Consider the following 53,217-nt stretch of genomic DNA (forward strand, 5'->3'; position numbering starts at 1 on the left):
CCGTGGCGGAAGGGGAGCGCTTGGTGGCGCACGCTGCGGAGCAGGTGGTTCGGCTGTGGCGTCATGCTTCCCGGCGAGCAAACCGGATGGAACGCGAAGGCGGGAGGGTTCCACCCGAAACACCCTAACGCGTCCGGGTGGATACAGAGACCATTCCGACAGCGGAGGAGGGACATGACGGCATGGAAGCGCATACCGCGGTGTTAGGCCCGTGGGTACTGGTCTTCCTCTTGATCTCCATCATCTGGATCATCGTGTCGACAAGCAAGTGGAAGATTCATCCTTTTCTTTCCTTGCTCGTGGCCGCCTATGGGATGGCGCTGGGCACGCAATGGGTGGCCATGGGGTATGGGATTCCTACTCCGTTCAAAGACAGCATCGGCAAAGTGATTGCCGACGGATTTGGTGGGATCCTCGGCTACATCGGCCTAGTGATCATTGCGGGGACCATCATCGGCGTCATCTTGGAAAAGTCGGGGGCGGCGCTGAAGATGGCCGAAGTCGTGCTGAAGGTTGTCGGGCCAAAACGCCCCATGCTGGCCATGTCCATCATTGGATATATCGTGTCCATCCCCGTTTTTTGCGACAGCGGCTACGTGATTCTCTCGTCCCTTAAGCGCGCGCTGGCCCGTAAAGCGGCGGTTCCGCTGGCCGGCATGGCGGTGGCCCTGTCCACGGGGTTGTACGCGACGCACACGCTCGTTCCGCCCACGCCGGGGCCCATAGCCGCTGCCGCCAATCTGGGATTGGAAGGTGCCCTGTTTCAGGTGATCGTCGTGGGGCTTGTGGTGGCGATTCCCGCGGCGGCAGCCGGGTACCTGTGGGCCAAGAGGGTGGCGGTAAAACTGCCCACGGCCTTTGATCGGGATTCGGGTGATGGAATCGATGCGGCCGAACTGGCGCCTGCTGCGCTGCCGTCCGCTTGGAAAGCCTTTTTGCCCATCGTGGGTCCGATTGTGCTGATCGCGTTGGGGTCCATCGCCCAGTTTCCCAGCCAACCTTTTGGCGAGGGCATCCTCAAGGATGTGCTGGTCTTCTTGGGCACACCGGTGAACGCGCTCTTCGTCGGGCTTGCCTGCGCGCTGCTGCTTCCCCGGTGGGACGGTGAGACTTTGACAGATTGGGTGGGAAAAGGACTGGTGGACGCGGCATCGATTCTGATGATTACGGGGGCGGGCGGCGCCTTCGGAGCGGTGCTCAAGGCGACTACTGTCGGTGATTACATTGGCGCGGTGCTGCGCGATGCGCATCTGGGCCTGTTTCTTCCCTTTCTCATGGCCGCTGCGCTGAAAACGGCCCAGGGGTCGTCGACGGTGGCGCTGGTGACGACATCGGCCATTGTAGCGCCGATGCTGGAATCCCTCGGCTTGGCTTCGGGGTGGGGACCCGTGTTGACGGTAATGGCCATCGGTGCCGGTGCCATGACCGTCTCCCACGTCAACGACAGCTATTTCTGGGTGGTGTCGCAATTCAGCGGCATGAGCGTGACGACCGCCTATCGTGCCCAGACCGCGGCGACCTTGGTTCAGGGCCTTGTGGCCATGGCGACCGTCTGGATGCTTTCCCTTGTGCTGTTGTAAACAAGAAGCGTCCTCGTCAAAGGGGGCGCTTCTGTGCTGTTGTGCCGGTGGGAGGGAAACGCGGTGCGCATCACCCATGAATGGGCGCAGAAAATTGTCAACCGCGTGATGGCGACCGTCGCATGCAACATCAACATCATGGACGCGGAAGGGCGCATTGTGGGAACCGGCGATCCGAAGCGCCTCAACACGATCCATGAGGCAGCGCGCGAGGTGCTGCGACGGCGGCGAACCGTCGAAATTTCCGAAGGCGAGGAACGGCGTTGGCCAGGCGTCAAGCCGGGCGTGAATATGCCCATTGAACTTGAGGGAAACGTGATCGGCGTGGTCGGAATCACGGGGCAACCGGACCGGGTCCGTCCCCTGGCGGCGTTGGTCAAAATGGCGGTGGAGCTGATGATCCAGGAGCGCGTTTGGCATGAACGCCATCGCGTCGAGGCCGAGATGCGCGAACGCCTGCTCCGGCGGTGGCTGATGCAGCCCGGTTTGACGACGCAGAAGGAGTGGGTGTCCCTCTATCAAACCTATGGCATCGACATTCGGCTTCCGCGGGCAGTCTATGTGTTGGACGCGGTGGATGAACCCGTTTCGGTGGAGGGTCGGTTGTCCTCCGTCCGGAACCTCCTGGAGCGGGAGGACCAGGTGACCATCGGGCACTCCGGCGAAGTGGTCGTGCTGCGCGTGATGCGCGGGGAGCGCAATGGGGAAGCTTTGCGTTCGTTTGCCGATCGTCTGTACCGCGCGTGTTGCGGGGATGGACGGGACGTGTACGTCGTGGTGACAGAGGCGCCGGCGGGCGAAGTGGCTCCGGCCTACCGCGAGGCGAGCCGCATTGCCGGGCTGCTCAAACGCGTCGGCGAACCCGGAGGGGTTTACAGGGCGGAAGAGGTGCAGCTGCTTCGCCTTGTCGATGACCTTCCCCTCGACAAAAAGCGGGAGCTGATCGCGCGTACCGTTGGGCCATTGGTGAGCCGTCCCGAGCGCGACGAGTGGATTCACACGTTGCGCGTTTTTTTCCGTTGCCACCTGAATGTTTCCGAAGCGGCCCGCCAATTGCATGTGCATCGGAACACCTTGTTGTACCGCTTGGCCCGCATTCGGGAGGTGACCGGACGGTGCCCTCAGCAGTTCCCGTCGGCGGTGGAGCTGTATGCGGGACTTCTGGCGCACTTGTTGGACGCTCCGCCGTCCTCGCCATCGGGATCGTGAACGGTCACCCCCGCTTGAGCGCCGCCATCACGAGAAGCGCCAGCCCTACATAGCCAAAGGCCGGGTACAGGTACGTCACCAGGGTGTCGAACCCGAACTGGCTGATGAGGAAGCTCACGGCCAGTAGGGCGAGGATCAGCGGTTTTTCCGGCCACCGGAGCAGCTGCTGAAACTGGCGGGCAAGGCCGTAGATGTTGGCGATGAGCGTGGTGAAGATCTCACCGTAGACGACGAGGAGGAACAGGAGTTGTGCGGCTTGGCCCAGCTCGCGCACAATGCGGGCCATGGGAATCTCAAACTGAAAGATGCCCGCGCCCTCTGCGGCCATGACCAGGTGGTTGACCAGGAGCATGATGCCCAAACCGATGCCGCCCCACCATCCGCCCCAGGTCAGCACGCGCGCCGTGTTCATTTCGCTGCCCAGGGGGACGAGCACGGACAAGGCCATGGCGAGATTAAAGGCGACATAGGTGAACGGGGCGATCGACCAGCGCCAGTCGTCGTGCGGCGGGGAAGGGGAGAGGGCCGGCTGCGGATCGCGCAGCAGGTCGAGGGCCAACAGCACCGTAAACAACAGCATGAGCGGCACGACGAGGGAGTTGACGGCCAGGATGCCGCTGATGCCGCGGGCGATCACGAAATAGGTGAGGGCCAAGGTGACGAGGATGCCCGCCTGGTAGGGCAGGCCCAGCTGTTCGCGGAAGATGGCGCCCGTTCCGGAAAGCATCACCGAGGTCACGCCGAGCAGGATGAGGGGCATGAACACGTTGACCAGCCGTCCCAGGGCGGGGCCGAACAGGTACGCGTTGAACTCCTGATAGGAATACGCGCCGATGCGGTGGGCCAGGCGCATGATGCGCGCACCGAGCCACACGAACAGCCCGGTGGACAGGATGATGCCGAGCGTGCCGGAGGAACCGTACCGGGTGAAGAAATGCAGGATCTCCTGTCCCGACGCAAAGCCCGCCCCGACAACGGTACCGATGTACGTAAAGGCGATCTGCCCGATGACCAGCCATGTTCGGTTCACGCACGACCCCTCCGCTTGTGTCGATCAAGCTTTTCCCTTCACCTTTATGCGGAGGGCTGTCTGCCTATGATGTGCATTCTCCGGGCGAATGGCGGGTGCGCCGATTGCGGAGAATCTGATACGATGGAAGCGAGAAACGATAACGGGGTGAATGTGATGGTGGGGCAAATTGACAAGCAAGCCCGCCTATGGGCCACGGTTTGCCACTTGGCGGCACTGGTGGGGTATATCATCCCGATGGGGCACGTGCTGGGCCCCCTCGTGGTGTGGCTCCTCAAGCGGAACGATTCCCCATTCGTCGACGACCAGGGGAAGGAGGCGCTGAACTTCCAGCTGTCCTTAACGATCTACGGGATGATTGCGGCGCTGCTGGTGTTCGTCTTAATCGGCCTTCCCCTGCTGCTGGCGCTGATGGTCATTCAAGTGGTGTTTGTCATCGTTGCCGCGGTCAAGGCCAATGAGGGCCAGGCCTACCGGTACCCGATGACCATCCGCTTTTTCAAATGAGGCGGAACGGTATTGTTTGAATTGTTTGCACTCTGCAAAATCCGAAGGGATGGGGTGCCCGTTATGGTGTCGAAAAACGTCGAAATAATTGGGGTACCGCCATATTGAATGGCCATTCAACCGCCGGTAAAATGAAAAGGGAAGCGGAGCATCGGGTTGGGACGGCAAATGCGCGGGCGAATGTGCGCGCGCGTTCCGGGGGACTGTGTGGTGCTCCCGCTCCCGAAGCGGTTTTCTTCTCTCGTCTCAAGCGGCGCGACGGCCGCTTTTTTCTTGAAACGGTCGTCCGTTCTTCCGCCGGAAGAACGGGAAGTATGGACAAACGGCGCGGCGCCTCGGTCGATGGAAACGAGGCGCCGCTTCTTTATTCGCCATCGAGCGATTCGGCCACCTGTACGGCGCGGCGGAAGAAGTGCTCGATTTCCTCTCGCGTTTTCGGGTCGCGGCTGACAAAGCGGATCACCTCGCGCCCGTTCCGGAACGCGATGAAGCTGGGGATGCCGAACACGTCGTAGCGCGCAAACAGCTCGGGCAGCGTTTCGCGGTCCACGCGGATGACGGTCAGCTTGTCGGAAAAGGCGTTGGCCACCTCCGGCATGAACGGCTTGATGCGTTGGCAGTCGGGGCACCAATCAGCGTAGAATTCGGCGATGACCAGGTCGGGTCCGGCAATCGCTTGGTCAAACGCCTCCACCGTTTCGATGTCGCGCATGAACCCGGCACCTCCTGTATGTATAAATGATTTGGACGGTCGTGGCGGAAACGCCCGTTGCTTTCAGGATGACACGTTGCGGCGCGCCTTGCAAGGGGAACGGAGAAGCCGAGGCTCCGATCCGAGGGAGCTGTTAGCGCGTTCCCACGTTCAGCCGCTTCTCCAGGTACTCCGACAGGCGGGTGAGGGCGAGTACCACAACCAGGTAGAAGAGCGCGACGACCGTCCAGATCTCAAAGGCCGAATAGGTGGTGGCGATGATTAGCTGCCCTTTGCGGGCCAGTTCCTCAAAGCCGATCACCGACACGAGGGACGTGTCCTTCAGCGTGATGATGAACTGGTTGAGGAGCGACGGGATGACGATGCGGAAGGCTTGCGGCAGGATGACATAGCGCATGGCTTGGCGGTGCGTCATGCCCAGCGAGCGCGCCGCCTCCATCTGGCCGCGTGGTACGGCCTGGATGCCGGAACGGAATACCTCGGCGATGTAGGCGCCGGCGTTCAGGCTCAGCGCGGAAATGGCCGCCGTCCACGCGTCGATGCGGGTGCCAAGGAGGGACGGTATCGCGAAGTAGATGTAGAAGACCTGCACGAGGAGGGGCGTCCCGCGCATCACGTTGATGTACGCGTTGGCGATGGCGTTGAGCGCCCGTTTTTTGGACAGCTTCATCAGCGCTGTGATGAGCCCGAGCACCAGCGCGATCAGCAAGGAGATGACCGTAAGCTGAAGGGTCATCCCCAGCCCGACGAGAAGCACGTCGAGGGATTGGACGATGATGTCAAAATTGATCATCGCACACATCCTTTCCGTGATCGGATTTGGTGACCGCGCAAGAAGAGGGGAGCGGATGCTCCCCCGTACGGGACGGCTTATTCGCCGAAGTATTTCTTGTACAGCTCGTCGTACTTGCCGCTTTCCTTCACTTTCTTCAGGCCGTCGTTGATTTTCTTCAGCAGCTCTTCCTTGCCCTTGGCCACGGCGATGCCGTAGTCGTCGCCCGTCATCGGCTCGCCGACCACCTTCAGCTTGCCGGGGTTTTGCACGATGTAGTGCTTGATCACCGGGAGGTCTTCGATCGCGGCGTCGGCGCCGCCGTTGATCACTTCAAGGTAGACGTCGTTGCCGTTGTCAAAGGTTTTCACCGTGGCCCCCTCGATCTGGCGGGCAAACTTTTCGCTTGTCGTCCCCAGCTTTACGGCGATGGTCTTGCCCTTCAGGTCATCCTTGCTCTTGATGGTGGTGTTGTCGGGGCGGACGGCGATGACCAGGCCGGCGCGGAAGTACGGTTCGGAGAAGTTGACCACTTTTTTCCGTTGCTCCGTGATGCTGATTCCGGCGACGGCCGCGTCAAGGGTGCCCGTTTGCAAGCCGGGGATGATGGCCTTGAACTCCATCGGCTTCAGCTCGATGTCGAGCCCTTCTGCCTCGGCGATCGCCTTGATCAACTCGATATCGAAGCCGGTGTATTCGTTGGTTTTCGGGTCGACGTACTCAAAGGGCGGGAACGAGGTGTCTGTTGCAACGATCACCTTTTCTCCTGCCGGGCTGTCACCTGAGGCGGACGAATTGGTTTTCGTGCCGCAACCGACGAGAATGGACAGGCTCAGCAGGCTCACGAGGAAGACGGCCAGTCCTTTTTTCATCTCGCGTGATCCCTCCATGCTGAAGCTTTGCATGAAAACCCTTTCAAATAATCGTAAACGATATTGTGAAAATAATCGTAAATGATATTGTGAAAAACGTCAACGATTTTTCGTATAGTTATGAATATGGTTCGAGATGGTAAGCGGTAATGATCTCTTGGGGGACAGGGGTGAGGAGGTTCATGGTAGAATGGAAGGGGAGGACAAGGGTTTTGCAAAGGGGGGAGCATCCGTGGAAGGAACGAAGGTGCTGATCGGGGACGACGACCCGAACGTGTGCGAGATTATCCGTCTGTACTTCCAGAAGCAAAACCTCCATGTCCTCGAAGCCCGTAATGGCGAGGAAGTGCTGGCCCTCATGGAGCGGGAGAAACCGGATGTCGTCCTCCTCGACGTGATGATGCCGGGAAAAGACGGGTTTGAAGTGTGTCGAGAAATCCGGCAGCGCTGGGACGTGCCGATTATCATGTTGACCGCCAAAGATGACGAGGTGGACCGTGTTCTGGGCCTGGAGCTGGGCGCTGATGATTATGTGACGAAGCCGTTCAGCCCACGGGAACTGGTGGCGCGGATCAAGGCCATTTTTCGGCGCATGGACCGTCAAACGAAGGCCGACGACGACGGGCGTCCGCACCTGGTCTTTCCGCGCCTGGAAATTGACGGGCGGCGCCGCTTGGTGCTGGTCGATGGCAAGCCGGTGCCGCTTCGGCCGAAGGAGTTTGACCTCCTCCTGTTCCTCGCCTCCTCGCCGGGGACGGTCTTTACGCGCGACGAGTTGCTCGAACAGGTGTGGGGGTACGACTACTTCGGCGACACGCGCACCGTTGATGCCCATGTGAAAAAAGTGCGCCAGGCCCTGAAGGCGATCCAGCCGCCGTGCATCCAGACGGTGTGGGGCGTGGGATACAAGTTTGAGGTGCCCGGCGATGGCGGTATGGAAACGTAGTATTGCGCGGCGTCTTTTGTTGGGGTTTCTGGGAACCGTGATCCTGGCCATGGGCGTGGTGGGCGTGGCCATGTCCTATCTTGTCCAGCACTACATCTATCAGACGGAACGGATGGAGTTGGTGCGGAAGGCCAAACGCATCAACCTGGCCATCCAGGACTCGAGCCGAGTGAACGACGACCTGGTTAATTTGCTCGTATTTCTTGACCAGACCTTTGATGCCCGCATCTGGCTCTTTGACATCCACGGACGCATCGTGGCCACCTCCACCCGCGACGAGGTGTTTATCGGGAAATCGGTTGCCAAAAGCGTGGTGGAGAAGGTGAGACAAGGGGAGCCGGTGATCAGTCCCCTCGGCATTGAGGGGCTGAATGAACCGATGCTCTCCGTGGCGGTTCCATGGGGAAAGGGCAACCAAATCTACGGGGGCATTGTTCTCCATGCCCCGGTGAAGGGTATCAACGACGCGGTGAGCCGTGTGCGCGAGACGATGGCCTGGGCCTTGGCCCTCGGCGTTGTGGCAGCCACGTTGCTCGCCTCGTACCTGTCGTGGTCGATCGCCCGCCCTCTGAAGGAGATGGAGCGGATGGCCGCCGAGCTGCGTCAAGGGCGGTACGACCGTCGCCTGGATGTGCATCGCGATGACGAGGTGGGCGACCTGGCGCGCACGTTCAACGAGCTGGCCGATCGGCTGGAGGCCAGCGAACGCGAGCGGAAACGCCTCGACCGGTTGCGCGACGAGCTGCTTGCCAACTTGTCTCACGAGTTGCGCACACCGCTGACGAGCATGCAGGGCTTTTTGGAGGCCTTGCAGGACGGACTGGTGGAAGACGAGGAGCTGCGGCAACATTATTACCGGCTGATGGCCCACGAGACGGCACACATGAGCCGGCTGATCGACGACATGCTCGACTTGGCCAAGCTGCAAACTCATGCCATTCGCCTCAATCGTGAGGCGGTGGATGTGAAGGAACTGTTGGCGTTCGTGGCCATGACGTTTGAACCGGAGGCGCGCGACAAGGGTACGGCCATCGTTTTGGATGTGCCGGACGAGCTGCCGCCTGTATGCGGGGACAGCGTGCGTGTGGAACAAATGCTGAACAACCTGGTGAGCAACGCCGTCAAGTTTACGGAAAACGGGCGCATCACGTTGCGCGCCTGGGCGGAAGACGGCGGCGTGTACATCGAGGTGGCCGACACCGGCGTGGGCATTGCCGCCGAGGATTTACCGAGGATTTTTGAACGCTTTTTCAAGGTTGATCGCCACCGGACAAAGAAGAACCGCGGGAGCGGATTGGGCCTGGCCATCGTCAAAGAGCTGGTGGAGCTCCACGGCGGCCGGATTGACGTGCAGAGCCAACTGGGACAGGGCACAACCTTCCGCCTGTGGTTGCCCGCGGTGACGTAGCCTGGCTTGTCCATCCTAATTTACAAATGTTTCACATCTTTGTCTCGATTCGTTCCCACTTTTCATGGTTCCTTGCCCTACAGTTAGTACAGGAGAAAGACGAGATCATCCTGATCCAACAAGGAGGAGTGCCGATGAACCGCAAGTGGTGGAAGTTGGCGTTACTCGTGGGGGTCTTGGCCGCTGCGTTGATGGGTTGCAGCTCCCAGGACACGTCGAACACCGACAATAGCGATACCCAGCAAGAGCAAAGCACCGACCAAGAGTCCACGGGGAGCTCGACCGATTCCAGCACCACCGATTCCAGCACCACTGATTCCAGCACCACCGATTCCAGCTCCTCGGACTCCAGCTCGACCGATTCCGGTTCGTCGGACACGGAGTCCACGGATTCCGGCTCGAGCACGGACAGCTCCAGCGATTCTTCCTCTTCCAGCAACTAACGGATGCGCAAAGTTTACGCGGACACCGCCTGCTGCCGGCAGGCGGTTTTCCTTTTTGTTTGCGGGAAAATCTAGGAGATTTTCGCGATTTGTTGTGTGCAGAAAATCCGGCATGGTAATGTTAGAGTGACGATACAGCGGGAGAGGCGGGTGAAAGGATGGACAAGCGGGCTCTGCGCGCGGCCCTTTCCGTCTATTTCGTGATCGGCAGCGCCCATTGCGGCGGACGGCCGCTTTTGGAGGTTGTCGAAGCGGCCCTGCGTGGGGGCGTCACAATGGTGCAGTTTCGCGAAAAGGACTCGTCGCTCCCCCTGCGCGAGACCGTGGCGCTGGGGCGGGCGGTGCGCCAGCGGTGCCGCCAGTGCGGTGTGCCTTTCATCGTCAACGACCGCGTCGATCTGGCCCTGTTGCTTGACGCGGACGGCGTCCACGTGGGCCAAGACGATTTGCCGCCGTCGGAAGCGCGAAAGTTGCTGGGCCCCGGGCGCATTGTCGGCATGTCCGTCGGCACGCCGGAGGAGCTGGACGTGGCCCTCCGCGAGGGACCCGACTACCTCGGCGTGGGACCGGTGTACAAAACGGTCTCCAAGGCCGACGCCGGAGAAGCGATGGGGACGGAGTTTGTCGCCTATGTACGCAGTCGTACGGATTTGCCGCTTGTCGGCATAGGCGGGATTACACCGGAAAACGCCGCGCCCGTCATCGCTGCCGGCGCCGATGGGGTGGCCGTGGTGTCCGCGATTGGAGGGGCTTCCGATCCGGAGGCGGCCGCGCAGGCGTTGGTGCGGGAAGTGAATGCGCAGAAGGCGGCTTGTGGAAGGGAGGATGCATCATGAGCGACATGATTCAGGTGATCGACTTGCACAAGCGGTTTGGGAATTTGGAAGTCCTCAAGGGCATTACCTGCACCGTGCGGGAACGGGAGGTGGTGTGTGTAATCGGGCCGTCCGGATCGGGGAAAAGCACGTTCCTCCGCTGTCTCAATGGGCTGGAAGAGGTGACGGCGGGGAAGGTCATCGTCGACGGCGTGGACATTACCGACCCGCAGACGGACATCAACAAGGTGCGGGCCGAGGTGGGGATGGTCTTTCAGCGCTTCAACCTGTTCCCGCACATGACCGTGCTTGAGAACATTACGCTGGCTCCGATCAGGGTGCGCAAGATGGACCCAAAGGAAGCCGAGGCGCGGGCCCTGGAGTTGCTCGATAAGGTCGGCTTGCGCGACAAGGCCCACGTCTACCCCGACAACCTGTCGGGCGGCCAGATGCAGCGGGTGGCCATCGCCCGGGCCCTGGCCATGAACCCCAAGGTGATGCTGTTCGACGAGCCCACATCGGCCCTGGATCCGGAACTGGTCGGCGAGGTGCTCAACGTCATGAAAGATTTGGCCCGGGAAGGGATGACCATGGTGGTCGTCACCCACGAGATGGGCTTTGCCCGGGAAGTGAGCGACCGGGTCATCTTTATGGATCAGGGTGTGATCGTGGAAGAAGGCAAGCCGGAGGAGATCTTCGCCCGGCCGCAACACGAGCGGACGCAGACCTTCTTGAAAAAGGTGCTGTAGACGGGTGGCCGCAATGGCTAATGGCAAAGGGGGGAGCGCGGTGGAGCTGGTTGGCCACCTGGCCCCACTTGAGCATGACGGCACGGACCCTGTTTGCTATCGCCTGCGCGTGGGAGTCGAGGCGATTCCCCTCAACCCGCTCTTGGGCAAGCATCTCTCGTTTGTCTTTTTGCGCGAGATCGCATGTCGCCATTGCGGGCGGAAGGTGACCAAAACCTACAACAATGGGTACTGCTACCCCTGTTTTACGCGGTTGGCCGAAAACGACCTGTGCATCGTCAAGCCCCATCTCTGTCACTATGAGCAGGGTACCTGCCGCGACGACGGCTTTGCCCGGTGCCACTGCTTTGTGCCCCACTACGTCTATCTCGCCGTTTCCAGTGGGGTGAAAGTCGGTATCACGCGCAAAGACAACGCGCGGCGGCGCTGGGTGGACCAAGGGGCCGTGCGGGCTATTCCCGTTGCCGAGGTACCGAACCGCCGCTTGGCCGGCGAGCTGGAGCACCACCTGAGCCGGTACCTCCCGGACAAGACGAACTGGCGGAAAATGCTGAAAGGCGAGGGGGAGGATGCCGACCTCCTGGCCGTGCGCGAGGAAATTCGCGCGCACGTGCCGGAACCGTTTCGTCCCTACTGGCTGGATGACGAGACGGTTACGGAGATTGCCTATCCCCTTGTGGAGCGGGTGGACAAGCTGACGGCCCTCTCCCTGGACAAACGGCCGGCGGTCACCGGGCGGTTGATCGGCGTCAAGGGGCAGTACCTCCTGTTTGCTCAGGGTGTTTTCCACGTGTGAAAAAGCACACCGGGTACAAGGTGCGCGTGGTGTGGGAAGCGTGAAGGGACAGCGGAGGGGACGCGCTTGCCGTTTCGCCTGCGGCCGCAGCGGTCCCCCGGGTTTGCCGCCCCCGTGCATAACCACGGGGCGAAGCGGGGATCCCTAAGGGGAGAAAGGAGGCGTCCCCGATGCCGGATGAGCCGCGCAAGCCGCAGCGGGAAATCCTCATTGACGGGCGTTTGACGGGTACCATCGACGAAGAGACCGGACAGGCCTTCGGCAAATTTGACCCCATTCAGCAGACATGGCGCGTCAACCCCGTCGACGAGGCCGATTCCCACGGTACCGTCGGCGACAAAAACGCGTAACGGGCGCTGTGGGCATGCGAAAACGGACGAAAACGGAAAGGGTCCGGCCTTTCCGTTTTTTTTCGTCTTTTTCAGACGTGCCAAAGAGGAATCCGCGTTTCGCGCGCAAAATTAAGAAAGGGGAGGTGGCGAGATGCCCATCACGCTCTACTGGTACCCGCAGTGCGGCACGTGCCGGAAAGCCAAGCAGTGGCTTGACGCTCACGGAATCGCCTATGAAGCGGTCAACCTGGTGACCCACCCGCCGGACAAGGAAACCCTTCGCACGTTGGTCGAAAAAAGCGGCCTTCCGATCCGCAAGTTCTTGAACACCACCGGCCAGCGGTACCGCGAATTGGGCCTCAAAACGAAATTGCCGTCCATGACAGAGGAGGAAATCTTGGTGCTGCTTGCGTCGGATGGAAAACTGATCAAGCGCCCGATTGTGACAGATGGCGTGCGGGTGACCGTTGGCTTCGACGAAACCACCTATGCCCGTGTGTGGGGAAAAAACGCCTGATGGCTCCCTTTCGTGTATAAGGTGCGGGGCGGGTGACCAAGCTAGATACGGCGCAACCACGCGGCGGGGAAGCATCACTTTAAAATCATTATAAAATGATATTGACTATAAACTAGGGATGTGCTACCATAGGTCTCGGGAAAACCCTTAGAACACCATCGAGGAGGTTGGAACCATGGCCGATCGCATTGTTGGCAAACCGGCGCCGGACTTCGAAATGGAAGCGGTCATGCCCAACGGGGAATTCGGCAAGGTGAAGCTGTCGGACTACAAAGGGAAGTGGCTGGTGCTCTTCTTCTACCCGCTTGATTTCACCTTTGTCTGCCCGACGGAAATTACGGCTCTGAGCGACCGCTACGAAGATTTCAAAGACCTCGATTGCGAGATCATCGGCGTCTCCACCGACTCCAAGTTCAGCCACAAGGCGTGGATCAACACCCCGCGTGATGCCAACGGCTTGGGCAAGCTGAACTACCCGCTGGCGTCCGACCAGCTGCACACCGTGTCTCGCGACTACGGTGTGTACCTGGAGGATCAGGGCGTGTCGCTGCGCGGCCTGTTCATCATCGATCCGGAGGGCATCGTGCGCTATCAAGTGGTGCACGATAATAACATTGGGCGCAACGTGGACGAAGTGCTCCGCGTGCTGCAGGCGCTGCAAACGGGCGGCCTGTGCCCGGCCAACTGGAAACCGGGTCAGGAAACCCTCAAGGTGTAACACCCGTTGCGCCGAGGACCTAACCCACGGGTTAGGTCCTTCTTTTACCTGTCCAGGATTACAATAAGGAGGGTTTCACATGAAACTGCGTGACGAAATGCCCGAGCTGCAGGGCGTTACGGAATGGGTAAACGGATCGGTGACCAAGGAGGAGCTTCGCGGGTCGCCGGTTCTCGTGCATTTCTGGGCCATCAGCTGCCACTTGTGCAAGGAATCGCTGCCGATGCTCAACGAGTGGCGTGAAAAGTACAAGGATTACGGGCTGAAACTGGTGGGCGTGCACATGCCCCGCTCGGAAAAGGATACGGAAATTGGCCCGGTGAAGGAGCTCATCGCCCAGTACAACCTCCAGCATCCCATTGCCATCGACAACCAGCACGCCGTGACCGATGCCTTCGAGAACCAGTACGTTCCAGCCTTCTACCTGTTTGATCAGGATTTAAAGCTTCGTCATTTCCAAGCCGGCGAAAAAGGGTTAAAATTGGTGCAGAAACGCCTGCATCGGATCCTGGGCATCGACGAGAACGAAGGATAATACTGCGGGACGAACAGGAGGATGGTCATGGAGTTTCCGAAGAACCTCAAGTACAGTGAGGAACATGAGTGGGTGCGCGTCGAAGGGAACCGCGCGATTATTGGCATCACCGACTACGCCCAGTCGGAGCTGGGGGATATCGTGTTTGTTGAGCTGCCCGAAGTGGGGGCCGAGGTTAAGCAAAACGAGCCCTTTGGCAGTGTCGAGTCGGTGAAAACGGTTTCAGAGCTGTACGCTCCGGTGAGCGGAAAGGTCGTGGAGGTGAACGGGGAACTGGACGGATCCCCCGAGCTGGTCAACCAGTCGCCGTATGACAAAGGTTGGATGATCGTCGTCGAGATGAGCGACCCGTCGGAACTGGACAACCTGATGGACGCCGAGGCCTACGAAAAGATGGTTTCGGAAGACTGACCGGCTGCAAAACCGCACGACGTGCCCGCGCATCCGGGCACGTCGTTTTCTTTCCCGTTGGAGGTCAGGGGGCGCGGTGCCAAAAAAGAGGCATGGCGGGGAGTGCAACGGGCCAGTAAAATAGAGATAACCGTTACCCATGGAGTATCAGGGGAAAGCAGGTGAATTCGATGGGTTTCTGCTGCGGGGCGAGCATGGTCGGGGCGATCGGGACGATGCGGCACCACCAGACGTACATCACCAACGTTCCGCTCCTCTACTGCCCGGTGTGCTACCAGGTTACGGTTCACCCCAAAGTGGTGGAAGAGTTCGACCTTTTGGCCGAATTTGCCCACGTTGATGGGGCCGTGAGCCTTGACTTTCGCGAATACGTGGATACGGAAAACCGCGAAGACTTGTTCGAGGATTGCTCTTCCGTTGATCACGGCGACCTGGTAGAGGTGTTGCGCGCGCAGATCGACATGGCGCTGGATCTGTTGTCTGTCGCCAAGCAGCTGGGTGACGAAGAGTGGGAACGGGCCCTTGTGCATCGGCTCAAGGTGCTCAGCGAACGCCTGCGCAAGTGGCGGCGCAAGAACGTCTCGACCCCGGGATGGTAAGCGTACCCGGTTTGTTGCGATCCGGGCGCATATCGCCCGGTTTTTTTGTTTGAAACCCCGGGCCCCCGTAAACCGGTGGGGTGACGCGAAGGGCTCTAGAGAGCGAGGTGAGCATTCGTGCTCAAGCGTTTGCTGGACAAGCGGACGGCCCCCGCGGACGGGTCGCTTGAAGCGCTCGTGGTTCGCGCGCAGGCGGGTGACGACGAGGTGCGGAACCGACTGCTCAGCGAGTACCAATCGTTTGTGGCGCGGGTGGCGTCGCGGGTGTGCCAGCGCTACATCCATCCCGGGTATGACGATGAGTTCAGCATTGCCTTGCTCGCCTTCGACGAGGCCATCCGACACTATTCCCCGGCGCAAGGGCGATCCTTCCTTTCCTTTGCCGATCTGGTCATTCGCCGCCGGGTGATCGATTACATTCGCCAGGAGTCGCGGCAGAAGAACGCCCTGTCCCTCGATGACCCGCACCTATCCGATGAGGAACGTGAGGTATCGGGATTGGCTGTCCAGGCGTCCCTCGATGTCTACGGCAAAGAACGGGCCATCCGGGACCTCCGCGAGGAAATCGCGTTGTTTCAGATGCGGTTGGCGGCGTTCGGCATCTCCTTGGACGACTTGCCGGAGGTGTCGCCGGTCCACCGTGACGCCCGGGAGCACGCCATCGCCGTGGCCAAGACGCTGGCCGACGATCCGGAATTGCGGCGTGCGTTTCTGGAAACCAAAAAGCTTCCCATGAAGCGTCTGCTCCAGAAAGTGACCTGTAGCCGCAAAACCCTTGAGCGCAACCGCAAGTACATCGTGGCCATCGCGTTGATTCTCATCGAAGATTTCGAACAGTTGCGCGGGTACGTACGCGAGGCCCTGGGCGAAAGGAGGGAAGACGGATGAAGCGCGGGGTTGTCCTGCAGGTCGGCGCGTCCGAGGTGGTGGTGCTGACCCCCGACGGGCAATTTTGCCGGGTGCGCCGGGAGCCGGGTCGCGCCTACATCGTGGGGGAGGAGATCTGTTTTTTTCCTGAGGAACCGCGTCGCCGCGCCAAACGGGTGGGTGCCCTGGGTGTGGTGGCAGTGGCTGCTTGTTTGGCGCTGGTGGTGGCCGGCGGGCTGTTTTGGATGACGGCCCAGCCGGTGATGGCTTACGTGGCCTTGGACATGAACCCCAGCGTGGAGATGGGGATTGACGAACGCTACCGCGTGATCGATCTGGCGGGACTCAATCCCGACGGCGAGCGTTTGGTGGCAAGGCTACCCCAGTGGAAAGGCCGCGGGTTGGCGGAGGTGACGGCGGATGTCCTTGCCCAGGCGCGCCGAGAAGGGTACTTGAACCAGAGGCATGATGTGATCGTCACCACGACCGTCTTCAAGGGGGAACACAATCCCCAACGGGTGCAGGAGATTGCCCGTTCCGTGGAACAGACGGTCAAGACGGTGGCCGTCCAGAAGGGCGTGGAGGTGCGCGCCCTGGTGGCCACGCCGGCGCTGCGGGCCGAGGCGCGGGCCAAGGGCCTGCCGACCGGCCGGTACCTGTTGGGCCAGGAGCAGGGGCGGAACCGCATTCTACCGGGGGCCCATGGGGGAAAGGAGTCGGATCGTTCACACGATGCCAAGCGCCGGTCAGAAGGGCAGGGGCATCCGTTTCAGGAGAAAAAGGGGAACGATCCGGGACTTGATTCGCTTGCGAACTTGCCCCAGCTGAACGGCCGTGACCACCGCAAGGCGGTGAAACCGGATCCGTTCCATGGCCGTGAGAAGGCGGGGAAGCGAGACGCGGAAAGGGAAGAGGCCAAGGAATCCTCAACGACGAAAAGGAAAACGGTGAAGGACAACCACCGGGAAACGGAGAGGGAAAAGAAAAAGCGAGGCGAGCGGGACGCAGACGACAAAAAGCAAAGGGACAGCCGCGAGGAGCGGTCGAAGCGTGCCGCGGAATCGAAGAATCGTTCCCCTTATAAGCCCGATCGTCGGCACGACGGACGTTGACGGAAAGACCACCACGCGTTCAGGAGGGGGAAAGGTTCTGGCGAAAAAGCCCGCGACACGCATGGATGTGGTCAACATGCTAGTCAGCGGGCTCAAGCTCCGCGTGCGCGTTGACGAGAAGCCCGGCTTTTCCTTTACGGATATTGCCAGCCTGTCGCCGGAGGAGCGGCAGAAGCTGGCGATTGCCGTGCTGTACAACCTGATCGCCGGTGCGGAAGGAAAATCGCGGGCATAGGGTGAAGGGTTCGGGAACAGGGCGGGGAACCCCTGCCCTTTTTGCATGCTTACACTTGTTTTCTATTTGAGGAATAGGAAGGTAACCCAACGGGCATGGTAAACAGTAAACGGCCTGTGGGGGGATGGCCATGCCCGACAATCCGGACCGCATCAACCGCACGGATCCGCTGGAGCGGGCCATGGGATCGACGCCCGCGGAGAAGCCCGCGTCCGCGTCCGTACACACCGCTTCGAAGGGCGTGCCGCCGTCCGAGAAACTACCTGGCCAATGGCGCAAGGTGTAAACGGTGTGGAGAGAGGATGCACCATGATGACCATCGGCACTTTGACCCTTGTCGGCTTGGTGCTGGCAGCAGGATGGGGGTACCGGCGCCGGTGCGCTGCCCGCCGGGCGTTGCCTGAAAACGTGATCGCATTACCGCGCGAGGCGCACGACCTGTGCCTCTGGAGCGGAACGGTGCGCGAGGTGGTAGCCGACGGGATGCGCTACCTTTCGCCCTTTCAGGTAAAGGTGTACACCTCTCGCCTGTTCATCGGGTACGCCGGTGAACCGTACCCGGTTTTTTCGGTTTCGGCCGAAACGATTAAGCGCGTGCATGTGTCCCCGGGTCGCGTAAACGTGCACTGCAGCAGCGGGAAGTACTTGACCCTTTATGGGGAACCGGCGGCCATGGCCCAGCTGGCCCGTCGACTTCTCTTCGTGGCCAAGCGGGCGCGGCGCAAGAAAGCATAGCGAGGCGGAGACGAATCGTGACAATTTGATGACAGCCCGGCGTGGGATGGCGTCTTGCGGTACAATGAAGGACAGAATGCGGAAACGGGAGCAGGTGATGGCCGATATGGAGCGTACGGTGCCGCTGGACGTCCTCGCCGCTCGGGCCGAGGAGCGGGTGGGGCGTCTTGTCCCCAACAACACGTTCGCGCAGTTTGCCGACCCCAACGTGCGTCTCATGGTCGGGGTGATGCTGCTGCGCGAAGGGTACGCCGATGATGCCTACGACGTTTTTGCTTCGGTGGCCGAGGAAGGACCCAAAACCGACACGAACGAGCACTTCGCCTATGTGCGGAGCCTGGCGGAGATGGCGGAAATCAGCGCCGCGCGCGGCGACTTTGCCCTCGCCGAACGGCAGATGCGCGAGGCGCTGGCCCAGTACCCGCCGCAGCTCGGGTACATGCTCAGCGTCGACCATTTGCGCGTGTACCTGGCCTACTACGTATTCCGGCAGGGACGGTTTGACGAGGCGGTTGCGCTGTGCCGGGCGGTGATCGAGGACAAACAGCGTGCCTTTGCCCAATACGCTGACGAGACCGACGCGCGCCTTGTCGTGGGGCCGGCCCTTTGCTACGCCATCCACCAGATGGCCCTCTTTTACGTGGAACGCGACGAGGCGGATCAGGCCCTGGAATGGATCCGCCAGCTGCGTCGCTATGCGCCGACGGTGGACGAGGCGGCGTGGCAGGCGGCGGAGGCGCGCGCGGCGTCCGGGGACTGGCGAGGGGCCGTAGAGGCTTTCGGTGCGGCCGTATCCTACCAAGCTTGATGGAGAGGAGGAAGGGGACATGGCCAAGGCCCCGTCGAAACCGGTAGCCCTGAAGGAATGGGCCGTCGCGGTAAACGCGCTCGGGGAAGGCAAGCAGATTCTGCTGATGCGAAAGGGCGGCATCCACGAGGAGACGCGGGAATTCCGCCTGGAAGAGCAGTCCTTTTACTTATATCCGACGTACTTTCATCAGAAAAAGGCGCTGGTGAAACCGGAGTTTCACGGCGACCTGGAGGCCACACTGGCCGCTGTCTCGCCGGAGCAGACGACGGTTCGCCTTGCGTACTTCGCCGAAGTGGTCGACGACATCGAAACCCTTGACGAGGCGGCCATCGGCCGCCTGATGCCCTACCACATCTGGACGGAGACCTTTGCCCAGGATCGGCTGCACTGGAAGAAAACGAAGCCGCTGCACGTGCTCCTCGTACGCACGTACCGCCTGCGCCAGCCGGTGGAGATTCCCGTTCGGCCCGAGTACGAGGGGTGCAAATCGTGGCTGTACATTCCCGATCCGCTGCCGGCCGGGGAAGGTGATCCTGTCCTGGACGACGCCGCCTTTGCCGCACAGTGCGAGGCCGTGCGCCGCGCCCTTGCCGGTGAGGGGTGAGGGCGTGAAAGACAAAACCCGGGTATGTTGCCCGGGTTTTCAGCGTGTAGACAAAGTACCGGGAGGTACAAGGTCTACACGCTTTTTTGTCGAATAGAGTTCTTATCCCATCATGCAGAGGTGGCCACATGCTGAGAAAACAGTCGGCCGAAGGCCGTTACCAGCTTACCGTTGTTTCGTTGGACGAATTGGTTCCTCAGGATCACCTGGTCCGCAAAATCGAAAACGCCATCGATTTCTCGTTTATCTATGACCTGGTGGAAGATCGTTATTGCCCAGACAACGGAAGACCCAGCATCGATCCCGTTGTCCTCATCAAAATGGTGCTCATCCAGTATCTGTTCGGCATCCGTTCCATGCGTCAAACCATCAAGGAAATCGAAACCAATCTCGCCTATCGGTGGTTTTTGGGATACGATCTCACCCAGCCCATTCCCCATTTCACGACGTTTGGAAAAAACTATGTCCGCCGATTCAAGGGTACCGACCTGTTTGAAAAGATCTTTACGCGCATTCTCGAAGAAGCCTGCCATCACGGGCTTGTGGACCCTTCCGTTCTGTATATTGATTCCACCCATGTCAAAGCCAACGCCAACAAGAGAAAATTCATCAAGCGGCTCGTTCAGGAAGAAGGAAAAAAATATCAAGAACTTCTGGAAGAGGAAATCAACCAGGACCGCGTAGCGCATGGGAAAAAGCCGTTGCCAAAAAAGTCTAAAGCCGTCTGGAAGGAGGTGAAGCAAAGCACCACTGATCCGGACAGCGGCTGGTTTGTCAAAAACGAAAAGGAACAGACGTTCGCTTACTCCTTCCATGCGGCCAGCGACCAAAACGGCTTTGTCGTCAGTGCCGTCGTCACGGCCGCCAACGTTCATGACAGTCAGGTCTTTTCGGATGTGTTCGAGCAAGCCGTCAAGCATGTCGGAAAACCCAGCGCTGTCGCGGTGGATGCAGGGTATAAAACACCCTATATCAGCAAGTACCTCTTGGACCAACAGGTCCGTCCGGTCATGCCGTATACCCGTCCCCACACAAAAGACGGAAGGTATCGAAAGCAAGATTACGTGTACGATGAGTACTACGATTGCTATCTTTGTCCTGCCGGACAAGTGCTTACCTACGAAACCACGACCCGTGAGGGTTACAGAATCTACCGTTCCGATGCCACGACCTGTCGATCTTGTTCATTCCGCTCCCAGTGCACAGAAAGCCACGACGCGGTTAAGCGTGTGAGCCGCCATATCTGGGCCCATTACATGGAAGAAGTGGAGCACTTGCGCCATACAGAAGTGAATAAACGCCTATATGCACGCCGAAAGGAAACGATTGAGCGTGTATTTGCGGATCTCAAGGAGAAGCATGGCTTGCGTTGGACCACTTTACGTGGGTTGGAAAAAGTGACAATGCAGGCGATGCTTGTTTTTGCTTGCATGAATTTAAAAAAGCTGGCGAATTGGTTATGGAGGTTAGGAAAAACAGGGCGCCATGCCCTTAATTTCTTCTCTTTATTGTTCACAGACGACAAGAAAACTCCCTCGGCTGCGTTGGCACCGAGGGAGTTTGTCTGCAGTCTGAAAACCCGGGTATGTTGCCCGGGTTTTTTCTCTTCTTTTTTTTGCGGCTTTTTGCGGCCTTTACGTCGCCGGCGGTTGATGCAGGTTTTACATGTCCTGTCCAAAACCGCATGAGCCTTCCTTTGGACACTTTCCAAACAAACAAATAAAATAATTATAGTAATGGTTGATACCCGTAGCGGCAAACAGTATACTAAAAAGGAGATCACTGGACCTCGCTTCCGGAATGGCGAGGTGCCATGAGGACGGCAACACGCGACGTTGCCCCGATTCACGAAACGACACGCGATTGGAGGACTGGTTTTTTATGGCTGCACCGCACCTGAAGATAGAGGATTTGCACGCTTCTGTAGACGGGAAACCGATTCTCCAGGGGGTGAACCTGGAGATCAAGGGTGGCGAAGTGCACGCCATTATGGGCCCCAACGGTACGGGGAAGTCGACGCTGGCCTCCGTGCTGATGGGCCATCCGAAATACGTTGTGGAAAAGGGCCGCGTGACGCTTGACGGCCAAGATTTGCTTGAGATGTCGGTCGACGAGCGCGCGCGCGCGGGCCTGTTTTTGGCCATGCAGTACCCGGCGGAGATTGCCGGCGTAACGAATGCCGATTTTCTTCGCAGCGCGATCAACGCCCGCCGCGGCGAGGGGAACGAAATTTCGCTCATCAAGTTTATTCGTGAGCTGGAAGAGAAAATGAAGCTCCTGGATATGGACCCCGCCTTCGCCCATCGCTATGTGAATGAAGGGTTTTCCGGCGGGGAGAAGAAGCGCAATGAGATCCTGCAGATGATGATGCTCGAGCCGCGTGTGGCCATATTGGACGAAATCGACTCCGGCCTTGACATTGATGCGCTGAAAATCGTGGCCAAAGGCGTCAACGCCATGCGCTCGCCGGATCGTGCGTTTCTCATCATCACCCACTACCAGCGCCTGCTGAACTACATCACGCCCGACTATGTTCATGTGATGATGCAAGGTCGCATCGTCAAATCGGGTGGCCCGGAGCTGGCCGAACGCCTCGAGGCGGAAGGCTACGATGCGCTGAAGGACGAGCTGGGAATCGAGGACGCCACCGTCGAGCAAAAGGCCTGATTGGGCGCCGGTAGAGGGGGCAAAGCGATGAGCGTGGAAATGGACGTGCAACTGGACCGCCAAGCCATCACCCGATTTTCGCAGGACGGCGGCGAGCCCGACTGGATGCGCGCGCTGCGGCTTGAGAGCCTGGAGCGGGCGGAGGCGTTGCCGCTGCCGAAACTGGAGAAAATCAGCCTGAAAAACTGGAACTTTACCCGTTTCACGCCCTTTAAAGCCGAGGCGCGCCTGTTGTCGCCGGAGACGCTGCCGCAGGACTTGCGGAACCTGTTTGCCGCGGGCGAAAACCGCAACGTGCTCGTCCAGCAAAACTCCAGCGTTGTGTACCGTCAGGTGGCGGAAGACCTGGCGCGCAAAGGCGTTGTGTTTACCGATCTGGCCACCGCGCTGCGCGAACACGGCGATCTCGTTCGCCGTTACTTCGGGAAAGCCGTCAATCCGGATGAGAACAAGCTGACTGCTTTGCACGCGGCGCTGTGGAGCGGCGGGGCCTTCCTCTACGTGCCGAAGGGCGTCGAGGTGGATCTCCCCGTGCAGGCCGTCTACTGGGCGGCGGACGCCGGCGTTGGTCTCTTTCCCCACGTGCTGATCGTGGCCGAGGCGAACAGCTCGGTCACCTACGTGGAGAACGTCGTCAGCGACGAGCCGGAACGGGAAGCGGTGCACCTGGGCGTGATGGAGGTCTTCGTCGGACCGGGGGCGCGTGTGCGCGTGGCGTCGGTGCGACACCTGGCCGCCGGGATGACCGATGTCGTCTACCGCCGCGCCGTTGTGGCCCGCGACGGGCGCATCGAGTGGATTCTCGGCGAGATGGGGAGCGGCAACACGATTTCCGAAAACGCGACCGTCCTACAAGAGGACGGCGCCTGTGCCGACACCAAGCTCGTCGCCCTCGCCGGTGGCGAGCAGAAAGCGAGCTTCACGTCCCGGGTTGTGCACATCGGCCGGCATACCGAATCGACCATCCTGGCCAAGGGCGTCATAATGGATGCGGCCACGGCCGTTCTCAACGGCATCACGAAGATCGAAAAGGGCGCCACGAAGGCCAATGGGGAGCAGGCCGAGTCGGTGCTCATGCTCAGCGACAAGGCGCGGGGCGACGCCAATCCGATCCTGCTGATCGACGAGGACGACGTGAAGGCCGGTCACGCCGCCAGCGTTGGCAAGCTGGACGAACTGCAGCTTTACTACCTGATGTCGCGGGGCATTTCGCGGGAGGAAGCCGAGCGGCTCCTCATTCACGGCTTCCTGGCGCCGGTGGTGTCGGAGATCCCGATCGCCGGCGTGAAGGAGCGCCTCCAACTTGTGATCGAAAGGAAACTGGGACGATGAATGTCAAGGAGATTCGCAAGCTGTTTCCGATTCTCCACCAGGAGGTTAACGGCCACCCGCTGGTCTATCTTGACAGCGCGGCTACGTCGCAAAAGCCGCTTCCGGTGATCGAGGCCGTGGAACGCTACTACCGGGAATACAACTCCAACGTCCACCGCGGTGTGCATACCCTGGGCACCAAGGCCACCGAGGCTTACGAGGGGGCGCGGGAGAAGGTGGCCCGCTTTCTCAACGCGCCCGATTCGGCGCAGATCATCTTCACGCGGGGCACCACGTCGGCCCTCAACCTGGTGGCCTGGTCCTACGCCCGCCGCGTGCTGCGGGAAGGGGACGAAATCGTCATCACGCCGATGGAGCACCACAGCAACCTCATCCCGTGGCAGCAGGCGGCCAAGGCGACGGGGGCGACGCTAAAGTACGTGCCGTTGCGCCCCGACGGCACCATCGCCGTCGAGGACTTCGCCCAAACGGTGACCGAGCGGACGAAGATCGTAGCGGTTACCCACGTTTCCAATGTGCTGGGGACGATCAACCCGATTAAGACCTTCGCCGCCATCGCTCACGAGAAGGGCGCCGTCATTGTGGTCGACGGGGCGCAGAGCGCACCGCACATGAAGGTGGACGTGCAGGACCTCGACGTCGACTTCTATGCCTTCTCTGGCCACAAGATGTGCGCGCCGACGGGTATCGGCGTGCTGTACGGCAAGCGCCACCTGCTCGAGCAAATGGAGCCGGTCGAGTTCGGCGGCGAGATGATCGACACTGTCGAGCTGTACGATTCTACGTGGAAGGAAATCCCATGGAAATTTGAGGGTGGTACGCCGATCATCGCGGGGGCGATCGGTCTGGCGGCGGCCATCGACTTCCTTGAATCGGTCGGCCTGGACGCCATTCGCGCGCACGAGGAGCAGCTGGCCCGCTATGCCCTCGAACGCCTGCGGGCCATCGACGGCGTAACGGTATACGGTCCGGAGGAGCGCGCCGGGCTGGTCACCTTCAACGTCGAGGGGATTCACCCCCACGACGTGGCCACAGTGCTTGACTCCCGCGGCATTGCCGTGCGGGCCGGACACCACTGTGCCCAGCCCCTGATGCGCTGGCTGGGCGTGACGGCTACGGCGCGGGCCAGCTTCTACCTCTACAACACGGAAGAGGAGATTGACAAACTGGCCGACGCACTCCAGTATGCAAAGGAGTACTTCCACAATGTCCTTGGATGAGCTCTACCGCCAGGTGATCCTCGACCATTACCAGAAGCCTCGCAACTGGGGTCGGCTGGATGATGACGCGGTCACCGTGGATCTGAACAACCCTACGTGTGGCGACCGCATCTCCCTGCAGCTGCGCGTCGAGGGCGGGAAGGTGATCGACGTGCGCTTCACCGGCGAAGGCTGTTCGATCAGCCTGGCCTCGGCGTCGATGATGACCGAGGCGATCAAGGGCAAGTCGGTCGACGAGGCCCTAGCCCTGGCCGACGCTTTTTCCCGCCTCATGCAGCGCCAGGACGTGGGGGACATCGACTTGGGCGACCTCGAAGCCCTGCAAGGGGTGTCCAAGTTTCCGGCGCGCATCAAGTGCGCCCTGCTGGCGTGGAAGGCGATGCAGGAAGGCCTGCGCCACGCCGGTCAACCCGCAAAGGAGTGATCCGCCATGGCCAAACGTGCGCCTGAGCTGGAAGAATACAAATACGGGTTTCGTGACCCGGACATTGCCGTTTACCGCACGAAAAAGGGCCTGTCGCGGGAAGTTGTCGAGGAGATTTCCCGCGTGAAGAACGAGCCCGAGTGGATGCGCGAGTTCCGCCTCAAGGCGCTGGAGATCTTTCTTTCCAAGCCGATGCCGTCCTGGGGCGGCGACCTGTCGAAACTCAACTTCGACGAGATCACCTATTACGTGAAACCGTCGGAACGGCGAGGCCGCAGCTGGGATGAGGTGCCCGAGGAGATCAAGCGCACCTTCGATCGCCTCGGGATTCCCGAAGCAGAGCAGAAGTTCCTCGCCGGCGTCTCGGCCCAGTACGAATCGGAAGTGGTCTATCACAACATCCGCGAGGACCTGGAAAAACAGGGGGTCATCTTCTGCGACACCGACACGGCGGTGCGCGAGTATCCGGACCTGGTGCGGGAATACTTCGGCACGGTGGTTCCGCCGACGGACAACAAGTTCGCCGCGCTGAACAGCGCCGTGTGGTCGGGTGGCAGTTTCATCTACGTGCCGCCGGGCGTCAAGGTGGAGATCCCGTTGCAGGCCTACTTCCGCATCAACTCGGAGAACATGGGCCAGTTTGAGCGCACGCTGATCATCGTCGACGAAGGGGCCTTCGTCCACTACGTCGAGGGCTGCACGGCGCCAATCTACAGCACCGACTCGCTGCACAGCGCTGTCGTCGAGATCATCGTCAAGAAAGGCGCCCGCTGCCGCTACACGACGATCCAGAACTGGTCGACCAACGTGTACAACCTGGTGACGAAGCGCGCTGTGGCCTACGAGGACGCCACGATGGAGTGGATTGACGGCAACATCGGGTCCAAGCTGACGATGAAGTACCCGGCCGTCATCATGAAGGGGCGCGGCGCCAAGGCCTACGTGATGTCGATCGCCGTGGCCAGCAAGGGGCAGCACCAGGATGCCGGGGCGAAGGTGATCCACCTCGCGCCGGAGACCAGCTCCACCGTCGTCTCCAAGTCGATCAGCAAGAACGGCGGGAAGACCACCTACCGCGGGCTGGTCACCTTCGGCCGCAACGCCCACGGCGCGAAGGCCAACATCAAGTGTGACACGCTCATCCTCGACAAGGAGTCCACCTCCGACACCATTCCCTACAACGAGGTGTTGAACGACAACGTCACCCTCGAGCATGAGGCCACGGTGTCGAAGGTGAGCGAGGAGATGCTCTTCTACCTGATGAGCCGCGGCATTCCCGAAGACGAGGCCACGCAGATGATCGTGATGGGGTTTATCGAGCCCTTCACGAAGGAGCTGCCGATGGAGTACGCTGTGGAGATGAACCGGCTCATCAAGTTCGAAATGGAAGGGTCAATCGGGTAATCCAAACGCGGCAAACGCCTCTCGCATTTGCGGGAGGCGTTTTTTGTCCCGAATGTCGCGGCATAGGTGCCTTCCTGGGGGAACAGGGGCGTCCCGCGTTGCCGACGACTCGGCGCGCGCCGCCTTACAGCTGGTGATAGATGAAAGAAAAACGCGCGGCGTGTTCCATCTCGTCCGTCATCGCTTCATAAAAGATGTCGCGAATGGCTTTGTTTCGGGTGAGCAGTTGCGTGTCGCGGTACAGCTCTGCCGCCTCCAACTCGTCGTAGAACGCCTTTTTCAGCCCCTCTTCGTAGGTGGCAAAGGTGACGGTCATCGGCTTGACGTCGGGGCGACGGCCGGTCAGGCGGATGTACAGGTTCTCAAACATCCGGTAATGCTTTTTTTCGTCCTCGTACGCGTGTTCGATCTGCTTGCGGTGTTCATCGTTGGGGGCCATGTCCAGCAGGCGGCGGTAGAACGCAATGGCGGAACGTTCCCCGACAAGCGCCATTCGCAAATTTTTCATAAACTGATCGGCGTCCCTGAAGAGAGGGGGAGGCATTTTCCGATCCGGCATGCTGTGGGGTGGAACGTGGGGATACGCCGAAGCAGGTGGCCACGCGTGCGGGGGCCGCATCCGCCCGTATGGCGGGTGATAAGGGTGCATCGTTTCACTCCCTTTTACCGTGCTGAGTTATGTGTATGCCCCGGGGGGAGAAGGGGACTCCACGCGTGTCCCGGGCTACGGGGCAGGAGAAATGTCATTGACAGGGAATTGAATGGCGGGATATAATACCCCATGGGGGTAAAATACCCTGGTGGGGTATTTGTGGTGTGATCAACTCACCAAAGCTGAGGAGGCGAAAGGCATGACCACCAAAACCTTCAACGTGCAGGGGATGTCCTGCAACCATTGCGTACAAGCCATCGAGCGGGCCTTGAAGAGCCTTTCCGGCGTTTCCGCCGTTCAGGTCGATCTCGCACAGGGAACCGTAACGGTGACGTATGACGAGGCATCGGTTGGGGAAGCGAAATTGAAGGAAGCAATTGAAGACGCGGGTTACGATGTCGCATGACCGCGGAAAGCGGGGGAACGCCCATGACCACGGAAGCCGCATCCCGTTCAACACACGCGGAGCGGGGCGAGCACGTCACACTGGGCATCGTGGGCATGACGTGCGCCGCGTGCGCGCGGCGCATCGAAAAGGGTTTACTCAAGGTGGACGGCGTGAAGGCGGCAGCCGTCAACCTGGCGACGGAGAAGGCCACCGTTACCTACGACCCGGAGCGGACGTCGGTGGAAGACCTGATCGACGCCGTCCGGCGCATCGGGTACGACGTCCGCGGCGAGACGGTAACCCTCGCCGTGCACGGGATGACCTGCGCCGCCTGCGCCGCCCGCATCGAGCGGCAGCTCAAGAGGGTGGCGGGCGTGCTGGACGCCCGTGTTAACCTGGCCGCGGAAACGGCGACGGTCGACTACCTGCCCGGAAAGGCGGATGTTGACGCCCTCGTCGCCGCAGTCCGCAAGGCGGGGTACGACGCGGCCGTCTCTGCGGGGACGGACGCCGAGGAAGAGGCCCGACAGCGCGCCTACCGCGAGCAGAAGCGGGCGCTGCTCACCAGCGCCCTGTTGTCCCTCCCCTTTGTGGTGCAGATGCTATCCGACTTTGCGGCGCAGGCCGCGCCGCAGTGGCCCTGGCGCTTCCATCTCCCTCCCTTCCTGCAGCTTGTCCTCGCCACCGTCGTCCAATTTACGGTGGGGATGCGCTTTTACCGGGGCGCGGTCAAGGCGTTGCGCGCGGGGAGCGCCAACATGGACGTGCTGGTGGCCCTCGGCACGTCGGCGGCGTACGGCTACAGCCTGTATGCCGTGGTGGCCGGTGCCCCTCACCAGCTGTACTTTGAAGCGTCGGTGATCGTCCTCACCCTGATCTTGCTTGGGAAATTGCTCGAAGCGCGGGCTAAAGGGCAGACGTCGGCGGCGATCCAAAAGCTGATGCGCCTGCAGGCCAAGACGGCCCGCGTCATCCGCGACGGGCAAGAAGTAGACGTGCCGCTGGAGGATGTGCGGGTCGGCGACCTGGTTGTCGTCCGTCCGGGGGAGAAGATTCCCGTTGACGGCGTCATTGTCGAGGGGAGCACGACGGTCGACGAGTCGATGCTGACCGGCGAGAGCTTGCCCGTGCCCAAAGGCGTGGGCGACGAGGTGATCGGGGCCACCCTGAACAAGCACGGCGTGTTCACGTTCCGAGCGACCAAGGTGGGGAAGGATACAGCCCTGGCGCAAATCATCAAGCTCGTCGAGGAAGCGCAGGGTTCCAAGGCGCCGATCCAGCGGCTGGCCGACAAGATTTCCGGTGTCTTCGTGCCCATCGTCATCGGCATTGCCGGTCTCACCTTTGCCGTGACGGCCGCCACAAGCGGCGTCGCTCCCGCCCTCGTCAGCGCCGTGGCCGTCCTCGTCATCGCGTGCCCCTGCGCACTGGGACTCGCCACGCCGACGGCGGTGATGGTGGGGACGGGGAAAGGGGCCGAAACGGGCATCCTGATCAAAGGGGCCGAGCACCTGGAGAACGCCCACCGCATCACCACCGTGGTCCTCGACAAGACGGGCACCATCACCAAGGGCGAACCGGAGGTCACCGACGTGGTTGCCACCGGTGCGGTCGCCGAAGACGAGCTCCTGCGCCTGGCGGCCAGCGCGGAAAGGGGCTCCGAACACCCGCTGGGGGAAGCGATCGTCAAGGCCGCCAGGAAAAAGGGACTGGCCTTGGCCGAACCGTCCCGCTTTCGCGCCATTCCCGGCCACGGGATCGAAGCGGAGGTGGACGGGCGCGCGGTGCTCATCGGGAACGCCAAGCTGATGGGCGCGCGCAACGTTGACATCGCCGCGTTGCGCGCGGCACAGGAGGCGTTGGAGGCACAGGGCAAGACGGCCATGCTGGTGGCCGTCGACGGTGCGGCGGTCGGCCTTCTCGCCGTGGCCGACACGGTGAAGCCGACATCGGCGGAAGCGGTGCGCCACCTGCAGGCCATGGGCATTGACGTGATCATGATGACGGGCGACAACCGGCGCACGGCCGAGGCGATCGCTCGGCAGGTGGGGATTGACCGCGTCCTGGCCGAGGTGCTCCCCGAGGACAAGGCGGCCATGGTCTAGAAGTTGAAAGGCGAGGGCAAGGTGGTGGCCATGGTCGGCGACGGCATCAACGACGCGCCGGCGCTGGCGGCGGCCGACGTCGGCATCGCCATCGGGACGGGCGCCGACGTGGCCATCGAGGCGGCGGACATCACCCTCATGCGCGGCGACCTCATGGGCATCGTCAACGCCATCCGGCTGTCGAAGGCGACGATGCGCAAGATCCGCCAGAACCTCTTCTGGGCCTTCGCCTACAACGTTGTGCTCATCCCCATCGCGGCCGTTGGTTTCTTGACGCCGATCCTCGCCGGCGCGGCGATGGCGGCCAGCTCCGTGTCGGTGGTCACCAACGCCCTGCTGCTCCGCCGGTGGAAACCGGTGTGACCGCCATTTTGCCCTTCACCCGGGGATCTCTCCTCGGGGTGAAGGGCTTTTTGCTTGCGCTTTGCGTGGCGCGCGGGTGCACGTTCCCCTGCTTCCGACACGGTTTTGGTAGAACCTGGGTGGGGTATGACGCGGTGCGCGGGTGCTGTCCCTTCGCCCGGCGTGAGGTGCGTCTTTCCCCCGTCTACAGCGCGATGCGGACGGTTTTGCGGCTGCCGGGTTCGGCTTTGGGGAAGTGAAGGTCCAGAACGCCGTCGCGGTAGGTGCTGACGACACCTTCTGCTTTGACGGGCGCGGGCAGCCGGATTCGGCGGATAAACTTGCCGAAGGAACGCTCTTGCTGCACGACAAAGGCTTTGTTCTGTACAAACGCGTTTTCCCTCACCACGCCTTTGAGGGTGAGCACCCGCCCGTCGGTGAGGGTCGCGCGGAGGCTCGTGCGCTCCGCGCCGGGAATGGCGCAACTGACGATCACTTTGCTGTGGGTCTGGTAGACGTCCACCTGTGGGCCGGGATCCACGGCGAGGTCCCCGTCGTCCGATGCGGAGGCGGGCAACGTCGCGGCCAGCCGCTGGACCTCCTTCAGGTGCGTCCAGAAGTCGTTGTCGAACAGGCGCTGCAGGTGGATGAGCGGGTCCCAGGGCCCCTCGCCGGTACCGAGCTGGCTCAACCTTTGGGTGAGGGCTTGGAGGTGTTGCAGGGACGCTTGGAGATTCTTCATGCGCACCACTCTCCCTCCGCTTTAGGCTATGCGCCAACGTCTGCAACGGTTCTTGGCCGTGGAGGGGCCTTTCACGGCGATGCGCATACGATAAAGGGCGCGACAACTTTCTGCGGGGGGGGGGCGTGGGACATGGCGGCATTTGTCTTTCTCAGACGCTCATCGGCTTTGACAGCGAAAACACCCGAAAGGCGGGGGGCAGTGTGACCAACGGCGATTTTGACGCGGTGAACACGCCCGTGGTGATTCCATCCGTTGACAACGTCACGAACGACGTGCTCAGCCCCACCATCAGCAATGAAGTCATCTAGCTCTAACCCGCAAAAAAAAGGCTGCCTTCCACTGTGAGGAGGCAGCCTCATTTGCTTTGCGCGGTGATCTGGCATTGGAGGGCGGAAATGTTTCGTTCCAGCTTGGCGATACGCCGTTCCGCGTCGGCGAGGCGCTTTTCCAGATGCCGGATCAGGCGGAGGATGGCGTGAATGTCCGGCGGGGGTATCCCGGGCGGGTACGAAAAAGCGTAGGGATGGGGGGAAGCATGCGGGTTGTTCATGGCTGTTCTCTCCGATCTGCGTTTGGATGGGCCTGCGGCCGGGGCGATGATGGCGGTTCACGCGTGGGGATCGGAAGAAGCCGCACGATCCGCGTGTGCCCGATGTTCAGGGAGCCCGTTTCGCGGATCTGGTTGACAGCGATGGTGCCCACCGCGATGGTCGGCGCGCTCGCCCTTTCCCGCATCGGGTTCGATTTCGTGTTGGGCATCCGGTTTTCCTCCGTTCGGCGATGGGGCGGCAGGGGGAACCCCGTCCGGCGGGTGTCGATTGGCGCATGGGGAGACGGGGCGGTCCCCTCTTCCGGATTCACCAGGTCGGCAAGCGGCCGGTTGCCGACCAGGAGCTGGGGATCGACGGGGAGCGCGGCGTTGTGGGCGATGCCCACGTTGAGGATGCCGTTCAGCGTGTTTACGGTGAGGGTGTCCACCCGGTTCTCCAGCTTTTCGATCACGATTTGGCGCGGGGCCGCCTTGAGGGCCTCCAGCTCCGCTTTGAGCTCCGCGACTTGCTGCTGCAGCAGGGTGAGACGCATCGTCGTATCGAGCCGTGTTTCTAGCCGTTCGCAGTGGCGGAGCAGCGCGTCGATGCGGTGGTGGAGCGCGAGAAGCGAGTGCCAGACCGAGTGCACGCCCATGCCAACCCCTCGATTCCATGGAAATTCCCGTTGTGTGTACGGTGGTGGAAGGGAGCGGTCGTAGCATTGTATGCGCCGCCGGTTGGGCGGGTGTCTACCGAGCGGGAGGTGGATGCTTGTGGTAGGGGGTTTTGTTAGAATGAAAACAAGAGCTGATGGCTCGCGAGGGTACTGCTCGCGATTGCGGGACGCACATAGGAGAGGGGACAATGGCGCTACTGGTGCTCCTTTTCATCGGTTTGGTCGCCGGTGTGCTGGGGAGTTTGCTTGGCCTGGGCGGTGGCGTGATCCTCGTGCCGGCGCTGCTGTCGTTGTCGGCGTTGTGGGGCGAGGCGTTCACGCCGCAGGAGGCGGTTGGCACGTCGCTGGCGGTGGTGGCCGCCACGGGCCTTTCGTCTACCCTGGCCTACCTGCGCCACGGCAAGGTAGACGTTTCCAGCGCGCTGTTCTTTTTTCTGGCCAGCGGGCCGGGCGCGGCGGTAGGGGTGTGGGCCAACCGGTTTCTTGACGACCAGCGCTTTTTCCTGCTGTTTGGGCTCCTCCTGGTGGCGCTCTTTTTTCTGCTGGCTTGGCGCGACCGCATCCGGCCGCGTCCGGGGCGCTGGACGGTGGTGCGCAAGCTGAAGACACCGGAGGGTGAGGTAACCTACGGGTATCGCCGGCGGGTGGCCCTGCCGGTTGCCTTTGCCGTCGGGGTCATTTCCGGGCTGTTCGGTATCGGCGGCGGGGCGCTGATGGTCCCGGTCATGATCTTGGCCTTTGCCTTCCCGCCCCATGTGGCTACGGCCACCTCGCTGCTGGTGATTCTCCTGTCGTCGGCCGTTGGCACGGTGGTGCATACCGCCTACGGCCATGTCCACTGGCAGGATGTGCTGATCTTGGCCCCCGGCGCCTGGTTCGGGGCCAAGGCAGGTGCGCGCCTGGCGCTTCGGCTTTCGGGCGCGTCGCTGGTGTTCGTCTTTCGCTTCGCCTTGCTGGTGCTCGCGTGCCGCATGTTCTGGGCGGGACTCGCATAACCATGGGGGAGGTGTCGCGTTCCCGACGCGCGGCGTGATCCTTCGGAGGTGCGGGAATGGGCCGATTGGTGCGGATTCATGTGCTGCACACCAATGACGTGCACAGCCATTTCGATCAGATGCCGCGCATCGCCACCGTCCTGCGCCGCATGCGGCGGGAGCTGGAAGCGGCAGGGGACGCGGTGTTTGTGCTGGACGGCGGTGACCATGTTGACCGCATGCATCCGGTGACAGAGGGGACCCGGGGATGGGCCAACGTCGACGTGCTGAACGCGTCGGGCTATGACGTGGTGACCATCGGGAACAACGAAGGCATCACCCTCCCTCATGAGTGGTTGGAACGGTTGTACGCCGGTGCCCGCTTTGACGTGGCCCTGGCCAACCTGCGCGATGCGCGAACCGGAGAGCGCCCGCCGTGGGCCAAACCGGTAGTCGTCCGAGAAGCCGGCGGTGTGCGCGTGGCCTTCATCGGCGTGACGGCGCCGTACCCTACGTATTACAATCTGCTCGGTTGGCACGTCGAAGAACCCGAGGGTGTGCTGGCTGAGCAGGTTCGCGTGTGGCGGGAGCGGGCCGATCTGGTGGTGGTGCTGTCGCATCTGGGATTGGGACAGGACGAGGAACTGGCCCGGTCCCTTTCCGGCGTGGATCTGATCGTCGGCGCCCACACCCATCATGTGCTCGCCCGCGGGCATGCGGTAGGCGATACCCTGATTGTGCAGTGCGGCCGCGGCGGGGGGCTGGTCGGACACGTGAGGCTGGTTTATGACCGGGACGCGCGTCGCGTGGTGGCCCGCGAGGCGCGCTGCCTTCCCGTGGTTGACGAGGTGCCCGATGCGGCGGTGGCAGAAGTGATCGCCCGCCGCGAACGCGAGGCGGACGCGGTGCTCTCCGAACCGGTGGCCGCGCTCGCGCAGCCGCTTCCGGTTTCCTGGGAACGGGAGTCGCCGCTGGCCAACCTGCTGGCCGCCGGACTTCGCCGCTGGGTGCAAGCCGACGTGGCCCTGGTGAACGCCGGTACGCTGTTGGCTCCGCTGGTTGCCGGTCCCGTGACGCGCCGGCAGCTGCTCGCCGCCTGCCCACACCCCATCAACCCGTGCCGGCTTACCTTGACCGGCGAGGCCCTCCGGATCATCCTGGAAGACAGCCTGCGGGACGAGCGGATCCGCGCGCCGATCCGCGGCTTCGGTTTTCGCGGCCGGGTTCATGGTTGGATGTGTGTCGACGGGCTGACGGTGGAATATGACCCGACTGCGCCCGAAGGTTCCCGCATTGTGCGCATCATCGGGGACGAGGGGCCGCTCGACCCGCGTCGCGAATACCGTGTGGCCACGTTGGACATGTTTACCTTTGGACCACACTTCCCGCTCTTTCACTACGGGCGCGACGTACGCTACTGCTTGCCCGAGTTTCTGCGTGATGTGCTGCAGGAAACCCTGCAGTGGCCCGAAGCGGTGGCCGCGAGCCATCGTCGCCGCTGGGTGACGGTGTGCCGGGCAACGTAATGCCCCGGGGCGCAATGCATTCGGATCGGAGGGAGCGCCATGCGCTTTTTGGAGGATCTGTACGCGTTTTATCGCGAGCAGATGGCCGCGAGCGAAGAGGATACGATGATCCTGCTCGTCTCCATCTTGCAGGAGCACAACCGGGAGGACCTGCTGCGCATCATCGGCGAGATGAGCGAAGCGGAGATGCGCGACATGTTGGCGTTGTACCTGTTTGAACGGATCCAGCAGAAGATGGCCCGCGAGGCGGGGCAGGTCGGGCCGGCGCGGCAGGCGACGCGGATGCACTGAGGCGGCACGTTACGCCCGACGGTGGCATAAGGTGGTAGGGAACGGCGTGGCAGACCACTGCCGCAAAGGAGGACGGGATGTGGTTCACCTGTACCCGATACCGATGGCCAATGGCGTGGCCGTGGCCGTAGAGGTGCACCTGCCGAAGACAAAGCTCCTCGCCGTGACGGCCGGCGGCGGCTACATCATGTGTGGTGCACTGGATGTGCGGCTTCTTGACGAGCGGCTGGCCAGCCGTCAGATCGTGGCCGGCCGGGCCGTGGGCGTCCGGACCATCGACGATCTGCTTTCGGCGCCGCTGGAGTCGGTGACGCAGGCTGCGGCTGCGCGCGGGATCACCGCAGGCATGACCGGTCGGGAGGCAATTGAACGCCTGCTGGCGACGGAAACGGCAAGGGGGTAACCTTGCCGTTTTTGTGTTAACCTCGAATTTGATCCTTGGATGTGGGAATTTCTTCACGTGCCAGTTGGTAGAAGTTTGTCTATAATTGACGTGACGTGTTGTGTCGAATGCGGTGGAACGACGAAGGAGGGCCCGCGATGCGGCTGGTCTTCCTGGATGAGGTTCGGCCGGGCGCGGTGTTGGCGCGGCCTGTTTACAATGAGCGCGGGGCGGTGCTGCTTGCGGCCGGCGTGGAACTGACTGAGGCACTGATTTCGCGGCTCAAGGCGCGGGGCATTGGCCGCGTGTACGTGCGCGACCCGCGCACGGCCGACGTCGAGGTCAAGGGGCACCTCCGCGACGAAACGGTGCAGTATGCCCTTGGCGAATTGCGTCGAATCGCCGAGCTCCTCTTGGATGACTGCCAGGGGTTTCACCACGCGCTGCGCGCGGGGAAAATCGCCAAGCGGGTTGCCGATGTGGTGGATACCCTTTTGACGGAAGTGCGCCAGAGCAGCCGGGCTGTCTTTCTGCTGTCGGATCTGTACGCTTACGACACGCCGCTGTTTTTGCACTCGCTGCACGTTGCCGTGTACACCCTGGTGCTGGCGACGGCCCTGGGTTTCCCGGAGCGTGACGTGCGGGAGATCGCCTTGGGCGCGCTGCTCCACGACATCGGCAAGCTGCTCATTCCGCGGCAGATTCTGGACAAACCGGGGCGGCTGACCGACGAGGAGTTTGCCGTGGTCAAGCAGCATGCCGCCCTGGGCTTTGAGCTGTTGCGCAAAGGCGAGGGAATTTCCCTCCCCGTCGCCCACTGCGCCTTTCAGCACCACGAGCGGCTCGACGGATCGGGGTACCCGCGCGGGTTGAAGGAGGAGGAGATCCACCGCTACGCCAAGGTGCTGATGGTGGCCGACGTGTTTGAAGCGCTGACGGCCCACCGGGTGTATCGGCGGGCCATGCTCCCCCACGAGGCGCTGGAGCTGATGGAGCGAGAGGCGGGCACGAAGCTTCCGGCCAGCGTGGTGCGCTGCTTGCGCGACCACATTGTCTTGTACCCGATCGGGGTGACGGTGCGCTTGAACACGGGTGAGGAGGGCGTGGTCGTCGACACCAACACCCGTTCACCCGATCGTCCGGTGGTGCGCGTGCTGCGCGACCCGAGCGGCCGCGACCTGCCGGAGGCGGAGGTGTACGAGTTGGATTTGTCCAAGCATCCCGATCGGTATATCGTTGTGTGCCAGGCGTGGTCAAGATGATCCGGCCCACAAAAAGGAGGGACAGCCGTGGCGGCGTGGGATGAGGCACGTCTCTTGCGTTACGTCTCCAATCTCGACCGCAATGTGTACGTCATCTTCAACCTGCCGGAAGAAGTGATCGCCGTCATTTTTGCCTACGTCAGCCGCAGTCCCCTCTCGTTCCGCGAGAACCTGAAACGGTTGCTCGCCGACGAGGAGCTGGCCCTTGCCTCCGCCACCGAGACCGATGCGCCCATGGCGCGCCACGTGCTGGCCCAGGAGAAGGCCCGCCAATTCCACGAAAAGTGGGTGGTCGGCTACGGCCACAGCAGCGTGGCCGAGCACGCCGTGGCCCATGTCGGCGTGGAGAAGATCAGTCGGCTGGCCTCGGCCGAACTGGAGTTGGCCACCAGTTTCAACAGCTTCACGGAGTACAGCCAGCGCTACCAGCGGCCGAGGCGAGGCGACGTCTATATTCCGCCCGAGCTGGATGCCCACCCGGAGCTGAAGGCGCGGTACCTCGCCGTGCAAGAACAGACCTTTGACGCCTACGAGCGGTTGCTCGAGGGTCTCCTGGCTTATCTGCACGCTACCGAGCCGCGCCGGGAGGGCGAGGGGGACAAGGCCTACCGCACGCGCCTGGAAAAGATGGCCTTTGAGGACGCGCGGTATGTTCTGACCTTGGCCGTGCACACCAACCTCGGGCTTACGGGCAACGGGCGCAGCCTGCGCGACACGATCGTGCGCCTGTTGTCGCTGCCGTATCGCGAGTGCCGGGACCTGGCCCGCGCCCTGGAAGCGGAAGTGTCCCGTGTGCTGCCGACGCTGCTCCGCCACGTGCGCCCCAATGACTACCTCGTGGGCACGCGGGAGGTGCTGGACGCCTACGCGGCGCGCGTGCAGGCGGAACCCTACCGCACCGCAGAGCGGGAGCCCTATGCCCGCTTGCTCTCGGCTCCCGACGAGGAGACGGCCACGCAGCGCCTGGTGGCCCACTTGCTTCTTTCCACCGGCCGGCTGTCGCGCGAGCAGGCGGAAGAAGCCAGCCGGCGCATGTCCCTTGCCGAGCGGAACCGCCTCATCGAGGAGGCCCTCGTGCGGCTGCGGTTTTTCGACAACCCCGTTGATTCCTTTGCCCATGTGTACTACGAGGTGGCCTTCCAGGTGTCGGAGGCCAACTGGCACCAGCTCCTGCGCCACAACCGGAAGACGAACTTTACCTACCAGCCGCCGACGGTGCGCAATGGCTACACCGTGCCGCCGCGGGTGCGCGCTGCCGGCCTCGAGGCGCCGTTCACCGAGGCGATCGCCGCCGCCGAAGCGCTCTTTTTCGAGCTGGAGGCGGTGGAACCCACGCTGGCCCCCTATGCCGTCACCGGGGCCCATCATCGGCAAGTGTACGCCTCGATGAGCCTGTGGGAGCTCTACCACCTCATCAACTTGCGTACGTCGCCGGAGGCGCAGTGGGACATTCGCATGGCGATGGAGTCCCTCTACGAACAGGTGCGCGCCATCCATCCGTCGCTCATCCGGTACGCCAAGCGGCGCGCGTAGTGCCCCGGTGGGGCGGGAGCAGCCCGGCCCATCGGGGCGTCTTTCTTTCTCCGCTGCCGCATACCCATGGAAGCGGAGGGGATGGCGATGGGGGCTCGGTTCGGGCGGCGCCGGCGCTTTTCGATTCGGCTGTCACCGCGCATGAAAGTGTTCGTGCTGCTCGTGGTTCTGGGGCTTGTCTTGTTTCAGACCCTGTATCTGATCGAGCACAACCTGTCGCCAACGTTGCGCACCATTGCCGAGGCGCGGGTGCAGCAGATCGCCACCCAAGCAATCAACGACGCGCTGTCGAAGAAGATTGCCAACAGCACTCATTTCCGCAGGCTGGTGGAGATTGAAAAGGACCGGGACGGCCGGATCCAGGCCGTCCTGTTTAACTACACCGAGTACGTGCGCATCCAGGCGGAAGCGGCGCGCCGCGTGCTCGATTCGCTGCGACGGTTGGAGAAGGAACTGGAAAACGAGGAGCGCGTCGAGGCCATCCCCCTCGGTCGGGCCTTAAACAGCGAGATCCTCACCCACTTCGGCCCGGACATCCGCATCAAGCTGATCCCCATCGGGGCGGCCAAGGCCGACATGGGCGTGGAGATGCAGCAGGCCGGCATCAACATCGTGTTGGTGCGCGTCTACCTGGACGTGCAGGCCACGGTGCGCATTGTCATCCCCTTCGCCACGGCACCGACCACGGTGTCCACCCGGGTGCCGATTACCCAGGCCGTCCTCGTCGGCCAGGTGCCCGACGTGTACTACCAAGGCTTTACGGGAGAACAGGGGAACATGGTGCCGCCGCCCGCCATCATCACGCCGCAGCGGCGGGAGGAGTAGTGGGGGACCTTCGCCGGCATCAGGCGGCCGCACCGTCATTGTTCCGCTTACGGTCAGGTCCTTTCTCCAACAAAAAACGCCCTCGGCATATCGGCGACCGCGGGCGTGGCGTTACCGGTTGGCGCCGCCGGTTTATCGGCGGCCTTTTCCTTTGGCGTGGCTTTCCCGCTCCCAGCGCTTTAGGTAGGGGTACGGGTCAAAGGACCACTCCGTACGTCCGTTGTCCTTGTACAGGCCAAAGTGCAGGTGCGGAGGGAATTTCCCCGAGGTGCCGGGCCTGCCGTAGCCCGAGCTGCCCACGTAGCCGATGCGTTGCCCCGGTTTGACGATGTCGCCGACGCGCAGCCCTTTCTGGAAGGCGCTGAGGTGGGCAAAGTAGTGGTAGGTGTTGTTCAGGTCGCGGATGCCGATGCGCCACCCCCCGTAAGGGTTCCAGCCCATCACCTCGATGATGCCGTAGCACGTACTGACCACCGGGGTACCATAGGCGGCGAAGATGTCCGTTCCCTCGTGGATGCGAACGCCGCCCCATCCGCGGGTGCTGCCCCATGTCGAGGTGTAGGTATAGCGAAAGCCGTGCGGGATGGGAAACGCTTTCTGGTGCAAGTCGAGCGTGCCAAAGGCGCGGATCAGGCGGGCGAACTGCTCGATGCGCCGGACGGTCCGGTCGCTGCCGTAGTGCTCCCACAGCGCGATGCGGATGTCGTCGTCGCTCAAGCCGTAGCTGGCCAGATAGCGGGCAAAGGCGTAAGCCACGTCCTCAGGGTCGTTGGGGTCGGCGCGCCCGTCACCGTTGGCGTCCCGTCCCATGCCGCCAAAGAACGTCACCGTCCGCGGATCCGTGTCGGAGGGATTGGGGTTGAGCGGACCGGCCCACGCGTGCGGCGGGATGTGCAGGGCGACGAGCCCGTCCCGTTTTGGCAGGTCGCGCCGAACCGCCTGGATGCTCCGCTCCCATTGATCGGCGGCGGCGAGGTACTCCCACGGGACTCCCGTCACGGCTTCCATGCGCATAAACAGCGCCTGGCGTTCGCGCAGAACCTCCGCCTCCGCGCGGGCCGCTGCCGCGGGTGCGGCCGCAAAGGAACCGATGAGGACGGTAAGGGTAAGGATGAGCGCAATGACACGCATGGTAAATCCCCCGCATTGGGCGTTTCTCGTTGATAGTTTGCGTCCGGCGGGGGAGCCTATGACCGCAGCTTGCTGGAAAGGGCCGAATCCGCCTGCGGATCATCCGGCTCCACGTGGATGTGGACGTGCACGACCGGATGAACAGCCTGCAGGCGCCGTTCCACCTCCTCGGTGATGCGATGGCTGTCGACGACGTTAAGGTCAGGACGCACGCAGATGGTGAGGTCGACCAGGAGCCGGTTGCTGCCGTGGGTGCGCGCCTTGATCGACTTGACGCGCTCGACGCCGGGCGTTTGGCCCGCTTCGCTGGACAGGCGGTCGAGCAGCGCTGCATCGACACCGTCGGACAGGGCGTGGATCGCGTTGCGGCCGATGTCGGCTGCGATCTTGAGGATCACCGCGCCAATGGCGGCGGCCACGAGGGGGTCGAGCCAGGTCAGCCCCAGTTTTGCGCAGGCCACACCGATAGCCGTCCCGAGACTGACAAGGGCGTCAGATCGGTTGTCCAGCGCCGCGGCGCGCACCGCTTCGTTGGCGGTCTGGACGGCAAGGCGGCGGTTGAGGCGGTAGAGGAGGAAGGCTATGGCGGCCGAGGCCAGCGCTACCCATGCGGCGATCCCGTCGGGTGTGTGCACGCGGCCGGTGAGGAGCAAGGCCGCCGCCTGGGACAACACCTCAAGGCCCACTCCGAACATCAGGAAGGCAACAACCAACGTGGCAATCGTTTCTGCGCGCCAATGGCCGTATGGATGGTCGGCATCAGGGGGCTTGCGGGCGAAGATGACCCCCGCCAACACGGCGCCCAACGCCAGCAGATCGGTCGCGTTGTTCCAGCCGTCCGCCTGCAACGCGCGGGAGTGGGCGGCAAACCCAATCACCAGCTTGCCGATCGCCATCGCCGCGTAGACAGCCAGGCTGCGCCACAAGACGGTTTCGAAGCGGGTCGGGCCCATGCCGCGGCGGCCCATTTCCCCATCCCTCCTCTCGAACGCGGATACCTGTCAAAATCCTAACAAACAAAAATGTTTTAGGTCTAGGGAAACGTTTTTGCAAAGAGAAATCTTTGTTTGCTTAGATAAAAAAATTAAGATGAGGGCAAAGATGTTTCGCGAGGGCAAGCGTTGGGGGAATCCTGCGGGTCGGTGGTGTTTTGGAAGGCAGAAGTTTATAATAGAAAATGAACATTACGCGCACAGATTGGAGTGGAGCCCGTGGCCATGGAACGCAAACCGGAATGGCTCAAAATTAAGCTCATCACCGGGGAGAACTACCACGAGCTGAAGAAAATGATGCGGAGCAAGACGCTCCATACCGTTTGCGAAGAGGCACGGTGTCCCAACATTTATGAATGCTGGTCCCACCGTACGGCGACGTTCATGATCCTAGGTGATATCTGCACCCGAGCGTGCCGGTTCTGTGCCGTGAAAACGGGCATGCCTACGGAGCTCGACCTGGCTGAGCCCGAGCGCGTGGCGGAAGCGGTTGAGCAGATGGGGTTGCGCCATGCCGTCGTCACGTCCGTGGCCCGCGACGACCTCAAGGATGGCGGGGCATCCATCTTTGCCGAAACGATTCGCGCCATCCGCCGTCGCAACCCGTTCACAACCGTGGAGGTGCTCATTCCCGATTTCCAGGGCAACTGGGACGCGTTGAAGGTTGTCATGGACGCGCGTCCCGACATCCTGAACCACAACATCGAGACGGTCCGCCGCCTGACGCCGCGGGTGCGCGCCAAGGCCACCTATGAGCGTTCCCTGGAGCTCCTGTGGCGGGCCAAAGAGCTGCAGCCAGACATTCCCACCAAGTCGGGGATCATGCTCGGCGTCGGCGAGACGTGGGAGGAAATCTTGGAAACGATGGACGACCTGCGCGCGGCCGGCGTCGACATCCTGACCATCGGGCAGTACCTCCAGCCGACCAAGCAGCACCTGAAGATCGAGCGGTATTATCACCCCGACGAGTTTGCCCGGCTCAAAGAGGAAGGCCTCAAGCGCGGGTTTAAGCATGTCGAGTCGGGACCGCTGGTGCGGAGCTCTTATCACGCCCACGAGCAGGTGGAGTCCGCTAAAGCAGCCGAAATGCGCGCGTGAAAAAAGCCATCGCGGGGGCGATGGCTTTCGCTGTCGACGTCCAGTGCGTCGACAGCGTTTTTTTGTGCCGGGTCACTGCGGCAAGACGTCACCGGGTTACGGGCGGTCGACGTTGCGTCCCGGCATCAGATTGGCCGGGGTCCGACCCGCAGAAGTGGACCGGTCGGCATCGCGCTGCACGGCCGCCTCGTCGGTGGTTACCGAAACGCGGTAATAGCGTGGCGTGATGCTCTGCACGCCTTTCTTTACCTGATTGAGCGTTTCGGACGGGCGCGGGGTGTTCAGCGTGACGCCGACCATGACGTGCCGGTCCGTCACCGTCACCGTGGCGTGGCGAACGCCCGGAACCGAGAGGGCTACCTTGGCCGCTGCCTGGGCCAGCACATTGCGGTCCACGTAGACGCGCGTGCCGTCGCCGGTGCCAAAGGGGCGAAGGGCATTGGCCGAAAGCGAGGCGTAGCCGATGCTGGTGTCCGGGCTGGCCGAGGAACGGACAGGGTTTCCGGTTGCGCTGTTTTTGTACAGGGATGCGTAGAGGCCGGTACGATCGCCTTCGGGTCCAATGTTCCGCGTGCCGGTCATGCCTTGCTGCTGGTTGGTGGGGGCGCAGCCCACCGTGAACAGCAAGAGGGCCAGCGCCGAGGTGGCGAGGGATCGGGTGAAGGGCATGGTGTCACCTCCTTATGCTTAGCGTGTCCCGTCCGGTGCCCGAGTGCGGGCGGGAATCCCTTGATCCGATGGGGAAAACCGGCATGATGCCGGCAAGCACCTATGTTACAATGAAATCGCAAACGCCGCTCGGGAAGGAGGAGAAGCGGTGATCGTTGTGAATGGCAACCAGTACGAACTGGTCAAGGAGTTCCGCAACGGGTGGAATCCAGAGGCCTTCCAGAGCCGATACAGCGAGATCCTCGACAAGTATGACTACATCGTCGGCGATTGGGGCTTTGGGCAGCTGCGCTTACGCGGGTTTTACGACGATTCGCGCAAGAAGGTCCCCGCCGACAGCAAAATCAGCACCCTCGAGGAATACTTGCAGGAATACTGCAATTTTGGCTGCGCGTACTTCGTGCTGCGCAAGATGCGCTCGCGCACAAAACCCCCTCGCCCGCATGCCGCGTTGCCTTCGCGCGCAAACGGGGCGAGAGGGAAACACGCGGAACGACCGGGCGCCGGCCGTTAGTCGTCGGCGCTTTCATCGTGAGTGGGATGGGCGCCGGCGTACTGGCGGCCGAGCCCGGCGTGAAACTCGCGCGCCTCGTACGTAAACGCGGAGGTGCGGTGTTGGCCTTCTTCCCACGGCGTGCTTTTGCCCAGGGTCTGGTTTTGCATGGACGAGCCGTAGGGGCCTTCTGGAAATTCCTCGGGCACAAGGTTTTGGAATTGGGAAACGGCGACCTTCACGTCACGGTAGCGTTCGCTGTTGCGTCGCGCCATGGACATTCCTCCTTCCGCTCCTTGCATGGTAGTATGATGGCGTACGGTTCACTGGCATACAGGAATATAATGGAATATAAGGACATATGTGGAGGATACGGCCATGATGTACCTGATGCAAGCCCTTCTGTTGCTGTTGATTTTGGTGGCCACCTTTGGCATCGTGTGGGTGCAGGCCAAGCGGCGCGGACGCCGGGGTTAGGGAGGCGGTTGACGATGTATGAGCTGAACATGGACAAGCTGCAGGCGGTGCTGGAGCGCATGAACGAGGCGCTGGCGGTGCTGGAGCGGCTGCGGGAGCACGAGGAGGCGGACTTGCGCGATGAACCGCTGCTTGCGCTGGCGCTGGAGCGTGGCGTTCACATCTGCCTGGAATGCGTGGCCGATGCCGGCAACGTGCTGATCGACGGTTTCCTCATGCGCGACCCGGGGAGCTACACCGATATCATCGACATCTTAGAAGGCGAGGGTGTGGTTCCGGCGGAGGATGCGGTGGCATACCGTGAACTGGTCGGCTGGCGGAAAGCGCTGGTGACGGATATGGCTGCTCCTTCGCGGCGCGATCGGCTGCACGCCTTTGTTCGGGCCCACTTCGAGGCGTTGAGGCGGTTTCCCGTTCATGTTGCTGCCTATGTCGAGCGCGAACTCGGGATGTTTTAAAACATTTCCGTCGGGAAATTTCCTTTACGGCGAAAATGCGATACAATAAGAGCGAAAGTGGGTGAGACTATGCTCGGGCCCAAGCCGGGTTCCACGCGGGAGGAAATCTTATACCTGCTCAAGACGCACGGGCCGCTGTCGGCGGGGGACATCGCCGAAAAGCTGAGCATTTCCGAAATGGCCGTTCGCCGGCATTTGAGCACGCTCGAGCGTGATCGGCTGGTTCGCGCTATGCTGGTCCGCCAAACAATGGGGCGGCCGGCCAATTTGTTCCTGCTGACGGAAAAGGCTGAAGCCCTCTTCCCGAAGCATTACGCCGACTTTGCCCTCGACCTGCTGCAAGATCTCGTGGCCGAAGAAGGAACGGAGAAGATGGAAGCGTTGCTGGCGCGCCGCGAAGCGCGGCTGCGGGAGCACTACCAGCCGCAGATGGAGGGCAAGCCCTTGCGGGAGCGGGTGGCCACCCTGGCCGCGTTGCAGAACGAAAAGGGGTATATGGCCGACTGGAACGACGAGGGAGAGCGGTTCGTCCTCACCGAGCGCAATTGCCCCGTCGTGCGGGTCGCTCAGGAGTTTTTGCAGGTGTGCCAGAGCGAATTGCGGCTGTTTCGCTCGCTCTTGGCCGCCGACGTGAATCGGGTTCAGTGCATCGCCCAGGGCGGACAGCACTGCGTCTACGTTATCCAGGAACGCGCATGACCAGCGCCTCGCCTGCCGCAGGTGAGGCTTTTTCGTTTTTGTCGGCCATTCGTGTTTTGTGGCCGTTTGTGCTATCTTGGGAACAAGGGGGATGGCGAATGAAGACGTATCGTGCCTACTTGTTCGATCTGGACGGCACCGTGTACCGGGGAGATGTGCCGATCCCCGAGTCGGTGGTGGCGCTGCGCGAGCTGACGGAGAGCGGCGCGAACATTGTCTACCTCACGAACAACGCGTCGAGGACGCCGGAACAAATCGCCGCCAAGCTGTGCGCCATGGACGTGCTGGCGTCGCCTGAGCAGGTGGTGACGTCGAGCCTCGTCACCGCGGAGGCCATTCGTTCGGAGATGCCCGGTGCGTCAGTGTACGTCATCGGCGAGGAAGGGCTCATGGCGGCGCTGCGCGCGGCGGGGTGCCGGTTTGACGACGAGCGTCCCGACGTGGTGGTGGTGGGCATCGATCGCCAGCTGACTTATGACAAACTGACCAAAGCGGCCCTGGCGATCCAGCGAGGTGCGCGGTTTTATGCGACGAATCCGGACCGCGCGCTGCCCAGCGATCAAGGCCTCTTGCCCGGAAACGGGGCGATTCTCGCTGCCCTTGAGGCGACGACCGGTGTCCAGCCGCGCGTATTCGGCAAGCCGGAACCGGCCTTTGTCCACTACGCGCTGAAACGGCTGGGCGTGTCGCCGCAGGAGGCGCTGATGGTGGGCGATAACGGCCAGACGGACATTCTGGCCGGCGCGCGCGCCGGGACGGACACCCTGCTTGTGCTGACCGGGGTGACCCGCCCCGAGGAGGTGGCAACGCTTCCCGTGGCGCCCACCTACGTGGCCGCAAATCTAAAGGAGTGGATGGAACGTGTCGAGAAAACCGGAAGTGCAGGATCAACCGGTGGTGCAAAAACTGGGTGAGGGGCTGTGGTGCGTTCGCCTGCCCCTGCCCTTCCCGCTGCGCTGGGTTAACAGCTATGTGTGGGAAGGGCGGGACGGCCTGACGATTGTCGACCCGGGCCTGCATGACGAGCCGACAAAGGCGGCATGGCGCGAGGCGTTTCAGGTGCTGGGGCGGGACGTGGGCGATGTCCGGCGGATTGTGCTCACCCACTACCACCCCGACCACTACGGGATGGCCGGATGGTTGCAGCAGGCGTCGGGCGCGCCCGTTTACCTCACGGATGAGGGGCGCGACGCGGCCCGGCGGTTCTGGGACCCCTCCGGCAAGCAAGGGGCGGAGCTGGCCGACTTTTTTCGCGCCCACGGGATGACGGAGGCGTGGGCCGCGCAGATGGCGCCGCATCTCGAACAGCTGCGGGGATGGGTAGAGCCACATCCGGAGGTGACGCCGATGGCCGATGGGGACGAGATCCCGCTCGGCGACCGGCCCTTCCGCGTGCTCGTCACCCCGGGACATGCCGATGGGCACGTTTGCTTGTATGACCCACAGGAGGGCCGGCTCGTGGTGGGCGACCTGGTGCTCCCCCACATTACGCCGAACGTCAGCGTGTGGCCGGGTTGCGATCCGAACCCGCTGCAGTCGTTCCTTTCCTCACTGGAGCGTGTGGCCGCTCTCCAGGTGCGGGAGGCGTTGCCGGGGCACGGCGGGCCCTTCGCGAATCTGAAGGAGCGGGTGGCGGCCCTTCGCGCGCATCACGACAAGCGGCTCGAGGCGATGGAGGGCCTTATTGGACCGGACGGGGCGACGGCCTTCGACATATGTGTGCAGGTGTTCGGGGAAGCGCTCAGCGTGCACAACATGCGCTTTGCCATGGCCGAAACGCTGGCCCACCTGGTCTACCTCGAGGAACAGGGACGGCTCCGCCGCCGGCGTTGCGGCAGTACGTGGATCTTCGTGCGCTCCTGAACGGTGTTTACCGTGGCGCCTTTGGCGGCATCGTGTGGAGGGGATCCAGCAGGCGGTGGGCAAGACGGCTGGAGGCGGCAGCGGCTACGGCGGCCACCAGGTCGTCGAGGAAGGTGTGCACGCGGCCACCCTTGTGCCGATTGAGGACGCCGATGATGCCCGGTTTGGTCTTGTCCAGGTAGCCGAAGCTGGTCAGGCCGATGCTCCCGTACAGGTTCAGAATGGCCAGGGCCAGCGCCTCGTCAATGCCGTAGAAGCCGGCATCCTTGGCGATGAGGGTTTGCAGGGGTTCTTCGAGGGCACCTTGTTCGGCCAAGAGGTCCAGTTGGATGCCGGTCAAGATGGCGTTCTGCGCCTCCCGCTTTTCCAGGACGCGCTCGACGCTTTGTGCGCACGCTTCCCGCTTGAGGTCGGGAAAGTATGGATGCTGCAGGTGAACCACCAGGTCGACGATGTCATCGATCCGCACGCCTCGCTCGGCCAACCAGGCGCGCGTTTTGGCGTTGAGTTCGTGTTCCATTCCCACGGTCACTCCTTGCCTTACAGGTATTCCTTAATCTGTCCGGGCAGGAGAAGCCCTACTCAACGGGCGAAGAGGGGGAAAACCCGTGCACGTTTTTCCCGATGTCCATGGCCGTACGGTTCGCCTGACCTTCGATCCGTCCTGCTTTGACCCCGCGCCGGGCCACGTGCTCGTGGTGCCGTTTTACCGGGGACAGCTGGTCATGACCCGCCACCGGCGGCGCGGCTTGGAGCTTCCCGGCGGGAAGGTGGAACCGGGCGAGACGCCGCTGGAAGCGGCGGTGCGCGAGGTGCGCGAGGAGACGGGCGGCGTGGTGGAGGCGATTGCTCGGATTGCCCAATACCGCGTGGCGCCGACGGAGACGGAGCCGGAAATCGTCAAGACGGTCTACTGCGCTGAAATCGCGCGTTTTGAGCCGCTGTCGCCCGACTCGGAGACCGCCGGCTATGTGCTGTTTGCTGAACCGCCCGATCCGCACCAGGGCGGCTTTAGTGACCTGGTGCGCGACCAGGTGTTTCCGCTCGTGCTCGATTTTCTCCGCTGTCACACGGTCGGATGGGGCTTCGGTTGCCCCCGCCCACATATACATGCTGAAGCGGAAGATGGTGAAGCGGGGGGATGACGGTGAATGAGCGGGGAGCGTCCCGGTGGTCGGCCGCGTGGAGCAGGGAAGGCGGGCAGGTCGCGCGGTGGGCCGATCACGTGCGGCTTGTGGCGGGCGACGAGGTGTGGGCTGCATGGCCGGTCGCGGAGCGGTGGACGGTGCGGGTGCCGCTCTTCCGACGCGTGTGCAACCGGCTCACGGTACCCGAGGCGGTGCGTCTGCCGGTGGTGCGTCGAGCTGAGGGCGGGCGGTCGGTCATGCGCGTCGATGGGGTGTATGTCGTGACGGAATGGGACGCGGCGGCCGTTCCGGCCTACCCTGCCCAGGTGGGGTATACGCTCGGCGCACTCCACGCGGCGTCGTCGGCTCTGGGCGAACGCGTGGGGCCCGCCCTCCATGCGGTCGGATCCTGGCCGCGGCGTTGGATGCGACGTTTGGCGCTGGCCGAGCGCAGGCGGGATCTCTTGGCCGAGACCGGCATGGGGAGCGCCGCCGACGCGTGGTTTTTGGAAACCTACACCTATTTCACACAGCGGGCGCAGACGGCGGTGCGGTACTGGGAGGCGGGGGTGTTCGACTCCGTCCCGCCGTGTTTGACCGCCTACCCGCTCTGGCCGGTGTATGAAGGGACAGGCGGAACGTGCTGGATCGGTTTTCCCCGGAAGTGGTACTGGGACCTGCCGGCCCGGGACGTTGGGCGGTGGTGCCGCACGTGGGTGATGGGCGAAGCGGATCTCGACGCGTGGGCCGACGGGTACGACGCGCAGATGGCCTATGCCGACCCGGAGGTCCGCCGGTCGTTCTGGGAGGCGGTGTATGCCTGGTTGCTGTTTCCGGAGCGCTGGATGTCGGAATGGATGGAACATTCGGGGAAATCCGCAGATCCTGAGGTGGTCTGGGCGGCCATCGCTGAGGAGGAGCAGCGCGTTGAGGCGCTGCTGGACTGGCTGCCGGACTGGGTGGGCCGCCGGTACGGCGTTCGCATCCGGCGGGTCGGTTGGTTGGGATGAGGAAGGAAAGGGTTGACGTTGCGACAAAATGCCCGAAATCCGCTGCCATCACAGGGGGGATGGCGATGGCAAAACCGTACGTGTACCTGACGCGGAAGGTTGACGAGGACATCGTGCAACGCCTGGCCGAGGAGTGCGAAGTGGGCGTGTGGGAAGGCGACGAACCCGTCCCGCGTGACGTACTGGAGGCTGAATCCGCGCGGGCCGACGGGCTGTACGTGATGGTGACCGACCGCATCGACGCGGCGCTGATGGATCGCGCCCCGCGCCTCAAGGTGGTGAGCACCATGTCGGTGGGCACCGACCACATCGACGTGGCCGCGGCGACGGAGCGGGGCATTCTCGTCACGAACACGCCCGGCGTGCTGACGGAGACGACGGCCGATTTGGCATTTGCCCTCCTGCTGGCCACGGCGCGGCGCCTGACGGAGGCGGAACGCTTTCTGCGGGAGGGGAAGTGGCGCAGCTGGTCGCCCAACCTCCTGGTGGGGCGCGACGTCTACGGGGCGACGCTGGGCATCATCGGCATGGGGCGTATTGGCGAGGCGGTGGCGCGGCGGGCCAAGGGATTTGCCATGCGTATTCTGTACCACAACCGCCGGCGCCGCCCGGAGGCGGAAGCGGCCCTCGGCGCACAGTACGTGAACCTGGACACCCTGCTCCGGGAGTCGGACTTTGTCGTCCTGCTCACGCCGCTGACGCCGGAGACGGAGAACCTGATCGGATGGCGGGAGTTTTCCTTGATGAAGGAAACGGCCTGCTTCATCAACGTCTCCCGCGGGCAGACCGTGGACGAGGAGGCCCTGGTGCGTGCCCTTCGGGAGCGAAAGATCTGGGCCGCCGGGCTGGACGTGTACCGGGAGGAACCGCTGCGGCCCGATCATCCCCTGCTGGAGCTGGACAACGTCGTGCTCTTGCCCCACATCGGCAGCGCAAGCGTGGAGACGCGCCGCAACATGGCGCGGCTGGCCGCCGACGGCTGCGTGGCCGCCCTGCGCGGTGAGCGTCCCGCGCACCTGGTCAACCCGGAGGCGTGGGCGCGTCGCCGGCGGTGAGGAGAAGCCTCCGTCGCGCGGGAAGCAGGGAGTGGCGGACCCGCTTGGGGCAGTGCAAATCCGGAAAGGAGGCCGCACCATGAACGGCGAACCGGGACGGACGCGTACGCCGTGGCGACGGCGGCTTCTGTGGGGGGGCGCTGGTCGCCGTGCTGGCCGTGGCGGGCAGCGCGGTGGGCGTGTCCCTGTACGTGGGGTGGCAGCTGACCCATCCGGTGCGCAAGGCGCTCACGGGTGCACTGGCCGACGCGGGGCTGGCCTATGAAGCGATCACCTTTCCCAGTGTGGGCGACGAGGAACCCCTCACCCTGCGCGGCTGGTACCTGGCCGCCCGGGCCAACGGGGCGAAGCCCAAGCCGGGCGTCATCGTGTTTGCCCACGGGTACCGCCAGAACCGCCTGCAGGAAGACGTTCCGGCGCTGGCGTTGGCCCGGGATCTCGTGCGCGCGGGGTACGACGTGCTCCTGTTCGACTTCCGCAACAGCGGCCAGTCGCCGGGGCGGTTGACCACGGTGGGCATTTTGGAGCAGCGGGATTTGCTCGGGGCTGTGCGGTACGCGCGCGAGCGCCGGCCCGACGCCCGTGTCGGCCTCCTCGGCTTTTCCATGGGCGCGGCTACGGCCATCCAGGTCGCGGCGGCGTCGGCCGATGTGGCGGCGGTGGTCGCCGACAGCCCCTTTGCCGACCTGAAGGCGTACCTGAGGGAGAACCTGTCCGTGTGGTCGGGGCTGCCCCATTCCCCGTTCACGCCGCTGATCCTGAGCCTGATTCCGCCGCTGATCGGAGCCGATCCGGAAGCGATGAGCCCGGTGCGCGCCGTCGCGGCCTTTGACGGGCGGCCGCTGCTCCTCATTCACGGCACGGCCGACACGAAGATTCCGCTTGCCGACAGCCGAGCGATTGCCCGACAGGCCCAGGGGCATGCTGAGGTCGAGCTGTGGACGGTGGAGGGGGCCGACCATGTGAAGGCCTATGCGCGCGATCCGGCGGTGTACACAAAAAAGGTGCTGGCCTTTTTCGACCAGCACCTGGGATCGTCACGCTCGTATTGATGCCGTGCGTGGTACTCGGCGTGTTAGAACACCTGCTCCACGCCTTTGACGCCCGGCACCTCTTCCAGCAGGGCGCGCTCAATGCCCGCTTTCAGCGTGATCGTGGACGCCGGGCAACCGCCGCACGCCCCCATGAGGCGCAGCTTGACGATGCCGTCTTCGTCGACGTCGACCAGCTCCACGTCCCCGCCGTCGCGCTGCAGGAACGGGCGCAGCTTGTCGAGCACTTCTTGCACTTGCTCTTTCAGCGACATACCGGCTCAAGCCTCCTTTCGCTTCCGGTAACCTCGCCACCTGCTCCTTTATTTTACCACACGTTTGGTTTGCCGCAAATGGCCGTGGTATGATGGACATGCGGGCCGTGGCCGCACGGGCCGTCCGTTGCGGCGAGACAATCCAGATTCAGGGGACGGAGGAAGCAGCGGTGAACCGTGTGTACCCGAACGTTAAAGCCCTGATCGGCAATACGCCGATCGTGGAAATCACGCGATTTGATCTGCCCGAAGGCGTTCGCCTGTTCGCCAAGCTGGAATTTTTCAACCCAGGCGGCAGCGTGAAGGACCGCCTGGGGGTGGCCCTTATCGAAGACGCCGAGCGCCGCGGGCTCCTCAAGCCCGGTGGAACGATCATCGAGCCGACGGCGGGGAACACCGGGATCGGCCTGGCCCTCGCCGCCATCGGCACCGGCTATCGGGTCATCTTTGTCGTGCCGGAGAAATTTTCCGTGGAAAAGCAGGAACTGATGCGCGCCCTCGGGGCCGAGATCGTACACACGCCCACCGAGCTGGGCATGAAGGGGGCCATCGAGAAGGCCAAGGAGCTGGCGGCAACCATTCCCAATGCCTATGTGCCGCAGCAGTTTGAAAACCCGGCCAACCCCGAGGCCCACTACCGCACCACGGGTCCGGAGATCTGGGAGCAGATGGAGGGCCAGGTGCACATTTTTGTCGCGGGCGCCGGCAGCGGCGGCACGTTTATGGGCTGCGCCCGCTACCTGAAGGAGCAAAACCCGGCCATCAAGACGGTGGTGGTCGAACCGGAAGGCTCCATCCTGAACGGCGGCGAGCCGGGTCCGCACAAGACGGAGGGCATCGGCATGGAGTTTCTCCCACCCTTCGTCGATCCGGCGTATTTTGACGCCATCTATACGGTTGCCGACGAGGACGCGTTTCACATGGTGAAGGAACTGGCGCGCCGGGAAGGCCTGCTGGTGGGGAGCTCGTCCGGTGCGGCTTTCTATGCGGCCCTTCAGGAGGCGCAAAAGGCGCCGCCGGGGACGAACGTGGTGACGATCTTCCCCGACTCCAGTGAGCGGTACCTGAGCAAGAAGATCTACCAGGGGGGAATCTGACGATGCGGATGAAGACGCGGCTCATTCACGGCGGCATTACCGGTGACCCCCACACCGGTGCCGTCACCGTGCCGGTGTACCTCACCAGCACGTACAAACAGGAAGGTGTCGGGCACCATAAGGGTTACGAGTACTCCCGCACCGGCAACCCGACGCGGGCGGCCCTGGAAGCGCTCATCGCCGACCTGGAAGGGGGCGTGCGGGGGCTGGCCTTCGCCTCGGGCATGGCCGCCTTTTCCACGGTGATGATGCTCTTCAACCAGGGCGACCATGTCGTCGTCGGCGACGATGTCTACGGGGGGACGTACCGTGTGCTGACGAAGGTGTTCGCCCGCCTGGGCCTGGAGGCCACCTTTGTCGATACGCGCGACCTCGATGCCGTCCGCGCGGCCATCCGCCCCTCGACGAAGGCGGTCGTCATCGAGACGCCGTCCAATCCGCTGCTCAAGGTGACGGACATCGCCGCCGTGGCCCGGCTGTGCCGCGAGCATGGCCTCCTCACCATCGTCGACAACACCTTCATGACCCCCTACTGGCAAAACCCGCTGGCCCTCGGTGCCGACATCGTCGTGCACAGTGCGACGAAGTACCTTGGCGGCCACAGCGACGTTGTGGCCGGTCTGGTTGTGGTGAAGGATCCCGCGCTGGGCGAGCGCCTGCACTTCCTCCAGAATTCCGTCGGCGGCGTCCTGGGTCCCCACGACGCCTACCTGCTCATCCGCGGTATCCGCACGCTGGGCTTGCGCATGGAGGCCCATGAAGCCAACGCCGCCGCCGTGGCCCGGTTTTTGGCCGCGCGCAACGACATCCGCGCCGTGTACTACCCGGGACTCCCCAGTCATCCGGGGCACGACGTGGCCAAACGGCAGGCCCGCGGCTTCGGCGGCATGATTTCCTTCGACGTGGGCAGCGGCGAGCGGGCCGAGCGCGTGGTGCGCCGGGTGCGCTTCTTCACGCTGGCCGAAAGCCTCGGCGCCGTGGAGAGCCTCATCTCCATTCCCGCCCGCATGACCCACGCCTCCATCCCGCCGGAACGGCGCGCCGAACTGGGCATTACCGATGGGCTGATTCGCATCTCCGTCGGTGTGGAAGACGCCGCCGACCTGATCGAGGACCTGGAACAGGCGCTGGCCGGCGCGTAAGGGGAAG

General features: G+C 62.7%; 63 protein-coding genes and 2 pseudogenes (1 of these 65 cut by a window edge). 51 read left to right on the plus strand and 14 right to left on the minus strand.

Translation table 11 applies throughout. The features are described from left to right. The 3 genes from ACYQ0Z_RS05970 to ACYQ0Z_RS05980 form a co-directional block, all read left to right on the plus strand. Positions 1-128, plus strand: the 3' portion of a protein-coding gene (locus ACYQ0Z_RS05970; RefSeq protein ID WP_459865478.1) for a glycerate kinase. The gene continues 1,057 nt to the left of window position 1, outside the view; the window shows 128 of its 1,185 coding nt (coding positions 1,058-1,185); its start codon lies off the left edge, out of view; its stop codon occupies positions 126-128. A gap of 54 nt (positions 129-182) precedes the next feature. Next, positions 183-1,580, plus strand: coding sequence for a GntP family permease (locus tag ACYQ0Z_RS05975; protein ID WP_459865480.1), 1,398 nt, complete (start codon positions 183-185; stop codon positions 1,578-1,580). Between the two features lie 63 nt (positions 1,581-1,643). Next, positions 1,644-2,789 (plus strand): CdaR family transcriptional regulator, encoded by a 1,146-nt coding sequence (locus ACYQ0Z_RS05980; RefSeq protein WP_459865482.1) that lies wholly within the window; start codon positions 1,644-1,646, stop codon positions 2,787-2,789. 4 nt (positions 2,790-2,793) lie between these two features. Here the strand turns inward: ACYQ0Z_RS05980 and ACYQ0Z_RS05985 are convergent, their stop codons facing one another. Next, positions 2,794-3,819 carry a YkvI family membrane protein gene (locus tag ACYQ0Z_RS05985; RefSeq protein ID WP_459865484.1) on the minus strand — a complete coding sequence of 342 codons (1,026 nt, stop codon included), beginning with the start codon at positions 3,817-3,819 and terminating at the stop codon, positions 2,794-2,796. A 123-nt stretch (positions 3,820-3,942) separates the two neighbouring features. Between ACYQ0Z_RS05985 and ACYQ0Z_RS05990 the strand changes: the two genes are divergently transcribed. After that, a complete protein-coding gene (locus ACYQ0Z_RS05990) occupies positions 3,943-4,326 on the plus strand; it encodes a DUF4870 domain-containing protein (RefSeq protein ID WP_459865486.1) in 384 nt (127 codons plus the stop codon). A gap of 364 nt (positions 4,327-4,690) precedes the next feature. On the opposite strand, the gene ACYQ0Z_RS05995 is transcribed toward ACYQ0Z_RS05990, so the two are convergent. The 3 genes from ACYQ0Z_RS05995 to ACYQ0Z_RS06005 form a co-directional block, all read right to left on the minus strand. Then, positions 4,691-5,038, minus strand: a complete 348-nt coding sequence (locus ACYQ0Z_RS05995) for a thioredoxin family protein (RefSeq protein WP_459865488.1) — start codon at positions 5,036-5,038, stop codon at positions 4,691-4,693. Positions 5,039-5,171: 133 nt separating this feature from the next. Next, positions 5,172-5,831 carry an amino acid ABC transporter permease gene (locus ACYQ0Z_RS06000; protein WP_459865490.1) on the minus strand — a complete coding sequence of 220 codons (660 nt, stop codon included), beginning with the start codon at positions 5,829-5,831 and terminating at the stop codon, positions 5,172-5,174. 77 nt (positions 5,832-5,908) lie between these two features. Beyond that, complete coding sequence (locus tag ACYQ0Z_RS06005; protein WP_459865492.1) at positions 5,909-6,682, minus strand: basic amino acid ABC transporter substrate-binding protein; 774 nt, start codon at positions 6,680-6,682, stop codon at positions 5,909-5,911. A gap of 232 nt (positions 6,683-6,914) precedes the next feature. Here ACYQ0Z_RS06005 and ACYQ0Z_RS06010 point away from each other — a divergent pair, with 232 nt between their 5' ends. The 25 genes from ACYQ0Z_RS06010 (at position 6,915) to sufB (ending at position 26,362) form a co-directional block, all read left to right on the plus strand. Then, positions 6,915-7,628, plus strand: a complete 714-nt coding sequence (locus ACYQ0Z_RS06010) for a response regulator transcription factor (protein WP_459865494.1) — start codon at positions 6,915-6,917, stop codon at positions 7,626-7,628. Beyond that, the gene (locus tag ACYQ0Z_RS06015) at positions 7,609-9,036 is read left to right on the plus strand and encodes a sensor histidine kinase (protein ID WP_459865496.1); all 1,428 of its coding nucleotides are present in this window, start codon (positions 7,609-7,611) and stop codon (positions 9,034-9,036) included. Before ACYQ0Z_RS06010 ends, ACYQ0Z_RS06015 begins: the two co-directional genes overlap by 20 nt. A gap of 134 nt (positions 9,037-9,170) precedes the next feature. Next, positions 9,171-9,479 (plus strand): hypothetical protein, encoded by a 309-nt coding sequence (locus ACYQ0Z_RS06020; RefSeq protein ID WP_459865498.1) that lies wholly within the window; start codon positions 9,171-9,173, stop codon positions 9,477-9,479. Between the two features lie 158 nt (positions 9,480-9,637). After that, positions 9,638-10,315 carry a thiamine phosphate synthase gene (gene thiE / locus ACYQ0Z_RS06025; RefSeq protein WP_459865500.1) on the plus strand — a complete coding sequence of 226 codons (678 nt, stop codon included), beginning with the start codon at positions 9,638-9,640 and terminating at the stop codon, positions 10,313-10,315. A 5-nt stretch (positions 10,316-10,320) separates the two neighbouring features. Beyond that, complete coding sequence (locus tag ACYQ0Z_RS06030; protein ID WP_459865614.1) at positions 10,321-11,043, plus strand: amino acid ABC transporter ATP-binding protein; 723 nt, start codon at positions 10,321-10,323, stop codon at positions 11,041-11,043. A gap of 40 nt (positions 11,044-11,083) precedes the next feature. Beyond that, the gene (locus ACYQ0Z_RS06035) at positions 11,084-11,839 is read left to right on the plus strand and encodes a DUF2797 domain-containing protein (RefSeq protein ID WP_459865502.1); all 756 of its coding nucleotides are present in this window, start codon (positions 11,084-11,086) and stop codon (positions 11,837-11,839) included. Positions 11,840-12,009: 170 nt separating this feature from the next. Further along, on the plus strand, positions 12,010-12,189 hold the full coding sequence (locus ACYQ0Z_RS06040; RefSeq protein ID WP_459865504.1) for a hypothetical protein: 180 nt from the start codon (positions 12,010-12,012) through the stop codon (positions 12,187-12,189). Between the two features lie 133 nt (positions 12,190-12,322). Beyond that, the gene (locus tag ACYQ0Z_RS06045) at positions 12,323-12,688 is read left to right on the plus strand and encodes an arsenate reductase family protein (RefSeq protein ID WP_459865506.1); all 366 of its coding nucleotides are present in this window, start codon (positions 12,323-12,325) and stop codon (positions 12,686-12,688) included. Positions 12,689-12,863: 175 nt separating this feature from the next. Beyond that, on the plus strand, positions 12,864-13,406 hold the full coding sequence (locus tag ACYQ0Z_RS06050; protein WP_459865508.1) for a peroxiredoxin: 543 nt from the start codon (positions 12,864-12,866) through the stop codon (positions 13,404-13,406). Between the two features lie 79 nt (positions 13,407-13,485). Further along, the gene (locus ACYQ0Z_RS06055; protein ID WP_459865510.1) at positions 13,486-13,941 is read left to right on the plus strand and encodes a redoxin domain-containing protein; all 456 of its coding nucleotides are present in this window, start codon (positions 13,486-13,488) and stop codon (positions 13,939-13,941) included. Positions 13,942-13,968: 27 nt separating this feature from the next. Further along, entirely contained in the window at positions 13,969-14,352 is a 384-nt protein-coding gene (gene gcvH, locus ACYQ0Z_RS06060) for a glycine cleavage system protein GcvH (RefSeq protein ID WP_459865512.1), read from the plus strand. 170 nt (positions 14,353-14,522) lie between these two features. After that, entirely contained in the window at positions 14,523-14,951 is a 429-nt protein-coding gene (locus tag ACYQ0Z_RS06065) for a hypothetical protein (RefSeq protein WP_459865616.1), read from the plus strand. Between the two features lie 117 nt (positions 14,952-15,068). Continuing rightward, positions 15,069-15,839 carry an RNA polymerase sigma-I factor gene (gene sigI / locus ACYQ0Z_RS06070; RefSeq protein ID WP_459865514.1) on the plus strand — a complete coding sequence of 257 codons (771 nt, stop codon included), beginning with the start codon at positions 15,069-15,071 and terminating at the stop codon, positions 15,837-15,839. Then, complete coding sequence (locus ACYQ0Z_RS06075; protein WP_459865516.1) at positions 15,836-16,930, plus strand: anti-sigma factor domain-containing protein; 1,095 nt, start codon at positions 15,836-15,838, stop codon at positions 16,928-16,930. Before sigI ends, ACYQ0Z_RS06075 begins: the two co-directional genes overlap by 4 nt. 76 nt (positions 16,931-17,006) lie before the next feature. Beyond that, complete coding sequence (locus tag ACYQ0Z_RS06080; RefSeq protein WP_459865518.1) at positions 17,007-17,165, plus strand: hypothetical protein; 159 nt, start codon at positions 17,007-17,009, stop codon at positions 17,163-17,165. Positions 17,166-17,295: 130 nt separating this feature from the next. Then, positions 17,296-17,451, plus strand: a complete 156-nt coding sequence (locus tag ACYQ0Z_RS06085; RefSeq protein WP_459865520.1) for a hypothetical protein — start codon at positions 17,296-17,298, stop codon at positions 17,449-17,451. Positions 17,452-17,477: 26 nt separating this feature from the next. Continuing rightward, positions 17,478-17,900, plus strand: coding sequence for a hypothetical protein (locus tag ACYQ0Z_RS06090; RefSeq protein ID WP_459865522.1), 423 nt, complete (start codon positions 17,478-17,480; stop codon positions 17,898-17,900). Positions 17,901-17,976: 76 nt separating this feature from the next. Beyond that, positions 17,977-18,708 (plus strand): tetratricopeptide repeat protein, encoded by a 732-nt coding sequence (locus ACYQ0Z_RS06095; protein ID WP_459865524.1) that lies wholly within the window; start codon positions 17,977-17,979, stop codon positions 18,706-18,708. A 19-nt stretch (positions 18,709-18,727) separates the two neighbouring features. Next, positions 18,728-19,315: a DUF1802 family protein gene (locus ACYQ0Z_RS06100; RefSeq protein WP_459865526.1), complete on the plus strand. Its 588-nt coding sequence runs from the start codon at positions 18,728-18,730 to the stop codon at positions 19,313-19,315. A gap of 128 nt (positions 19,316-19,443) precedes the next feature. Further along, positions 19,444-21,003 carry an IS1182 family transposase gene (locus tag ACYQ0Z_RS06105; protein WP_459865528.1) on the plus strand — a complete coding sequence of 520 codons (1,560 nt, stop codon included), beginning with the start codon at positions 19,444-19,446 and terminating at the stop codon, positions 21,001-21,003. Between the two features lie 193 nt (positions 21,004-21,196). Further along, on the plus strand, positions 21,197-21,982 hold the full coding sequence (gene sufC / locus ACYQ0Z_RS06110) for a Fe-S cluster assembly ATPase SufC (protein WP_459865530.1): 786 nt from the start codon (positions 21,197-21,199) through the stop codon (positions 21,980-21,982). A gap of 27 nt (positions 21,983-22,009) precedes the next feature. Continuing rightward, positions 22,010-23,314 carry a Fe-S cluster assembly protein SufD gene (sufD, locus tag ACYQ0Z_RS06115; protein ID WP_459865532.1) on the plus strand — a complete coding sequence of 435 codons (1,305 nt, stop codon included), beginning with the start codon at positions 22,010-22,012 and terminating at the stop codon, positions 23,312-23,314. Continuing rightward, positions 23,311-24,534, plus strand: coding sequence for a cysteine desulfurase (locus ACYQ0Z_RS06120; protein WP_459865534.1), 1,224 nt, complete (start codon positions 23,311-23,313; stop codon positions 24,532-24,534). The genes sufD and ACYQ0Z_RS06120 overlap by 4 nt, the downstream gene beginning before the upstream one ends. Next, positions 24,521-24,958, plus strand: a complete 438-nt coding sequence (gene sufU, locus ACYQ0Z_RS06125; protein WP_459865536.1) for a Fe-S cluster assembly sulfur transfer protein SufU — start codon at positions 24,521-24,523, stop codon at positions 24,956-24,958. The genes ACYQ0Z_RS06120 and sufU overlap by 14 nt, the downstream gene beginning before the upstream one ends. 6 nt (positions 24,959-24,964) lie before the next feature. After that, positions 24,965-26,362: a Fe-S cluster assembly protein SufB gene (sufB, locus tag ACYQ0Z_RS06130; protein WP_459865538.1), complete on the plus strand. Its 1,398-nt coding sequence runs from the start codon at positions 24,965-24,967 to the stop codon at positions 26,360-26,362. Between the two features lie 124 nt (positions 26,363-26,486). On the opposite strand, the gene ACYQ0Z_RS06135 is transcribed toward sufB, so the two are convergent. After that, positions 26,487-26,870 (minus strand): demethoxyubiquinone hydroxylase family protein, encoded by a 384-nt coding sequence (locus ACYQ0Z_RS06135; protein ID WP_459865540.1) that lies wholly within the window; start codon positions 26,868-26,870, stop codon positions 26,487-26,489. Between the two features lie 343 nt (positions 26,871-27,213). Between ACYQ0Z_RS06135 and copZ the strand changes: the two genes are divergently transcribed. Next, positions 27,214-27,420 (plus strand): copper chaperone CopZ, encoded by a 207-nt coding sequence (gene copZ, locus ACYQ0Z_RS06140; RefSeq protein ID WP_459865542.1) that lies wholly within the window; start codon positions 27,214-27,216, stop codon positions 27,418-27,420. 23 nt (positions 27,421-27,443) lie between these two features. Then, a pseudogene (locus ACYQ0Z_RS06145) lies at positions 27,444-29,870 on the plus strand (heavy metal translocating P-type ATPase). A 184-nt stretch (positions 29,871-30,054) separates the two neighbouring features. On the opposite strand, the gene ACYQ0Z_RS06150 reads toward ACYQ0Z_RS06145, so the two are convergent. Beyond that, a complete protein-coding gene (locus ACYQ0Z_RS06150; protein WP_459865618.1) occupies positions 30,055-30,591 on the minus strand; it encodes an Hsp20/alpha crystallin family protein in 537 nt (178 codons plus the stop codon). 125 nt (positions 30,592-30,716) lie between these two features. Between ACYQ0Z_RS06150 and ACYQ0Z_RS06155 the strand changes: the two genes are divergently transcribed. Then, positions 30,717-30,902 (plus strand): hypothetical protein, encoded by a 186-nt coding sequence (locus tag ACYQ0Z_RS06155; protein WP_459865544.1) that lies wholly within the window; start codon positions 30,717-30,719, stop codon positions 30,900-30,902. A gap of 47 nt (positions 30,903-30,949) precedes the next feature. On the opposite strand, the gene ACYQ0Z_RS06160 is transcribed toward ACYQ0Z_RS06155, so the two are convergent. Beyond that, positions 30,950-31,144: a hypothetical protein gene (locus tag ACYQ0Z_RS06160; RefSeq protein WP_459865546.1), complete on the minus strand. Its 195-nt coding sequence runs from the start codon at positions 31,142-31,144 to the stop codon at positions 30,950-30,952. Beyond that, positions 31,141-31,779: a spore germination protein GerPC gene (gene gerPC, locus ACYQ0Z_RS06165; protein ID WP_459865548.1), complete on the minus strand. Its 639-nt coding sequence runs from the start codon at positions 31,777-31,779 to the stop codon at positions 31,141-31,143. The genes ACYQ0Z_RS06160 and gerPC overlap by 4 nt, the downstream gene beginning before the upstream one ends. Positions 31,780-31,988: 209 nt before the next feature. Between gerPC and ACYQ0Z_RS06170 the strand changes: the two genes are divergently transcribed. From ACYQ0Z_RS06170 to yunB, 7 genes are all read left to right on the plus strand, one after another. Next, positions 31,989-32,795 carry a sulfite exporter TauE/SafE family protein gene (locus ACYQ0Z_RS06170; RefSeq protein ID WP_459865550.1) on the plus strand — a complete coding sequence of 269 codons (807 nt, stop codon included), beginning with the start codon at positions 31,989-31,991 and terminating at the stop codon, positions 32,793-32,795. Between the two features lie 56 nt (positions 32,796-32,851). Continuing rightward, a complete protein-coding gene (locus ACYQ0Z_RS06175) occupies positions 32,852-34,300 on the plus strand; it encodes a bifunctional metallophosphatase/5'-nucleotidase (RefSeq protein ID WP_459865552.1) in 1,449 nt (482 codons plus the stop codon). A gap of 39 nt (positions 34,301-34,339) precedes the next feature. Further along, positions 34,340-34,591: a DUF6154 family protein gene (locus ACYQ0Z_RS06180; protein WP_459865554.1), complete on the plus strand. Its 252-nt coding sequence runs from the start codon at positions 34,340-34,342 to the stop codon at positions 34,589-34,591. A 103-nt stretch (positions 34,592-34,694) separates the two neighbouring features. Continuing rightward, a complete protein-coding gene (locus tag ACYQ0Z_RS06185) occupies positions 34,695-34,994 on the plus strand; it encodes a YunC family protein (protein ID WP_459865620.1) in 300 nt (99 codons plus the stop codon). Between the two features lie 137 nt (positions 34,995-35,131). Then, positions 35,132-36,235: an HD-GYP domain-containing protein gene (locus tag ACYQ0Z_RS06190; RefSeq protein ID WP_459865556.1), complete on the plus strand. Its 1,104-nt coding sequence runs from the start codon at positions 35,132-35,134 to the stop codon at positions 36,233-36,235. Between the two features lie 27 nt (positions 36,236-36,262). Beyond that, positions 36,263-37,768 carry an FAD-dependent thymidylate synthase gene (locus ACYQ0Z_RS06195; RefSeq protein WP_459865558.1) on the plus strand — a complete coding sequence of 502 codons (1,506 nt, stop codon included), beginning with the start codon at positions 36,263-36,265 and terminating at the stop codon, positions 37,766-37,768. Positions 37,769-37,855: 87 nt separating this feature from the next. Then, on the plus strand, positions 37,856-38,593 hold the full coding sequence (gene yunB / locus ACYQ0Z_RS06200; RefSeq protein ID WP_459865560.1) for a sporulation protein YunB: 738 nt from the start codon (positions 37,856-37,858) through the stop codon (positions 38,591-38,593). A gap of 132 nt (positions 38,594-38,725) precedes the next feature. Here the strand turns inward: yunB and ACYQ0Z_RS06205 are convergent, their stop codons facing one another. Together ACYQ0Z_RS06205 and ACYQ0Z_RS06210 are read right to left on the minus strand one after the other, a co-directional pair. Then, positions 38,726-39,724 (minus strand): M23 family metallopeptidase, encoded by a 999-nt coding sequence (locus ACYQ0Z_RS06205; protein WP_459865562.1) that lies wholly within the window; start codon positions 39,722-39,724, stop codon positions 38,726-38,728. Between the two features lie 56 nt (positions 39,725-39,780). Further along, on the minus strand, positions 39,781-40,692 hold the full coding sequence (locus ACYQ0Z_RS06210; protein ID WP_459865564.1) for a cation diffusion facilitator family transporter: 912 nt from the start codon (positions 40,690-40,692) through the stop codon (positions 39,781-39,783). Positions 40,693-40,941: 249 nt separating this feature from the next. Here ACYQ0Z_RS06210 and lipA point away from each other — a divergent pair, with 249 nt between their 5' ends. Next, positions 40,942-41,814, plus strand: a complete 873-nt coding sequence (lipA, locus tag ACYQ0Z_RS06215; protein WP_459865566.1) for a lipoyl synthase — start codon at positions 40,942-40,944, stop codon at positions 41,812-41,814. Between the two features lie 96 nt (positions 41,815-41,910). Here lipA and ACYQ0Z_RS06220 read toward each other — a convergent pair whose 3' ends face one another. Further along, a complete protein-coding gene (locus ACYQ0Z_RS06220) occupies positions 41,911-42,483 on the minus strand; it encodes a YhcN/YlaJ family sporulation lipoprotein (RefSeq protein WP_459865568.1) in 573 nt (190 codons plus the stop codon). Positions 42,484-42,631: 148 nt separating this feature from the next. Here ACYQ0Z_RS06220 and ACYQ0Z_RS06225 point away from each other — a divergent pair. Then, positions 42,632-42,901, plus strand: a pseudogene (locus ACYQ0Z_RS06225) (YutD family protein); the annotation flags it as partial. Positions 42,902-42,993: 92 nt separating this feature from the next. On the opposite strand, the gene ACYQ0Z_RS06230 reads toward ACYQ0Z_RS06225, so the two are convergent. Continuing rightward, a complete protein-coding gene (locus ACYQ0Z_RS06230; protein ID WP_459865570.1) occupies positions 42,994-43,251 on the minus strand; it encodes a hypothetical protein in 258 nt (85 codons plus the stop codon). A gap of 216 nt (positions 43,252-43,467) precedes the next feature. Between ACYQ0Z_RS06230 and ACYQ0Z_RS06235 the strand changes: the two genes are divergently transcribed. From ACYQ0Z_RS06235 to ACYQ0Z_RS06250, 4 genes are all read left to right on the plus strand, one after another. After that, positions 43,468-43,911, plus strand: coding sequence for a DUF86 domain-containing protein (locus ACYQ0Z_RS06235; protein WP_459865572.1), 444 nt, complete (start codon positions 43,468-43,470; stop codon positions 43,909-43,911). A gap of 69 nt (positions 43,912-43,980) precedes the next feature. Continuing rightward, positions 43,981-44,610: a helix-turn-helix transcriptional regulator gene (locus ACYQ0Z_RS06240; RefSeq protein WP_459865574.1), complete on the plus strand. Its 630-nt coding sequence runs from the start codon at positions 43,981-43,983 to the stop codon at positions 44,608-44,610. A gap of 98 nt (positions 44,611-44,708) precedes the next feature. Next, a complete protein-coding gene (locus ACYQ0Z_RS06245; RefSeq protein ID WP_459865576.1) occupies positions 44,709-45,524 on the plus strand; it encodes a TIGR01457 family HAD-type hydrolase in 816 nt (271 codons plus the stop codon). After that, positions 45,472-46,473, plus strand: coding sequence for an MBL fold metallo-hydrolase (locus ACYQ0Z_RS06250; RefSeq protein ID WP_459865578.1), 1,002 nt, complete (start codon positions 45,472-45,474; stop codon positions 46,471-46,473). Before ACYQ0Z_RS06245 ends, ACYQ0Z_RS06250 begins: the two co-directional genes overlap by 53 nt. Before the next feature lie 7 nt (positions 46,474-46,480). Here the strand turns inward: ACYQ0Z_RS06250 and ACYQ0Z_RS06255 are convergent, their stop codons facing one another. Beyond that, positions 46,481-46,993: a phosphatidylglycerophosphatase A family protein gene (locus ACYQ0Z_RS06255; RefSeq protein WP_459865580.1), complete on the minus strand. Its 513-nt coding sequence runs from the start codon at positions 46,991-46,993 to the stop codon at positions 46,481-46,483. Between the two features lie 88 nt (positions 46,994-47,081). On the opposite strand from ACYQ0Z_RS06255, the gene ACYQ0Z_RS06260 reads away from it, so the two are divergent. From ACYQ0Z_RS06260 to ACYQ0Z_RS06275, 4 genes are all read left to right on the plus strand, one after another. Further along, positions 47,082-47,618: an NUDIX domain-containing protein gene (locus ACYQ0Z_RS06260; RefSeq protein ID WP_459865582.1), complete on the plus strand. Its 537-nt coding sequence runs from the start codon at positions 47,082-47,084 to the stop codon at positions 47,616-47,618. Between the two features lie 2 nt (positions 47,619-47,620). Beyond that, positions 47,621-48,610 carry a hypothetical protein gene (locus ACYQ0Z_RS06265; RefSeq protein WP_459865584.1) on the plus strand — a complete coding sequence of 330 codons (990 nt, stop codon included), beginning with the start codon at positions 47,621-47,623 and terminating at the stop codon, positions 48,608-48,610. Positions 48,611-48,675: 65 nt separating this feature from the next. Then, positions 48,676-49,665, plus strand: a complete 990-nt coding sequence (locus tag ACYQ0Z_RS06270; RefSeq protein WP_459865586.1) for a 2-hydroxyacid dehydrogenase — start codon at positions 48,676-48,678, stop codon at positions 49,663-49,665. A 149-nt stretch (positions 49,666-49,814) separates the two neighbouring features. After that, the gene (locus ACYQ0Z_RS06275; RefSeq protein ID WP_459865588.1) at positions 49,815-50,717 is read left to right on the plus strand and encodes an alpha/beta hydrolase; all 903 of its coding nucleotides are present in this window, start codon (positions 49,815-49,817) and stop codon (positions 50,715-50,717) included. Positions 50,718-50,740: 23 nt separating this feature from the next. Here ACYQ0Z_RS06275 and ACYQ0Z_RS06280 read toward each other — a convergent pair whose 3' ends face one another. Continuing rightward, positions 50,741-50,971 (minus strand): NifU family protein, encoded by a 231-nt coding sequence (locus ACYQ0Z_RS06280; protein ID WP_459865590.1) that lies wholly within the window; start codon positions 50,969-50,971, stop codon positions 50,741-50,743. Positions 50,972-51,141: 170 nt separating this feature from the next. Between ACYQ0Z_RS06280 and cysK the strand changes: the two genes are divergently transcribed. Together cysK and ACYQ0Z_RS06290 are read left to right on the plus strand one after the other, a co-directional pair. Then, a complete protein-coding gene (cysK, locus tag ACYQ0Z_RS06285) occupies positions 51,142-52,068 on the plus strand; it encodes a cysteine synthase A (RefSeq protein WP_459865592.1) in 927 nt (308 codons plus the stop codon). A gap of 2 nt (positions 52,069-52,070) precedes the next feature. Then, positions 52,071-53,210 carry a bifunctional cystathionine gamma-lyase/homocysteine desulfhydrase gene (locus ACYQ0Z_RS06290; protein WP_459865594.1) on the plus strand — a complete coding sequence of 380 codons (1,140 nt, stop codon included), beginning with the start codon at positions 52,071-52,073 and terminating at the stop codon, positions 53,208-53,210. Positions 53,211-53,217: the final 7 nt, after the last annotated feature.

This window comes from Calditerricola yamamurae (genome assembly GCF_054654135.1).

What these genes read in the sequence shown, in the direction of transcription:
- ACYQ0Z_RS05975 (WP_459865480.1), top strand. Translation starts at nt 183, where the DNA reads ATGGAAGCGCATACCGCGGTGTTAGGCCCGTGGGTACTGGTCTTCCTC.
- ACYQ0Z_RS05990 (WP_459865486.1), top strand. Translation starts at nt 3,943, where the DNA reads ATGGAAGCGAGAAACGATAACGGGGTGAATGTGATGGTGGGGCAAATT.
- ACYQ0Z_RS05995 (WP_459865488.1), bottom strand. Translation starts at nt 5,038, where the DNA reads ATGCGCGACATCGAAACGGTGGAGGCGTTTGACCAAGCGATTGCCGGA.
- ACYQ0Z_RS06000 (WP_459865490.1), bottom strand. Translation starts at nt 5,831, where the DNA reads ATGATCAATTTTGACATCATCGTCCAATCCCTCGACGTGCTTCTCGTC.
- ACYQ0Z_RS06005 (WP_459865492.1), bottom strand. Translation starts at nt 6,682, where the DNA reads ATGAAAAAAGGACTGGCCGTCTTCCTCGTGAGCCTGCTGAGCCTGTCC.
- ACYQ0Z_RS06015 (WP_459865496.1), top strand. Translation starts at nt 7,609, where the DNA reads ATGGCGGTATGGAAACGTAGTATTGCGCGGCGTCTTTTGTTGGGGTTT.
- ACYQ0Z_RS06020 (WP_459865498.1), top strand. Translation starts at nt 9,171, where the DNA reads ATGAACCGCAAGTGGTGGAAGTTGGCGTTACTCGTGGGGGTCTTGGCC.
- thiE (WP_459865500.1), top strand. Translation starts at nt 9,638, where the DNA reads ATGGACAAGCGGGCTCTGCGCGCGGCCCTTTCCGTCTATTTCGTGATC.
- ACYQ0Z_RS06030 (WP_459865614.1), top strand. Translation starts at nt 10,321, where the DNA reads ATGATTCAGGTGATCGACTTGCACAAGCGGTTTGGGAATTTGGAAGTC.
- ACYQ0Z_RS06040 (WP_459865504.1), top strand. Translation starts at nt 12,010, where the DNA reads ATGCCGGATGAGCCGCGCAAGCCGCAGCGGGAAATCCTCATTGACGGG.
- ACYQ0Z_RS06045 (WP_459865506.1), top strand. Translation starts at nt 12,323, where the DNA reads ATGCCCATCACGCTCTACTGGTACCCGCAGTGCGGCACGTGCCGGAAA.
- ACYQ0Z_RS06050 (WP_459865508.1), top strand. Translation starts at nt 12,864, where the DNA reads ATGGCCGATCGCATTGTTGGCAAACCGGCGCCGGACTTCGAAATGGAA.
- ACYQ0Z_RS06055 (WP_459865510.1), top strand. Translation starts at nt 13,486, where the DNA reads ATGAAACTGCGTGACGAAATGCCCGAGCTGCAGGGCGTTACGGAATGG.
- gcvH (WP_459865512.1), top strand. Translation starts at nt 13,969, where the DNA reads ATGGAGTTTCCGAAGAACCTCAAGTACAGTGAGGAACATGAGTGGGTG.
- ACYQ0Z_RS06065 (WP_459865616.1), top strand. Translation starts at nt 14,523, where the DNA reads ATGGGTTTCTGCTGCGGGGCGAGCATGGTCGGGGCGATCGGGACGATG.
- ACYQ0Z_RS06075 (WP_459865516.1), top strand. Translation starts at nt 15,836, where the DNA reads ATGAAGCGCGGGGTTGTCCTGCAGGTCGGCGCGTCCGAGGTGGTGGTG.
- ACYQ0Z_RS06080 (WP_459865518.1), top strand. Translation starts at nt 17,007, where the DNA reads ATGCTAGTCAGCGGGCTCAAGCTCCGCGTGCGCGTTGACGAGAAGCCC.
- ACYQ0Z_RS06085 (WP_459865520.1), top strand. Translation starts at nt 17,296, where the DNA reads ATGCCCGACAATCCGGACCGCATCAACCGCACGGATCCGCTGGAGCGG.
- ACYQ0Z_RS06090 (WP_459865522.1), top strand. Translation starts at nt 17,478, where the DNA reads ATGACCATCGGCACTTTGACCCTTGTCGGCTTGGTGCTGGCAGCAGGA.
- ACYQ0Z_RS06095 (WP_459865524.1), top strand. Translation starts at nt 17,977, where the DNA reads ATGCGGAAACGGGAGCAGGTGATGGCCGATATGGAGCGTACGGTGCCG.
- ACYQ0Z_RS06100 (WP_459865526.1), top strand. Translation starts at nt 18,728, where the DNA reads ATGGCCAAGGCCCCGTCGAAACCGGTAGCCCTGAAGGAATGGGCCGTC.
- ACYQ0Z_RS06105 (WP_459865528.1), top strand. Translation starts at nt 19,444, where the DNA reads ATGCTGAGAAAACAGTCGGCCGAAGGCCGTTACCAGCTTACCGTTGTT.
- sufC (WP_459865530.1), top strand. Translation starts at nt 21,197, where the DNA reads ATGGCTGCACCGCACCTGAAGATAGAGGATTTGCACGCTTCTGTAGAC.
- sufD (WP_459865532.1), top strand. Translation starts at nt 22,010, where the DNA reads ATGAGCGTGGAAATGGACGTGCAACTGGACCGCCAAGCCATCACCCGA.
- ACYQ0Z_RS06120 (WP_459865534.1), top strand. Translation starts at nt 23,311, where the DNA reads ATGAATGTCAAGGAGATTCGCAAGCTGTTTCCGATTCTCCACCAGGAG.
- sufU (WP_459865536.1), top strand. Translation starts at nt 24,521, where the DNA reads ATGTCCTTGGATGAGCTCTACCGCCAGGTGATCCTCGACCATTACCAG.
- sufB (WP_459865538.1), top strand. Translation starts at nt 24,965, where the DNA reads ATGGCCAAACGTGCGCCTGAGCTGGAAGAATACAAATACGGGTTTCGT.
- ACYQ0Z_RS06135 (WP_459865540.1), bottom strand. Translation starts at nt 26,870, where the DNA reads ATGAAAAATTTGCGAATGGCGCTTGTCGGGGAACGTTCCGCCATTGCG.
- copZ (WP_459865542.1), top strand. Translation starts at nt 27,214, where the DNA reads ATGACCACCAAAACCTTCAACGTGCAGGGGATGTCCTGCAACCATTGC.
- ACYQ0Z_RS06150 (WP_459865618.1), bottom strand. Translation starts at nt 30,591, where the DNA reads ATGAAGAATCTCCAAGCGTCCCTGCAACACCTCCAAGCCCTCACCCAA.
- ACYQ0Z_RS06160 (WP_459865546.1), bottom strand. Translation starts at nt 31,144, where the DNA reads ATGAACAACCCGCATGCTTCCCCCCATCCCTACGCTTTTTCGTACCCG.
- gerPC (WP_459865548.1), bottom strand. Translation starts at nt 31,779, where the DNA reads ATGGGCGTGCACTCGGTCTGGCACTCGCTTCTCGCGCTCCACCACCGC.
- ACYQ0Z_RS06170 (WP_459865550.1), top strand. Translation starts at nt 31,989, where the DNA reads ATGGCGCTACTGGTGCTCCTTTTCATCGGTTTGGTCGCCGGTGTGCTG.
- ACYQ0Z_RS06175 (WP_459865552.1), top strand. Translation starts at nt 32,852, where the DNA reads ATGGGCCGATTGGTGCGGATTCATGTGCTGCACACCAATGACGTGCAC.
- ACYQ0Z_RS06180 (WP_459865554.1), top strand. Translation starts at nt 34,340, where the DNA reads ATGCGCTTTTTGGAGGATCTGTACGCGTTTTATCGCGAGCAGATGGCC.
- ACYQ0Z_RS06185 (WP_459865620.1), top strand. Translation starts at nt 34,695, where the DNA reads ATGGCCAATGGCGTGGCCGTGGCCGTAGAGGTGCACCTGCCGAAGACA.
- ACYQ0Z_RS06190 (WP_459865556.1), top strand. Translation starts at nt 35,132, where the DNA reads ATGCGGCTGGTCTTCCTGGATGAGGTTCGGCCGGGCGCGGTGTTGGCG.
- yunB (WP_459865560.1), top strand. Translation starts at nt 37,856, where the DNA reads ATGGGGGCTCGGTTCGGGCGGCGCCGGCGCTTTTCGATTCGGCTGTCA.
- ACYQ0Z_RS06205 (WP_459865562.1), bottom strand. Translation starts at nt 39,724, where the DNA reads ATGCGTGTCATTGCGCTCATCCTTACCCTTACCGTCCTCATCGGTTCC.
- ACYQ0Z_RS06210 (WP_459865564.1), bottom strand. Translation starts at nt 40,692, where the DNA reads ATGGGCCGCCGCGGCATGGGCCCGACCCGCTTCGAAACCGTCTTGTGG.
- lipA (WP_459865566.1), top strand. Translation starts at nt 40,942, where the DNA reads ATGGAACGCAAACCGGAATGGCTCAAAATTAAGCTCATCACCGGGGAG.
- ACYQ0Z_RS06220 (WP_459865568.1), bottom strand. Translation starts at nt 42,483, where the DNA reads ATGCCCTTCACCCGATCCCTCGCCACCTCGGCGCTGGCCCTCTTGCTG.
- ACYQ0Z_RS06230 (WP_459865570.1), bottom strand. Translation starts at nt 43,251, where the DNA reads ATGGCGCGACGCAACAGCGAACGCTACCGTGACGTGAAGGTCGCCGTT.
- ACYQ0Z_RS06235 (WP_459865572.1), top strand. Translation starts at nt 43,468, where the DNA reads ATGTATGAGCTGAACATGGACAAGCTGCAGGCGGTGCTGGAGCGCATG.
- ACYQ0Z_RS06240 (WP_459865574.1), top strand. Translation starts at nt 43,981, where the DNA reads ATGCTCGGGCCCAAGCCGGGTTCCACGCGGGAGGAAATCTTATACCTG.
- ACYQ0Z_RS06245 (WP_459865576.1), top strand. Translation starts at nt 44,709, where the DNA reads ATGAAGACGTATCGTGCCTACTTGTTCGATCTGGACGGCACCGTGTAC.
- ACYQ0Z_RS06255 (WP_459865580.1), bottom strand. Translation starts at nt 46,993, where the DNA reads ATGGAACACGAACTCAACGCCAAAACGCGCGCCTGGTTGGCCGAGCGA.
- ACYQ0Z_RS06270 (WP_459865586.1), top strand. Translation starts at nt 48,676, where the DNA reads ATGGCAAAACCGTACGTGTACCTGACGCGGAAGGTTGACGAGGACATC.
- ACYQ0Z_RS06280 (WP_459865590.1), bottom strand. Translation starts at nt 50,971, where the DNA reads ATGTCGCTGAAAGAGCAAGTGCAAGAAGTGCTCGACAAGCTGCGCCCG.
- ACYQ0Z_RS06290 (WP_459865594.1), top strand. Translation starts at nt 52,071, where the DNA reads ATGCGGATGAAGACGCGGCTCATTCACGGCGGCATTACCGGTGACCCC.